Source organism: Pseudomonas sp. JS425 (genome assembly GCF_018223845.1).
Classification (GTDB): domain Bacteria; phylum Pseudomonadota; class Gammaproteobacteria; order Pseudomonadales; family Pseudomonadaceae; genus Aquipseudomonas; species Aquipseudomonas asiatica.
The window spans coordinates 1,563,273-1,618,973 of sequence record NZ_CP073661.1; the positions used below are offsets into that span (position 1 = coordinate 1,563,273).

Here is a 55,701-nt window from a genome sequence, read left to right on the forward strand (position 1 = left end):
TCGACCAGGATTCCCTGGTGGCGGCGGTCATCTACCGCTCGGTGCGCGAGGGCAAGGTGACGCTGGCCGAGGTCAGCCAGCGCTTTGGCCCGGTAGTGTCCAAGCTGATCGACGGTGTGCTGCGCATGGCCGCCATCAGCGCCAGCCTCAGCCCGCGCCAATCGCTGGTGCTGGGCTCGCAGGCGCAGGTCGAGAACCTGCGCAAGATGCTCGTGGCAATGGTCGACGACGTGCGCGTGGCGCTGATCAAGCTGGCCGAGCGCACCTGCGCGATCCGTGCGGTGAAGGCCGCCGACGACGAGAAACGCCTGCGTGTCGCGCGCGAGGTGTTCGATATCTATGCGCCGCTGGCGCACCGCCTGGGTATCGGCCACATCAAGTGGGAGTTGGAAGACCTTTCCTTCCGCTACCTCGAACCCGACCAGTACAAACAGATCGCCAAGCTGCTGCACGAGCGCCGGTTGGACCGCGAGCGGTTCATCAGCGAGGTTATGAACCAGCTGCAGAACGAGCTGCTGGCCACTGGCGTCAAGGCCGACATCAGCGGCCGGGCGAAACATATCTATTCGATCTGGCGCAAGATGCAGCGCAAAGGCCTGGAATTCAGCCAGATCTACGACGTGCGCGCGGTACGCGTGCTGGTGCCGGAAATTCGCGACTGCTACACCGCGTTGGGCATCGTGCATACCCTGTGGCGGCATATCCCCAAGGAGTTCGACGATTACATCGCCAACCCCAAGGAGAACGGCTATCGCTCCCTGCACACCGCGGTGATCGGCCCCGAGGGCAAGGTGCTGGAAGTGCAGATCCGTACCCACGGCATGCACGAGGAAGCCGAGCTTGGGGTATGTGCCCACTGGCGCTACAAGGGCACCGACGTCAAGTCCAGTTCCAACCATTACGAAGAGAAGATCTCCTGGCTGCGCCAGGTGCTGGAGTGGCACGAAGAGCTGGGCGACATCGGTGGCCTGGCCGAGCAGCTGCGGGTCGACATCGAGCCGGACCGGGTCTATGTGTTCACCCCGGACGGCCACGCCATCGACTTGCCAAAAGGTGCCACGCCGCTGGACTTCGCCTACCGCGTGCACACCGAAATCGGCCACAACTGCCGCGGCGCCAAGATCAACGGGCGCATCGTGCCGCTCAACTACAGCCTGCAGACCGGCGAGCAGGTCGAGATCATTACCAGCAAGCACGGCAATCCCAGCCGTGACTGGTTGAACTCCAACCTGGGCTACGTCACTACCTCGCGGGCACGGGCCAAGATCGTACACTGGTTCAAGCTGCAGGCACGCGATCAGAACGTCGCTGCCGGCAAGACCTTGCTCGAACGCGAGCTCAGCCGCCTGGGCCTGCCGCAGGTGGATTTCGAGCGCCTGGCCGAGAAGACCAACGTCAAGACCGCCGAGGACATGTTCGCCTCGCTCGGTGCCGGCGACCTGCGCCTGGCGCACCTGGTCAACGCCGCCCAGCAGCTGCTTGAGCCCGAGCGCATCGAGCAGATCGAACTGGTACCGCGCAAGCCTACCGGGCCGCGTACCGGCAAGCGTGGCGACATCCAGATCCAGGGTGTCGGCAACCTGCTGACGCAGATGGCCGGTTGCTGCCAGCCGCTGCCTGGCGACGCCATCGTCGGCTACATCACTCAGGGCCGCGGTGTGAGCATCCACCGCCAGGACTGCGCTTCGGTGCTGCAGTTGGCGGGCAAGGAACCGGAGCGCATGATCCAGGTAAGCTGGGGGCCGATCCCGGTGCAGACCTACCCGGTCGACATCGTCATCCGTGCCTACGACCGCCCGGGCTTGCTGCGCGATGTGTCGCAAGTGCTGCTGAACGAAAAGATCAACGTGCTGGCGGTGAACACCCGCTCGAACAAGGAAGACAACACCGCGCTGATGTCGCTGACCATCGAGATTCCAGGCCTGGATGCGCTGGGGCGCCTGCTGGGGCGGATCTCGCAGTTGCCCAACATCATCGAGACGCGGCGTAATCGTACACCTTGAGACTGCGGTGCCTGCTTCGCGGGCTTGCCTGCTCCCATAGGCAAGATGCAGATTTCGAAACCTGCATGCATCCTGTGGGAGCGGGCAAGCCCGCGAAGAAGCCACCACCGAAGGACCTGCCTGAATGACCTACACCCTCGAAGACCTGCTGCACCTCATGGCCCGCCTGCGCGACCCGCAGTACGGCTGCCCGTGGGACCTGAAGCAGAACTACGCGAGCATCGTCCCGCACACCATCGAAGAGGCCTACGAGGTTGCCGATACCATCGAGCGTGGCGACTTCGAGCACCTGCAAGGTGAGCTGGGCGACCTGCTGTTCCAGGTGGTCTACTACAGCCAGCTGGCCCGCGAGGAGGGGCGTTTCGAGTTCGACGGCGTGGTCGACAGCATCACCCGCAAGCTCATTCGCCGTCACCCGCATGTATTCCCCACCGGCGAGCTGTATGCGCCGGTGGACACCCCCAGCCTGAACGAGGCCCAGGTCAAGTCACGCTGGGAAGAAATCAAGGCTGAAGAGCGCGCGGAAAAGAGCCAGCCCGAACAGCTGTCGTTGCTCGACGACGTACCAGCGGCATTGCCGGCGTTGTCGCGGGCAGCCAAACTGCAAAAGCGCGCAGCCACGGTTGGTTTCGACTGGCCTGCGGCATTGCCGGTGCTGGACAAGGTGCGCGAAGAGCTGGACGAAGTGCTGCAGGCCATGGCCGACGGCGATGCCGATGCGCTCGAGGATGAAATCGGCGACCTGCTGTTTGCCGCCGTCAACCTGGCCCGCCACCTCAAACATGACCCGGAACACGCCCTGCGCCGTGCCAATCGCAAGTTCGAGCGGCGTTTCCGCTTCATCGAACAGGCATTGCGCGACAGTGGCCGCCCCATCGAAGATTGTAACCTTGATGAACTGGATGCCCTTTGGGGTGAAGCCAAACGTCAGGAAAAGAACCTGCCCAGCTGCGGCTGAGCTGTTGCATAAGTGAGTGAACATTCATGAGCCTTTCCCTTCGCGACCAACTGCTCAAAGCCGGTCTGGTCAACCAGAAACAGGTTTCCCAGGCCAACAAGGCCGAGAAGAAACAGAAACGCCTGGAGCACAAAGGCCAGGTCGAGGTGGACGACAGCCAGCAGCGCATGGCCAAGGAAGCCATGGCCGAGAAAGCCAAGCGTGACCAGGAACTGAACCGCCAGCAGCAGGAAAAAGCCGAGCAGAAGGCCCGCGCGGCGCAGATCAAGCAGTTGATCGAAGCGACTCGCCTGCCGAAGCTGAGCACCGAGGACTACTACAACTTCGTCGACGACAAGAAGGTCAAGCGCATTGCCGTCAATGCTCTGATGCGGACCAAGCTGAGCAATGGTGCGCTGGCCGTGGTGTCGTTTGCCGGCGGCTATGAGGTGATCCCTCGTGAGGCGGCATTGAAGATCCAGGAGCGCGACCCTGGCCGTGTCCTGCTGCTGAACACCCATGTCGAGGAAGCGGACGAGGACGACCCGTACGCAGCCTACAAGATCCCTGATGATCTGATGTGGTAACCACGAAAAACCCCGCCTTGGCGGGGTTTTTCATTTGAAGATGGGTCATTGCGTGGCGCGCTGGTTTTCCAGGTTTTCCAGCTCTGTACGGTACTGATGCGCTTCATGTTCGTTGTGGAACATCCCCACCAGTTGGCCCTGTTGGTGCACATCCCAGATCCGCACACCAGCGGCCAGGCCTTCGTGGGACATTTTCGATTCGTCGCGTTCGGTTACTTGGACTGTCATCGTTAAACTCCACTGTTTCAGTTGGCTGCGACACTGTGTCGCACAACCTCTTTATAGAGTTTGTTAGCAGGCTAAGTAAATAAAACCGGCATGAAACAAGTTTCATGGAAGCCGGAGCGCAATCAAAAAAAAGCCCCGCACAAGGCGGGGCTTCGGGTACTGCTGGCAGCGCTGGCTCAGTTGCCCTTCACCGGCTTGCCATCGACCGTGCCATCCTGCAGCACGATCACGTATTCCTTGCCATCGGTCTCGACCTGGCGCAGTTGCACCAGCAGGTAGTCCCAGTTCTTGGCGAACCACAGCTCGGTGATGCGCTTGCTCTGGCTTGGGTCGCGCACGCGCTCGACCTTCACCGCATCGACCTGGCCAGTCTTGGTAGTGACCTTTTCGGTGCCCAGCACGCGGAAGTCGTAGGTGTCGATCTCGTCACCATCGACCACCTGGTAGGTCATGCTCTTCTTGCCGGCGGCCAAGTCATGTTGCAGGGCCAACTGGTAGGACGACTTGTCCAGCACACCACGGTTCAGCGGCAGGTTGATGGCATCGCCACGGTCGCTGCCGGTGACCTTTTTGCTGTTCCAGTCGAAAGTCAGGTCGACCTTCTTGGCCTTGCCCAGGCCACCACGCTCGAAGTGGTACTTCTGTGGCAGCAGGGTGTCGTTGTCCATGCGCAGGGTGCTTTGCTCGGTCAGGCTGGCGATCATCATGGAAGCCTTGAAATTAAGGTCCCAGGTACCGTTGGCATTCTTGACCAGGCTGCGCTCGGCGGTGCCGCTCATGGGCAGTTGCTTCCAGTCTGCGGTATAGCTGGCCGAGAAAGGCTTCAGATCAGCTGCCTGGAGGGGCAGGGCGAGCACGGCGAGAGCCAAGAGCAGGGCGCGACGCATAAATTCTCCTAGGATCGAATCAAGTGACCGCTGGCCGCCAGTGGCTGGCCATCCAGTAATGCACCCTGTTCGCCAAGACGCAAGCGCCCTTCGGCGAACCAGCGCACCGCCAGCGGGTAAATCAGGTGTTCCTGGCGGTGTACCCGCTGGGCCAGGCTTTCGACGGTGTCGTCAGGCACCACCGGCACCACAGCCTGTACGACCAGAGGGCCGCCATCGAGTTCCTCAGTCACGAAGTGTACGCTGCAGCCGTGCTCGCCGTCGCCTGCCTCCAGCGCCCGACGGTGGGTATGCAAGCCCTTGTACTTGGGCAGCAGCGACGGGTGGATGTTGAGCAGGCGGCCCTGGTAGTGGCGCACGAAGTCGCCACTGAGGATGCGCATGAAACCGGCCAGCACCACCAGGTCGGGGGCGAAACCGTCGATGCGCGCCATCAGCGCGGCATCGAAGGCTTCACGGCCGTCGAACTGGGTGTGCTCGAGCACGACGCTGTCTATGCCGGCCGCCGCGGCGCGTTGCAGGCCGTAGGCATCGGCGCGGTTGGAAACCACTGCACGGATGCGCACCGGGCTGTCCTGGCCTTGGCAGCTGTCGATCAGGGCTTGCAGGTTGCTGCCGGAGCCCGACAGCAGTACCACTACATTGCAGGTCTTGCTTGGCATCAGTGTGCCTTGAGGTTTTGCAGCTCGACCTGGGCAGCGCCTTCGGCGGCTTCGGCGATGTGGCCGATCACCCATGGCTGCTCGCCAGCGGCGCGCAGTTCGTTCAGGGCTGCTTCTACCTGGTCCTGGGCCACGCAGATGACCATGCCGACGCCGCAGTTCAGCACGCGGTGCATTTCATGCTCGTCGACGTTGCCTTTTTCCTGCAGGAAGTCGAATACCGCCGGGCGCTGCCAGCTGGCCACGTCGATGACCGCCTGGGCGTTGGCCGGCAGTACGCGCGGGATGTTGTCCAGCAGGCCGCCACCGGTGATGTGGGCCATGGCCTTGACCGCGCCGGTGTTCTTGATCAGTTGCAGCAGCGGCTTGACGTAGATGCGGGTCGGCGCCATCAGCAGGTCGGTCAGCGGCTTGCCGTCCAGCTGGGTGTTCTCGATGTCGGTGGCGGACACTTCGAGGATCTTGCGGATCAGCGAGTAGCCGTTGGAGTGCGGTCCCGAGGACGGCAGGGCGATCAGTGCGTCGCCGGTGGCAACCTTGGAGCCGTCGATGATCTCGGCCTTTTCCACCACGCCGACGCAGAAGCCGGCCAGATCGTAGTCTTCGCCTTCGTACATGCCAGGCATTTCGGCGGTTTCACCACCGACCAGCGAGCAGCCGGCCAGTTCGCAGCCGGCACCGATGCCGGTGACCACGGTGGCGGCCACGTCGACGTTCAGTTTGCCGGTGGCATAGTAGTCGAGGAAGAACAATGGCTCGGCGCCGCACACTACCAGGTCGTTGACGCACATGGCGACCAGGTCCTGGCCGATGCTGTCGTGCTTGTTCAGGTTCAGTGCCAGACGCAGCTTGGTGCCGACGCCGTCGGTGCCGGAGACCAGCACCGGCTGCTTGTAGCCGGCCGGGATCTCGCAGAGGGCGCCGAAGCCGCCCAGGCCACCCATGACTTCAGGGCGTGCGGTGCGTTTTGCCACGCCCTTGATGCGTTCGACCAGTGCTTCGCCGGCGTCGATGTCTACACCGGCGTCCTTGTAGCTCAGGGAGGGTTGCTTGCTCATTGATCCAGGCCTTTAGGAGGGAGGGATTCTTAAAAACGACCATGACGGCCAAGGCCGGCTGGTAAGCGGCGGCTGCCTGAAACGTCAGTGGTCTGTGAAGGCGCGCGATTTTATCAGGGTTGCCGGGCAGCGGCCATCCTCAGGCCGACGGGCAGGGCATGAAAATAGGTAAAAAGTTGGGGGTGTACGCCACAAGGGCCGCGCCATGCACGCGCAGGCGCTGAACCTGTTGCGGCGAGCACCTGTCAGACCATCACATTTCCCAGGCAATCTCCGCAACCAATCTTTCATCCTCGCGACTGGTTACCTTTCGCCCCCGTGTATAAGGTATAGGCATTGCGGTAAATGGACAGGAATCCTCCATGCGTCTCTTCAATATTCTGGCAGCCGGTTGCCTGGCCCTGATCTCGGCCACTGCCCAGGCTGAAAATGTCACCGGCCTTTACCAGGTGCGCGAGCCGGTGACAGGGCAGGGCGCCGAAGCCCGTGCCGCGGCTACCATCCAGGCTCTCGATACCCTGGTAACGCGCCTGACCGGCGACCCCAAGGCGGCGCAAAGCCCGGCATTGGCCGCTTTGCGCAAGGACCCGCAGCAAATCATCAACCAGGTCGCCAGCGAAGCCGGGCCACCCGAATCGGTGCTGGTCGAGTTCGACCCTGGCAGTACCGAACGGGCCTTGCGCAAGGCCGGCCTGGCATTGTGGGGCAGCAACCGACCCTCGATTCTCGGCTGGTGGCTGAACGACAGTGTCGAAGGCAGCAACCTGGTAGGTGACGGCCAGGCCAGCGCCCAGCCCCTGCGTCGTGCCGCCCAGCACCGTGGCCTGCCGTTGCGGCTGCCGCTGGCCGACCTGCAGGAGCAATTGGTGGCCAATGCCGAGCAGATCGAAGGCAGTGACCCTGCGGCGCTGCGCGAAGCCTCAGGGCGCTACGGCGCCGATGCCTTGCTGGCGGTGCATGCCCGGGAAGCCGACGGCAAATGGCAGGGCAAATGGCAGCTTTGGCTGGGCGACCAGCGTGAACATGGCACTGCCGAGGGTGCCGACCCGGCAGCACTGGCCGACGCCGTGATGCTGGCGCTCAGCAGCAGCCTGGCGCCGCGCTACGTCACCCGCCCGGGCGCCAGCAGCCAGTTGCAGGTGCAAGTGCAGGGGATGAACCTGCAGCGCTACGCCGAGCTGGCCCGCGTGCTCGAACCCTTTGGCCCGCGCCTGCAGATGGCCGAAGGCAGCACCCTGACCTACGGCGTGACCGCCAACCGCGAACAGCTGCGCGCCCAGCTTGGCCTGGCCAAGCTGCAGGAAGTACCGGTAGAGCAGGCGCCCGCTGTGCAGCCCCCTCCAGCTCCGGCAGACGCTGCCGGCGCTGGGCAACCAGTGCCGGCCCAGCCAGCACCCAAGCCGTTCGACGGTTTGCGTTTTCGCTGGTAAGAGGAGCACACCGTGACCGACGTACGTCGTTGGATCTGGCTGGGCGTTGCCCTGCTGGTCGCCGTGCTGCTTTACAGCCTGCACAACATTCTTACCCCGTTCCTGGTCGGCGTGCTGCTGGCCTATCTGGCCGACCCGCTGGTTGACCGCCTGGAGCGCCTGGGGCTGTCGCGCACCTGGGGCGTAGTGGTGGTGTTCGGCCTGTTCACCTTGCTGTTGCTGGCCTTGCTGCTGGTTTTGGTGCCGCTGCTGGCCAAGCAGCTGGTGCGCCTGTACGAACTGGCGCCGCAGATGCTCGACTGGCTCGAGCACGTGGCGCTGCCCTGGGTGCAGAGCCGCCTGGGCCTGGCTGACGGCTTCTGGAAGTTCGACAAGATCAAGGCCGCCATCGGCACGCACATGGGCCAGACCACCGATATCGTCGGTGTGCTGCTGTCCCATGCCACTGCCTCGAGCCTGGCGCTGATGGCCTGGCTGGCCAACATGGTGCTGATCCCGGTGGTGGGTTTCTATCTGCTGCGCGACTGGGACCTGATGATGGCCAAGCTGCGTGGCCTGCTGCCGCGCCAGCGTGAGCCGCAAGTGATGGGCCTTGCAGGCGAATGCCATGAGGTGCTGGGGGCGTTCGTGCGCGGGCAATTGATGGTGATGGTGGCCCTGGGCATCATCTATTCGGCCGGGCTGATGCTGGTGGGGCTGGAACTGGGGCTACTGATCGGCATGCTCGCCGGGTTGGCTGCCATCGTGCCGTACATGGGTTTCATCATCGGCATCGGCGCGGCCTTGGTGGCTGGCCTGTTCCAGTATGGCGGCGACCTGTACCCGATGCTGGGTATCGTCGCAGTGTTCATGGTCGGCCAGGCGCTGGAAGGCATGGTGCTGACCCCGCTGCTGGTCGGTGACCGCATTGGCCTGCACCCGGTTGCGGTGATTTTCGCGATCCTGGCCGGCGGTGAGCTGTTCGGCTTTACCGGGGTGTTGCTGGCGCTGCCGGTGGCGGCGGTGATCATGGTGCTGCTGCGGCATGTGCATGACTTGTACAAGGAATCGGACATGTATGCCGGGGATATCGACCCGGAGTTGTGATCCCAGGGCCGCCTTAATGCCGGCCAGTTAAGAAAATTGGGGCCGCGTTGCGGCCCTTCGCGGGCTTGCCCGCTCCCACAGATGTGTCGCTGAGCCCATGATTTACGCGCCCCCTGTGGGAGCGGACAAGCCCGCGAAGGGTTGCAAAGCAGCCCCAAAATAGCCAAAAAAGCGCAACTCATTGATTTTACTTGTGCTATCCGCTGCCGTGATTGTGCGCCCCGCGCTGCGGGTATAGACTTTGCACATTGTTCACCAAAGGCCCCCTGCGGTCCTGTCGACCGCCCGCGAGCATGAAACCACCGATCCAGTTGCCCCTGGGTGTGCGCCTGCGCGATGACGCCACCTTCATCAACTACTATCCGGGCGCCAATGCTGCGGCATTGGGCTACGTCGAGCGGCTATGCGAAGCCGACGCCGGCTGGACCGAGAGCCTTATCTACCTGTGGGGCAAGCAAGGTGTTGGCCGTACCCACCTGCTACAGGCCGCTACCCACCGCTTCCAGCAACGCGGCGAGCCAGCCGTCTACCTGCCGCTGGCGCAATTGCTCGATCGTGGCGTAGGGCTGCTCGACTACCTGGCCCAGTACGAACTGGTGTGCATCGACGACCTGCACGTGATCGCCGGCAAGGCTGACTGGGAAGAGGCCATGTTCCACCTGTTCAACCGCCTGCGTGACAGCGGCCGGCGCCTGCTGCTGGCCGCCTCGGCATCGCCGCGCGAACTGCCGATCAAGCTGCCCGACCTGAAGTCGCGGCTGACCCTGGCCCTGGTGTTCCAGATGCGTGGCCTGTCCGATGAAGACAAGCTGCGTGCCCTGCAACTGCGTGCTTCGCGCCGTGGCCTGCACCTTACCGACGAAGTCGGCCACTTCATCCTCACCCGCGGCGCACGCAGCATGAGCGCGTTGTTCGACCTGCTGGAACGCCTCGATCAGGCCTCGTTGCAGGCACAGCGCAAGCTCACCATCCCTTTCCTCAAAGAAACCCTGGGCTGGTAGCCCCGAAAACGCTGGGCCAGAGCGGCAAAACGAAAAAGTCACATCTTTTTCGATAAAATTTGCAAATGGCCATGATAGAGGGCATAGTTTCACCCTTCTAAAGGATTACAGACACGGTCGTGCCCATGCTGAAGCGCTTCGCACCCCTCGTGCCACTCGCACTCGTGACCCTGCTTTTTGGCTGCGCGGCCCAAGGCCCAGCTTCTCATTCAGAGCTGCAGTCCCAGGATCACTCCCCGATCGCCGCACAATCGGCCTTCAAGGCCAAAGCCTCCTCCTCGTCGGTATTCGGCGAGCCGGAAGAGCTGGCTACCGAAGATGACCTGGAGGCCTTCTCCAGCAGCAAGCCTTACCAGTTGCCAGCTCTGGCTGACAGCATTCTCGAGCGCGGCATGTCGCTGATCGGCACTCGCTATCGCTTCGGCGGTACCTCGGAGAAGTCCGGCTTCGACTGCAGTGGTTTCATCGGCTATCTGTTCCGCGAAGAGGCGGGTGTGACCCTGCCGCGTTCCACGCGTGAAATGATCAACGTCGATGCCCCGAAAGTGGCCCGCAACAAACTCAAGCCAGGTGACCTGCTGTTCTTCAGCACCAATGGTCGCGGCCGAGTCAGCCATGCTGGCATTTACCTGGGTGACAACCAGTTCATTCACTCCAGCAGCCGCCGCAGCGGTGGTGTGCGCATCGACAGCCTCGGTGACCGCTACTGGAGCAAGACCTTCATCGAAGCCAAGCGTGCCTTGGCCATGGCGCCGACCACCAATATCGCGCGCAACTGATAGCAAAATGATGTACCCTGCCGCGGCGGCGATGCTTTGAAAAAAAGCTCGCCGCCGTGCGCATTTATAGAAAGCGTCTAATCTAATTTCTCAACTCTTTTCGGCTGCGGCCCAGCGGACTCAGACAGGATGTTCTGGCCATGGTAAAGATGGCGCGCTTCGCATTTCTCTCCTTGGCAGCCTTGCTGGCTGCCTGCTCCAGCCGTGCGCCTGCGCCGGCTCCTGTGGTACAGCCGCAGGTAACCTATAGCCAGCCCAGCCCTTCGCCGATTGCCGATGACGTGCTGATGCGTGCCATCGGCCTGGTGGGCACGCCTTATCGCTGGGGTGGCAATACGCCGGACTCCGGTTTCGATTGCAGTGGCCTGATCAAGTACGTCTATCGTGATGCTGCCGGCATAAGCCTGCCGCGTTCGACGCGTGAGATGATCGTAATGCGCGCGCCAACCGTGGATGCCAAGTCGCTGCAGTCCGGCGACCTGGTGTTCTTCGCCACCAGTGGCGGCTCGCAGGTCAGCCATGCGGGCATCTATGTCGGGGAAGGGCGCTTCGTGCATGCACCTTCCAGCGGTGGCACGGTGCGTCTGGACTACCTGTCCAACAGTTACTGGGCCAAGGCTTACCTGCAGGCCAAGCGCGTCATTCCGCAAGGGCATCTGGCGCAGAACCCCTGAGGACAGGCGGGGCTTTGCTCACCCGCCAGACCACGTTGCCGACATCATCGGCTACCAGCACGCCGCCACGCCCGTCGGTGATTACGCCGACCGGGCGCCCTTGGGCCTTGCCATGCTCATCCAGAAAACCGGTAAGCAGGTCTACGGGCTTGCCCGAGGGCTTTCCTGATGGGTCGAACGGTACGAAAATCACCTTGTAGCCACTGTGTGGCTTGCGGTTCCACGACCCGTGCTGGCCCACGAATGCCCCTTGTTCGAAGGGCGGTGGTAGCCCGTTCGGTTCGGCGAATGCCAGCCCTAGCGATGCCGTGTGTGGGCCTACGGCGTAGTCGGGCACCAGCGCCTGGGCTACTTTTTCAGGCGCTGGCGGTTGCACGCGCTCGTCCACGTGGCGGCCGTAGTAGCTATAGGGCCAGCCATAGAAACCGCCGTCCTTCACGGAAGTGATGTAGTCCGGTACCAGATCGCTACCGATCTCGTCACGCTCGTTGACTGCCGTCCACAACGTACCGCTGTGCGGCTCCCAGGCCAGGCCGTTAGGGTTGCGCAGGCCGGTGGCGAACAGGCGGTGCTGGCCGCTGGTGGGGTCCACTTCCCAGATCGCGGCGCGTCCCTGTTCCTTGTCCATACCGTTTTCGCCTACGTTGCTGTTGGAGCCGACCGTCACGAAAAGCTTCTTGCCATCAGGGCTGGCGATCACGTTCTTGGTCCAGTGGTGGTTGAGCGGCCCGCCTGGCAACTCGACCACTGGCTGGCCTTCATTGCGAATTTGCATGGCACCGGGCTCATAGTGAAAGCGCATCAACCTGTCGGTGTTGGCGATATACAGGTCCTTCCCGACCAGCGCCATGCCGAACGGTGAGTTGAGCTCTTCGATGAAGGTCGTACGGATTTCAGCCACGCCGTCGTGGTCGGCGTCACGTAACAGGGTAATGCGGTTTGCGCTGGGTACGCCTGCGCCTGCCCGCTTCATCACCTTCTTCATGACCCAGCCGCGCAGGCCTTTGCCATCTTCGGGCTTGGATGGGGCATTGGTTTCGGCTACCAGGACGTCGCCGTTGGGCAGCAGGTATAGCCAGCGAGGGTGGTCGAGCCCGCTGGCGAATGCTTTCACCTGAGTGCCTGGTGCTACCTCGGGCTTGGCGTCCTTGGGCCAGCCCACTGCCGGGGCGATATTCACGGTGGGGAGGGTTGTCTTGACCGGAGCAGGCAGCTGGGGGGTTGGACCACTGCCGTCGAGTACATTCAGCAGGGCGGTTTCGCCGCAGGCAGTCAGGCTGGCGGCCAATAACCAAGGCGTCAGGTGTTTCATGGGGCGGCGTCCTCCTAACAGGGCCTATGAATTGAGAGGTCGGTGACATTCGCCAGGTTCCCGGCAACTTTCCAACTGCCGTTGCCGTTGCTTTTGCTTCTAAGCGCGCGATAGTTCAGGCGCCACCGATTGCGACTTCAGGAGGCCGAGCGAAGGGACTGCGGAGGGAGGTGACGGGCATGGATGCCCGTCAAGCGCTGAGGCCCCATGGATGGGGCCTGCAGCGCGTACTCCCGGGAGCAGGCCCGTAGCGAGGGGACCCCGGAGCGCAGCGTAGGGGCCGGATGATAGGAGCCAGCGTTTTTTGGTTACTTTTTGTCGCGTTTGACAAAAAGTGACCCGCCGTAAGGGCGGAAAGGTGATTAAGCGCCACCTTCGAAAATGAATGTTGACCTTGTTGTTGATGCCCACGCTTGAAAGCGAAGAGCGAAGAGCGAAGAGCGAAGAGCGAAGAGCTGAAAAAGTACTGGTCTTGATGTAAGCGTCCGGCGAACTCACCTTGCGTAAGTCAGGCCGGCACCCACTGATGCGGCAGCAACTGTCCGATCTCACTGGCCCGTTGGGTCGGCAGCCGCGTCAGTACATCCTTGAGATAGGCATACGGATCATGCCCATTCATGCGTGCCGACTGGATCAAACTCATGATCGCCGCCGCGCGCTTGCCGCTGCGCAGCGACCCGGCAAACAACCAGTTCGAGCGCCCGAGTGCCCATGGCCGTATCTGGTTCTCGACCTGGTTGTTGTCGATGGGCACAGCCCCATCGTCCAAGTAGCGCGTCAGCGCTACCCAGCGTTTCAGGCTGTAATCGAGGGCTTTGGCTGTGGCTGATCCGTTGGGCACCAAGTCGCGCTGGGCCAACATCCAGTCATGCAGTGTTTTGAGGATCGGCACCGCCAATTCTTGTCGTATTCGCCAGCGCTCTTCATCACTCATGTCCCGCGCCTGACGTTCGACCTCGTACAAGCCGCTGATCGAGTGCAGTGCCTGTTCGGCCAGCTGACTTTTGTTCGCTACGTGCAGATCAAAGAACTTGCGACGGGCGTGAGCCATGCAGCCGATTTCAGTGATGCCTTGCTCAAATCCGGCCTTGTAGCCAGCGAAGTCATCGCAAACCAGCTTACCGTTCCAGTCGCCCAGGAAGTTGCGTGCATGTTGTCCGGCACGGCTTGGGCTGAAGTCGTAAACCACCGCGTTGAGCGCCGAAAACGGCGTCGTGCTGTACGCCCAGACATAGGCCCGGTGGGTTTTCTTCTCGCCTGGCGCAAGCATTTGCACCGGTGTTTCATCGGCGTGAATCACACCCTGGTTCAGCACCGCTTCACGCAGAGCATCAACTAGCGGCTGAAGTCTCACGCCAGTTTGTCCGACCCATTGCGCCAAGGTCGAACGAGCAATTGCCAGTCCGGCGCGACCAAAGATTTTCTCCTGCCGGTACAGCGGCAAGTGATCGGCAAACTTGGCCACCATCACGTGGGCCAACAAACCTGCGGTCGGGATACCTTTGTCGATAACCTGCGCCGGCACCGGCGCCTGAATCAGGGTTTCGCACTGACGGCAGGCCCATTTACCACGCACATGTTGCTCGACGGTAAATACGCCCGGCGTGTAATCCAGCTTCTCGCTGACGTCTTCGCCGATGCGTTGAAGTTGGCAGCCGCAGGCGCACTGGGTGTTTTCAGGTTCGTGACGAATTACTGTGCGTGGAAACTGCGGCGGCAAGGGCGCTCGTTTCGGGGACTGCCGTGGTTCGGCCTGTGGCGCAGCTGGGAGAAGCTGTTTCAGCTCGGCCTCGATAGCCTCAAGGTCGGTGTCGAGCAGGTCATCCAGCAAGCTGCTTTGCGCCGGGCTGATTTGCTCGCTGCGCTTGGCAAACTTGTGGCGTTTGAGCAGGGCGATTTCGAACTTGAACTGTTCGATGAGGATTTCATCGTTCTGGATCTTTCTGCTCATCGCCTCGACCTGGGACTGCAATTGCAACGCCTGTGCCGCCAAGGCACGAAGCTGTTCCGGGGTCATCTGGTCGAGGTTGGGCGAGAAAGTCATACCGCCGATTGTGCCAGAGCAGGCGCGGGACGACGACAAGTAGACCGGCCAAATGGCCGGCGGTTACAGCACGGTAATCACACCGCCTGCACCAACGCGCTGCCACGGCAGGCCCAGTACCAACGCCTGGAGTTGTTCGCTGTCGAGTTCGACCTCACTGCCATGACGAATGCCGGGCCAGTGGAACTTGCCTTGGTTCAGTCGCCGCGCCGCAAGCCAGATGCCCACGCCGTCGTGCACCAGCACTTTCATCCGGTTGGCCCGGCGATTGGCGAACAGATAAGCGCAGTGCGGCTTCGCCGCACCGAACACCGCAATCACCCGAGCCAGTGCCGTCTCGGTGCCGGCGCGCATGTCCATCGGCTCGGTGGCCAGCCAGATGTCATCGATGCGGATCATTGAGCGACAGCCCGAACAAATTGTGCGCAGCCCTCGGGATCTGAGGCTGGCCATTTCACCGTGATCACTTGCCCGGCCACGGGCAATTCGATGATCACTGACGCCTCGACTGGCCGTTTAGGTGCGGCTTTTAGCGGGACGAAAGCCGGTAGTGAAGCCGCTGCGGGCTGATCTCGATAGAGCGGCAGCCATTTGCGGATGACGTTGGCATTGATGCCGTGGCTGATGGCGACACTGGACACGGTTGCGCCAGGTTGCAGGCATTCCTGAACGACCTGGGCTTTGAATGGCTTGGGATAAGAGCTTCGTTGGCGCATGGAAATCCTGGCGATAAGGGTGATCGCGTCCGCTTAAAAATACGCGGACACCATCGCCCTTAATGCTGGAGTTCGGAAGGTGAGTTCGCCGGACGCTTACGTCTTGATCGCGCGCATAGTCCATTTACGATCGCGACGCATACTCACCTTTTCGCCCTTACGGCGAGTCACTTTTTGTCAAACGCGACAAAAAGTAACCAAAAAACGCTGCGCTCCCATCATCCGGCCCCTCCGCTACGCTACGGGGTTCCCTCGCGCCGGTCTTGCTCCCGGGAGTACGCGCTGCAGGCCCCATCCATGGGGCCTCAGCGCTTGACGGGCATCCATGCCCGTCACCTCCCTCCGCAAGACCTCTGCTCGGCCTCCTGAAGTCGCGAAGAGCAAGAGCAAGAGCAAGAGCAAGAGCAAGAGCAAGAGCAAGAGCAAGAGCAAGAGCAAGAGCAAGAGCAAGAGCAAGAGCAAGAGCAAGAGCAAGAGCAAGAGCAAGAGCAAGAGCAAGAGCAAGAGCAAGAGCATGCAGGTCTGGTGGTGACTCAATGTGCCAGTGAGATGCGCTGTGGCGTCGGGGCGAGACCAAGAATCAGATTTAACACCTTTCTTGTAGGCCGTTTCCCAAAGATACTCTTAACTGCGGATTCCACGCCATTCGGACACTCAGCCCACGCTGATCCGGACACCTGTTCCACGATCATTCGGACAGGCAGTCGGAGCGCAGCGACGCAGGGGTTGCATTGTTAGTCTGAGGCGCCCGGCGCCGTCAATTTCTTCACCCGCTTTCTCATCGACTCGCCCTTGAGGTTGATCCGGTAGGCGTTGTGCACCAGGCGGTCGAGGATGGCATCGGCCAGGGTTGGATCGCCGATCAGTTCGTGCCAGTTGTCCACGGGCATTTGGCTGGTCACGAGGGTCGAGCGCTGGCCGTAGCGGTCGTCCAGTAGCTCCAGCATGTCGCGGCGCTGTTCGGCGGTGAACGGGGCCAGGCCCCAGTCATCAAGGATCAGCAGGTCGGTCTTGGCATAGCCGCTCATCAGCTTGGCGAAGCGCCCGTCGCCATGGGCTAGGCCCAACTCTTCCAACAGGCGCGGCAAGCGCAGGTAACGCACGCTGTAACCCTCTCGGCAGGCCTGGTGTGCCAGGGCGCAGGCCAGCCAGGTTTTACCCACGCCGGTGGGCCCGTTGATGATCAGGTTGAGTCCGTCGCGTAACCACTGACCGCTGCTCAGCTGGAGGATCAGCGCCTTGTCGAGTCCGCGCGGGCTGCGGTAGTCGATGTCTTCGAGGCAGGCGTTGTGCTTGAGCCGGGCCTGACGCAGGCGGCTGCTGAGGCGCTTGTCGTCGCGTTCGGTCAGTTCGCGGTCGACCAGCAGGCCGAGGCGTTCCACGAAGCTCAGGCTGTCGATGTCGGGGGTTTTCAGTTGCTCGGCGAGTGCCTTGAGCATGCCGGTCAGGCGCAGGGTCTGGAGCTTGTCCAGGGTCGGATGGGGCAGCATGGTGGGATTCCTTGTGTTCAGTGGTAGTAGCCGGGGCCGCGCAGATTGGCGTGGTCGTCCGGCAGCAGGGGCAGGTTGGCTTGAGCCAACGGCAGGCTTTCCAAACCCTGGCGCAGGATCGATTCGAGGCTCTTGTAGCTGCACGCACCGAGGCTGAGGGCGCGACGGCAGGCCAACTCCAAGCGCACTTCGCCATGGGTCTTGCCCAGGCGCAGGATGCCCAGGCAGGCCCGGTAGCCTTGGGTTGGGTGGATGCGCCGTTCGAGGATGTGGCTGATCACGCCGGCCGTGTTCGGCCCGGTCTGCTCAGCCCAGCGGATCAGCCGTTGTGGCGTCCACTCGGCGTGCTCGCGATGGCTCTTGGGCATGTGCTCGGCCTGTGTGCTGTGCCGGCCCTTGTGCGGTGAGCGAAGATGGCTGGCCACCCGCTGATTGGCGTGGAAGCACTCCACCGTGCGCGCTGTCAGGCGTACTTCCAGTTGTTTCTTCACCAGTTGGTACGGCACCGAGTAGTAGTGCCCATCAACCTCGACGTGGTAGTCGATGTGCACACGCGCCTTCTTCCACTCGGCATACACGTAGGGTTGCTCCGGCAGCGGCCGCAGCACCGGACGATCCAGGGCTTCGAAGGCCGAGTGCCGGGAGCCCGGCAGCTTGCGAAACGGTCGTCGGTTGAGGCGCTCCAGCAATAAGGCGATGGCGCTGTTGAGTTCGTTCAAGGAGAAGAACTGGCGGTTCCTCAGCGCGGCGAGGATCCAGCGCTCGACCACCTGCACGCCGACCTCGGCCTTAGCCTTGTCGCGCGGCTTACGCGCCCGCGCCGGCACCACCGCCACGCCATAGTGCTCGGCCAGATCGCGGTAGCTCGGGTTGATGTCCGGCTCGTAGCGATGGCTCTTACTCACCGCGCTGCGCAGGTTGTCCGGCACCACGATCTCCGGCACGCCCCCGAGGAAGGCGAAGCAGCGGGTATGCGAGCCCAGCCAGTCCGGCAGCTGCTGCGACCAGGTGGCTTCGGCGAAGGTGTAGCTGGAGGCGCCGAGCACCGCGACGAACACCTGCGCCTGGCGGATCTCGCCGCTGTGCCGGTCGATCACCGGCACCGTCTGCCCGGCGTAGTCGACGAACAACTTCTCGCCGACGCGATGTTCCTGGCGCATCACCACGTCCAGCTTGCCCTGCCAGGCCCGGTAGTGCTCGCAGAACCAGCTGTACTGAAAACCCTGCGGCTGGCTCAGGCGATACTCCTGCCAGAGCAGCGCCAGGGTCACGCCGGGGCGACGCAGCTCGGCGTGCACCCAAGACCAATCAGGCAGTGGCCGCTGCTCACTGGGCACCGCAGGGGCCAGTGGGAACAGTTGCTGTTCCAGTTCGGAATCGGACAACGAGCAGGGCCAGGCTAGACCGCTGGCGGCAAAGCGACAGAGGTAATCACCGGCACTGCTGTGGCCTATGCCCAGACTGCGGGAGATCTTACGGACAGACAGCCCGCAATCGAACTTGAGGCGCAACACCTCACGGATTTTACGCATGGACAAACGCTCCACGACGACCTCTCTGCTTCGAAAAAGAGGTCGATGGTAGTGAATAAATCCTGCGTAGCTGCCTGCCTGGAAAGTGTCCGGATGGCCGTGGAATCGGTGTCCGGATGCTCGTGGAATGAGTGTCCGGATCAGCGTGGAATCACTGTCCGGATGTGCGTGGAATGGGTGTCCGAGTCAGCGTGGAATCCGCACTCTTAACACCTATTCTCCGTTGCGCGCGCCAAATGCGGCCTCTAGTCTCGGCATGTCGTTGACCTTCAATGACCGGGTTAGCCGCCCGAAATCGTCAGACACCGCAGCTGAGCAATACCGAGTAATCGGCATTGACGCCTTATGGCGGCTGTGCGTGGGGCACCTGCGGGTGCGCCGGGTGCCTGACGTCCCGGTCGGCTAACCCACGTACAGCTGCCACCATACTGTTTAGCCGCGGTTGGTGGTCGCTTCACTACGACAGGAGCCTTAAATGACCACCGAAGACACGAAATGCACAGTCGGCAAAACCATATTCTTTCAAGGTGAAAACCAGACCCACCCCCTGTTCCGCATCGAACCCGGCATCTCCTGCCAGAACGCCCGCGAACAAGCCTCGGAATTGATCGGCTATGCGCGGGACCTGACCATCGACGGCCTGATGGAAGAAAAGCCAAAGCTGATCTGGGCCGCGCACTACCTTTGCGCCTTGGGCAAAGCGCTGCTGGATGATGCCGAACTCGGCATGATGCGTTAGGACCTGAAACGCGCGCAGGCCATTCGCGGCACGGGCCGCGCTCTCATGGAGCCGCATATAACTGAAAGATTTAGCAGGGGCTCTGTGGGAGCGGGCGCGCCCGCGAACACCGGCGCAGCCGGTGCCAGTCACCGCGTTGGGTTCTTCGCGGGCACGCCCGCTCCCACAGAAGCCACGTCGCCCGGCCTGAGCCGAAGTTGCTTCAAGCCTGCTTGAGCAACAACGCCACCCCCGGGAAATACTGCCCCAGCTCGTTGTGCAACTTGCGGTAGGCATACGGGAAGTACCAGGCGATGGCACAGGCGGTATGTTTCTGCAGATCGTCGACCAGGTCCTGCAGTTCCTCGGGGCTGGCATGCTGGCCAGCCTTCCACGGGCTGATGAACAGCGCACCAGCTTTCAACTGGCTGGGGTAGGCCGCCTGGCGCGCCAAGGCAGTGGTCTGCTGCAGGGCGTCGGCCATGTCCAGCCGAGCGATTCTTGGCCAGCGCTGACTGACACTGAGGTACAGCGCTTCATCGGCACTGCTGATCGACAGGTCGCAGCGCCCTTCGTGTTCACCTTCGTCGCGCTGCTTCTTGCCGGCAAACTGCTGCAGCGCCGCCAGTTTGGTTTGCCAGGCCGCTGCGGCAAGCAGCCCCGTATTGGCGGCGGCGCCATGCCAGTAAGGTGCTTCGGCATCGCCAGCAAACTGGTTGAAGCGGTCGATACAGTCGCCCCAGCGCTCCAGCACCGGAGAAAGAAACTCCAGGCGCGGGTTGTTGATGATCTGGCCTCGCATGCTGCGCTCTCCTGTTGTAGTTGTGATCGCGTTCAGCCGAAAGTGATGGCTATGTGATATCACTGTATTCAGTGTGGCACAACAAGGTGAATTGGCCATTACCCAGGCGGAGCCTGTTCGGCTGCAAAGCGGCCCGCTTCGATTGACGCTCCCGGTCCAACCCTCTAACCTTCGCGCGTGTTTCAGGTGCCCTGCCAGCCCCGACTGGGCAGGGTGAAACTGGGAAGCCGGTGGGTGCCAGCATGGCGCGATTCCGGCGCTGCCCCCGCAACGGTAGGTGAGTCACGGCCGCGCAGGGCCACTGGGTGCAAGCACCCGGGAAGGCGCGCAGGCCTGGGCCAAGGCCCGCTCACAAGCCCGGAGACCGGCCTGATACTGCCAACGGCATCACGGAGGGTGATGCGCGGTGCACCGTGGCGTACGGCCACGGCCCCTGCGCGTTCTCCGTCTGCCCGCCTTTTACCTGTCGCCGCGCGTTGCCGTGGCGCCAGCCAGCGGAGAACCCTGATGAGCGAATCCACCGAACGCGACGAACGCCACCTGGCGCGCATGCAGCGCAAGAAGGCGATCATCGACGAACGCATCGCCAATTCCCCCAACGAATGCGGCCTGCTGCTGGTACTGACCGGCAATGGCAAGGGCAAGAGCAGCTCGGCCTTCGGTATGCTCGCGCGCGCACTGGGCCATGGCATGCAATGCGGTGTGGTGCAGTTCATCAAGGGCCGCAACAGCACCGGCGAAGAGCTGTTCTTCCGCCGTTTCCCCGAGCAGGTGCGCTACCACGTGATGGGCGAGGGCTTTACCTGGGAAACCCAGGATCGCCAGCGCGACATCGCCGCCGCCGAAGCCGCCTGGGCCGTTTCGCGCCAGTTGCTGCAAGACCCGAGCGTGCAGTTCGTGGTGCTCGATGAACTGAACATCGCCCTCAAGCACGGCTACCTCGACCTTGACCAGGTGCTGTCCGACATCCAGGCCCGCCCACCGATGCAGCATGTGATCGTCACTGGCCGTGCCGCGAAACCCGAGATGATCGAGCTGGCCGACACCGTGACCGAGATGGGCATGCTCAAGCACGCCTTCCAGGCCGGCATCCGTGCACAGAAGGGCGTGGAACTGTGAGCCAGCCGCGCCAGTGCCCTGCCGTGCTGATCGCGGCGCCGGCCTCAGGCCAGGGCAAGACCACTGTCACCGCTGCCTTGGCCCGGCTGCACCGCAACCTCGGGCGCAAGGTCCGGGTGTTCAAGTGCGGGCCCGACTTCCTCGACCCGATGATCCTCGAACGGGCCAGCGGCGCGCCGGTGTACCAGCTCGACCTGTGGATGATCGGCGCCGAGGAAAGCCGCCGCCTGCTGTGGGAAGCCGCCGGCGAGGCCGACCTGATCCTGATCGAAGGGGTGATGGGGCTGTTCGACGGCACGCCGTCCAGCGCCGACCTGGCGCGTCACTTCGGCGTGCCGGTACTGGCGGTGATCGACGGCACGGCCATGGCCCAGACCTTTGGCGCCCTGGCCCTGGGCTTGGCACGCTACCAGGCGGACCTGCCGTTTGCCGGTGTATTGGCCAACCGGGTGGGCAGCCTGCGCCACGCGCAACTGCTGGAAGGTAGCCTGACCGAAGGCCTGCGCTGGTATGGCGGCTTGTCCCGCGAGCGCGGTATAGAGCTACCCAGCCGCCACCTGGGGCTGGTCCAGGCCAGCGAGCTGAACGACCTGGACGCTCGCCTGGATGCCGCTGCCGAGGCGCTTGGCGCCAGTTGCGATGCCGCCTTGCCGCCGCCAGTGACCTTTGCCGAACCCGAGCCGCAAGCCACTACCGCCTCGTTGACCGGTGTGCGCATTGGCGTGGCGCGGGACGAGGCCTTTGCCTTCACCTATGGCGCCAACCTCGACCTGCTGCGCAACCTGGGCGCGCAGCTGGAGTTTTTCTCGCCGCTGCATGACCGCGAACTGCCAGCAGTGGACAGCCTGTATCTGCCAGGCGGTTATCCCGAACTGCACCACCACGCCCTGGCTGCCAACGCGCCAATGAGCGAGGCGATCCGTGCCCATCACGCCCAGGGCAAACCGTTGCTGGCAGAGTGCGGCGGCATGCTGTACCTGCTTGATGCCCTGACCGACGTGGTCGGCGAGCGTGCCGAGCTGCTCGGCCTGCTGCCGGGCGAAGCGACCATGCAGAAGCGCCTGGCTGCCTTGGCCCTGCAGGCGGTGGAACTGCCGGAAGGCACCCTGCGCGGTCACACCTATCACCATTCGTTGACCAGTACCGTACTGGAGCCGATCGCACGTGGTCTGAGCCCCAACGGCGGGCGTGGCAACGAAGCGGTGTATCGTCTGGGTCGGCTGACGGCTTCCTACGTGCACTTCTACTTTCCCTCCAACCCTGATGCGGCGGCGGCGCTGTTGCGACCATGAGCGAACACGCCTACAGCGACGCCGAGCGCGCCGCGATCTATCGGGCCATCGGCGAACGCCGTGACATGCGCCATTTCGCCGGTGGCAAGGTAGCCCCGGAACTGCTGGGCCGCCTGTTGGCTGCCGCGCACCAGGCGCCCAGCGTCGGGCTGATGCAGCCCTGGCGTTTCATCCGCATCACCCAGCGCGACCTGCGTGCGCGCATCCAGGCCTTGGTGGAAGCAGAGCGGGTGCGTACCGCCGAAGCGTTGGGCGAACGCTCCGACGCCTTCATGAAACTGAAGGTGGAGGGCATCAATGACTGCGCCGAGTTGCTGGTGGCCGCCCTGATGGACAACCGCGAGCCGCATATCTTCGGCCGCCGCACCCTGCCGGAAATGGACCTGGCATCGCTGGCCTGCGCCATCCAGAACCTGTGGCTGGCAGCCCGTGGCGAAGGCCTGGGCATGGGCTGGGTGTCGCTGTTCGACCCGCAGGCGCTGGCGGCGCTGCTGGGCATGCCGGCCGGGGCCAAGCCGGTCGCGGTGCTGTGCCTGGGGCCGGTAACCGAGTTCTACCCGGCACCGATGCTGGTGCTGGAAAACTGGGCCGAGGAACGGCCCTTGAGTGAAATGCTCTTTGAGAACCAATGGGGAGAGCGCCAATGAGCGTGGCCTTGCTGACCGTGGCCGGGATGGCCCTGGATGCCTTGCTGGGCGAACCGCAGCGGCGCCATCCGCTGGTAGCCTTCGGCAACATGGCCAGTAACCTCGAGCGCCGCCTGAATGCAGGTGGGCGCGGCTGGCGCAGCCACGGGGTGAGCGCATGGTTCCTGGCCGTGGTGCCGCTTACCCTGGTGGTACTGATCCTCTCCTGGCTGCCGTACATCGGCTGGCTGGTCGACGTGCTGGCGCTGTACTGCGCCGTCGGGCTGCGCAGCCTGGGCGAACACGTGTTGCCAGTGGCCAGTGCCTTGCGCCAGGGTGACCTGCAAGAAGCGCGGCGCCGTGTGGGCTACCTGGTCAGCCGCGAAACCCGTGAACTGGACGAACCTGCGGTTGCCCGGGCGGCCACCGAATCGGTACTGGAGAATGGCAGCGATGCTGTATTCGCCGCGCTGTTCTGGTTCGTGGTCGCCGGCGCGCCGGGCGTGGTGCTGTACCGCCTGAGCAACACCCTGGACGCCATGTGGGGCTACCGCAACGAGCGCTTCGAACGCTTCGGCTGGTGCGCGGCGCGCGTCGACGATGTGCTCAACTATATTCCCGCCAGGCTGGTGGCGTTGACCTACGCGCTGCTGGGCAAGACCCGCCTGGCCCTGGCCTGCTGGCGCAAGCAGGGCCCGCTGTGGGACAGCCCCAATGCCGGGCCGGTGATGGCCGCCGGTGCTGGTGCGTTGGGGGTGGAACTCGGTGGCCCGGCGGTGTACCACGGCGAGCTGCATGAGCGGCCACGCCTGGGTGACGGGCCAATGGCCGACGCCGACGCCATCGATCGTGGCTGGGGCCTGGTGCAGCGCGGCGTATGGCTGTGGCTGCTGGTGATCTGCCTGGGGGCCTATATCAATGCTTGAACACGGAGGCCGCCTGCTGCGGGCGGTACGGCAATACGGCATCGCCCGCGAGCAGTGGCTCGACCTGTCCAGCGGCATTGCGCCATGGCCTTTCCCGATTCCACCGATCCCCATGGAGGCCTGGGCCCGCCTGCCGGAGACCGAGGACGGCCTGGAGGACGCCGCGCGTGCGTATTACGGCGCCCGCCAATTGCTGGCGGTGGCCGGTTCCCAGGCCGCGATCCAGGCCTTGCCGCTGTTGCGCGCAGCCGGCCGGGTAGGGGTGTTGACGCCATGCTATGCCGAGCATCCATACGCGTGGCAACGGGCGGGGCACCAGTTGCTGGAGCTGGATGAAGCGCAGGTCGAGGCGACGCTCGACAGCCTCGACGTACTGGTACTGGTGAACCCCAACAACCCTACCGGCCGCCGGGTGCCGCGTGAACGCCTGCTGGATTGGCACATGCGCCTGGCCGCCCGCGGTGGCTGGCTGCTGGTCGATGAAGCGTTCATGGACAACACCCCGGCGCAAAGCGTGGTCGATTGTGCCGAGCGCCCGGGGCTGATCGTGCTGCGCTCGTTCGGCAAGTTCTTCGGCCTGGCTGGTGTGCGCCTGGGGTTCGTTGCCGCCGAACGCAGCCTGCTGCTGCGCCTGGCCGAGTTGCTCGGCCCGTGGACTGTCAATGGCCCGACCCGGGTGCTGGCCCAGGCCAGCCTGGCCGACCACGTCGCCCAGCGTGTGCAGGTCGAACGCTGCGCTGCCGCCAGCCAGCGGCTGGCTATGCTGTTGCGCAGCGCCGGCCTGGCGCCCAGCGGTGGTTGCGATCTGTTCCAGTACGTACGCAGCGAGCACGCTGCGCAACTGCATGACTTTCTCGCCCGCCGCGGCATCTTGGTGCGGCTGTTCGAGCAGCCGCAGGCGATACGCCTGGGGCTGCCAGCCTGTGCGGCGGACGAACAGCGCCTGGCCCAAGCCCTGGCGGCCTATCAGAAGGAAACGGCATGACCACCCTCATGGTGCAAGGCACCACCTCCGACGCTGGCAAGAGCACGCTGGTGACCGCACTGTGCCGCTGGCTGTTGCGCCAGGGCGTCGGCGTGGTGCCGTTCAAGCCGCAGAACATGGCGCTGAACAGCGCGGTGACCGCCGATGGCGGTGAAATCGGCCGGGCCCAGGCGGTGCAGGCCCAGGCCTGCCGGCTGCAACCACACACCGACATGAACCCGGTGCTGCTCAAGCCCAACAGCGACACCGGCGCCCAGGTGATCATCCATGGCCGTGCCGTTACCAGCATGAACGCGGTGGCCTACCACGACTACAAGGCTATCGCCATGCAGGCGGTGCTGGCTTCGCACCAGCGTCTGAGTGCTGCCTGGTCGGTGGTCATGGTCGAAGGCGCGGGCTCGCCGGCAGAGATCAACCTGCGTGCCGGTGACATTGCCAACATGGGCTTTGCCGAAGCGGTGGACTGCCCGGTGATCCTGGTTGCCGACATCAATCGTGGTGGTGTGTTCGCCCATCTCGTCGGCACCCTGGAACTGCTATCGCCCAGTGAGCAGGCGCGGGTAAAGGGCTTTGTCATAAACCGCTTCCGCGGCGACATCGCCTTGCTGCAGCCGGGGCTGGACTGGCTGGAACAGCGCACCGGCAAACCGGTACTGGGCGTGCTGCCGTATGTTAACGACCTGCATCTGGAAGCCGAAGACGGCATCGACGCACGCCAGGGGGCAAAGGCCGAGCGCGTGCTCAAGGTGATCGTCCCGGTGCTGCCGCGTATCAGCAACCACACAGACTTCGACCCACTGCGCCTGCACCCCCAGGTGGACCTGCAGTTCATCGGCCCGGGCCAGCCGATCCCGGCCGCCGACCTGATCATCCTGCCGGGTTCCAAAAGTGTGCGCGGCGACCTGGCGCAACTGCGTGAGCGCGGTTGGGACAAGGCCATCGACCGGCACCTGCGCTATGGCGGCAAGCTGATCGGGATCTGCGGTGGCCTGCAGATGCTGGGCCGCGAAGTGCATGACCCGCTTGGTCTCGAAGGGGCTGCTGGCTCCAGCCCGGGGCTTGGCCTGCTCGATTACGCCACGGTGCTCGAAGCCGAGAAGCAACTGCGCAACGTTGCCGGCACACTGAACCTCGAAGCAGTCCCGGTTGCCGGTTATGAAATTCATGCCGGCGTCACCACGGGGCCTGCCGTGGAGCAGCCAGCCGTGCAACTTGCCGATGGCCGTTGCGATGGTGCTGTCAGTGCTGATGGCCAGATACTTGCCACCTACCTGCACGGCCTGTTTGAAGGCAGCCAGTCGTGCGCGGCGCTGCTGCGCTGGGCTGGGCTGGATGATGTGCAGGCCGTCGACTACCAGGCCCTGCGCGAACGCGATATCGAACGCCTGGCCGACCTGGTGGAAAAGCACCTGGACACCGCGCGCCTGCGCCAGCTCTGTGGGGTGGCCTGACATGCTCAACCTGATCCTCGGCGGCGCCCGCTCGGGCAAGAGCCGCCTGGCCGAACGGCTGGCCAGCGCCAGTGGCCTGCCGGTGACCTACATCGCCACCAGCCAGCCGCTGGATGGTGAAATGAACGAACGCGTGCTGCTGCACCGCCAGCGTCGCCCCGATGGCTGGGGGTTGATCGAAGAACCCCTGGCCCTGGCCGCGGTACTGCGCGCCGAAGCGGCCGAAGGGCGATGCCTGCTGGTGGATTGCCTGACCCTGTGGCTGACCAACCTGCTGATGCTCGAAGACGACCAGCGCCTGGCCGAGGAGCGTGATGCGCTGCTGGCCTGCCTGGAACAGTTGCCGGGCACGGTCATCCTGGTCAGTAACGAAACCGGACTGGGCGTCGTGCCCATGGGCGAGCTGACTCGTCGTTATGTCGACCTGGCCGGCTGGCTGCACCAGGCCGTGGCCGAACGCTGTCAGCGCGTGGTGCTGACTGTGGCCGGCCTGCCCCTAATGCTCAAAGGACCTGCACTATGATCCAAGCCTGGTGGCGTGACGCCTGCCAACCTATCGACAACGCCGCCATGGACCAGGCCCGCGCCCGTCAGCAGCAGCTGACCAAACCTGCCGGTTCGCTAGGCCAACTGGAAGGATTGGCCATTCAGCTGGCCGGCCTGCAGGGGTGTGAACGGCCGACCTTGGATAACGCCGCAATCAGCATTTTTGCCGGTGACCACGGCGTGGTCGAGGAAGGCATCTCGGCCTACCCGCAAGCGGTGACCGGGCAGATGCTGCGCAACTTCGTCGGTGGTGGCGCGGCAATCAGCGTGCTGGCGCGCCAGCTGCAGGCGAGTCTGGAAGTGGTCGACCTGGGCACCATCGACCCGCACCTGGAACTGCCTGGCGTGCGCCATCTGCGCCTGGGCGCCGGTACCGCCAACTTCGCCTGCCAGCCAGCAATGACCGAGAGCCAGCTGCAGGCCGCCCTGCAGGCTGGCCGCGATAGTGCCCTGCGCGCCGCCGAACAGGGCGCGCAGCTGTTCATCGGGGGCGAGATGGGTATTGGCAACACCACGGCTGCCGCTGCCCTGGCCAGCGTGTTGCTCGGCTGCCCGCCGGCTGAATTGAGTGGCCCGGGTACCGGCCTGGACCACGCCGGGGTGCGGCACAAGGCCGAGGTCATCGAGCGTGCGTTGAGCCTGCATGGCCTTAGCGCCAACGATCCATTGCAGGCACTGGGCTGTGTCGGTGGTTTCGAGATCGCGGCCTTGGCCGGTGCCTACATTGGCTGTGCGCAGGCGGGTATCGCGGTACTGGTGGACGGCTTCATCTGCAGTGTCGCCGCGCTGCTGGCGGTGCGCCTCAACCCGCAGTGTCGGGCCTGGTTGCTGTTCGCCCACCAAGGCGCAGAGCCTGGGCACAAAGCCTTGCTCGACGCCTTGCAGGCCGAGCCGTTGCTGGCCCTGGGCCTGCGCCTGGGCGAGGGCAGTGGGGCTGCCCTGGCCGTACCGCTGTTGCGCCTGGCCTGTGCGTTGCACGAGCAGATGGCGACCTTCGCCGAGGCTGCGGTGGCGGACCGCCCGGCATGATCCTCGACCTGCTGCGCCATGGCGAAACGGAACAGGGCGGCCTGCGTGGCAGCCTTGATGATGCCTTGACCGACAAGGGCTGGGCGCAGATGCGTCAAGCCGTGGCCGAAGCCGGCCCGTGGGAGGTGCTGGTCAGTTCGCCGCTGCAGCGCTGTGCGTGTTTTGCCGAGGAACTGGGCGAGCGGCTGAACCTGCCTGTGCAGCGCGAAGCGGCATTGCAGGAGCTGCATTTTGGCGACTGGGAGGGCCGTAGTGCGGCGCAGATCATGGAAGACCAGGCGGACGCGCTGGGGCGCTTCTGGGCGGACCCTTACGCGTTTACACCGCCCAATGGCGAGCCGGTCGAGGCGTTCGCCGAGCGTGTGCTGGCGGCTGTCGAGCGCCTGAGCCAGCAGCATGCTGGCAAGCGTGTGCTGCTGGTCACCCATGGCGGCGTGATGCGGCTGCTGCTGGCCCGTGCCCGTGGTTTGCCAAGGGCGCAGTTGCTGCAGGTCGAAGTCGGCCACGCTGCGCTCATGCGATTGGTGCCGGGTGACGACGGCCAGTGGGTCGAGGGGCGCTGACATGTTGCCGTTGTGGATTGCCTTGCAGTTTCTCAGCAGCCTGCCGGTGAGTCTGCCGGGCATGCCGGCGCCGCGCGAGGTGGGGCGCTCGCTGCTCTGCTACCCGCTGGTCGGGTTGCTGTTCGGCCTGTTGCTGTGGCTGGCCAGCTACCTGCTGCAGGGCACGCCTGCGCCGCTGCACGCGGCCCTGCTGCTCACGTTGTGGGTGTTGCTCAGTGGCGCCTTGCACCTGGATGGCCTGGCGGACAGCGCCGACGCTTGGCTTGGCGGTTTCGGTGACCGCGAACGCACCTTGCTGATCATGAAGGACCCACGTAGCGGGCCGATTGCCGTGGTCACCCTGGTGCTGGTGCTGTTGCTGAAGTTCTGCGCTTTGTGGGTGGTGGTCGAGCAGGGCATTGGCGCACAGTTGCTACTGGCACCGTTGATCGGGCGGGCGGCGATGCTCGGGCTGTTCCTGAGTACACCTTATGTACGGCAGGGCGGTTTGGGGCAGGCGCTGGCCGAGCACCTGCCCCGGCAGGCGGCCGGCTGGGTGCTGCTGGGCTGTGTGCTTTTCTGCCTGGTCCTGGGCGGGTGGATCGTGGTGCTGGCGTTGGCGGTGTTTGCCTGGTTGCGGCACCTGATGTGCCGGCGCCTGGGCGGGACTACCGGCGATACCGCTGGTGCAATGCTGGAGTTGCTCGAACTGGCCGTGGTGCTGGGGTTGGCGTTGGGCCTCTGAGCCTTGCTCTGGGCCCTGCAGGAGCGCAATCAGATGTGTCTGTAGGGCGTTTCTGAGCCTAACGTGTCGGTAAATTCCTGAAAAAACTCAGCAAGAACCGGCATCTTTTCACTGGCGTATGCTTGCCCCTCCCGCAAACTGTCGAGGAGTGTCGGCACCATGCGTCATGTCATTCTTGCTGCGTTTTTGTTGGCCATGGGGCCTGCCGCCGTGGCAGCCGATCTCATGGCTTTCTGGAACTACCCCCGCCACGGTGGCAACAGCTTCAACCGGCTGCCACCTGACCAAGCCTACTTCGACGCCTTGAGCGGTTATGGCGCGACCTGGGTGCGGCTGTCCTACGACAAATGGCAGCCGGCGGAACGCGATTTCCTCATCGGCGATGCCGATGCCTACCAAGGCCTGCCTGCCGCCGACCTGGCCACGCTGCGAGCTACCCTCGACCGCGCCCACCAGGCCGGCCTCAAGGTGGTCATCTCACCGCTCTCGTTACCCGGCATGCGCTGGTCGCAAAACAACCAGGGCCAGTTCGACGACCGCCTCTGGCAGGACAAACGCTACTGGTTGCAGTCTGCGGCCTTCTGGCGGGATCTGGCCCGTGAGCTGAAAGGTCACCCGGCCATCGCCGCCTACAACCTGGTCAACGAGCCCGCTTCGGAGAAGCACGGTGGCCTGGCCGAGCATGCCGACCTTGGGCGAATGCAGCAATGGTATGCAGGGCAGCAGGGCAGTGCGCGTGATCTGCCGGCTCTGTATCGGCAGTTGATAGCGGCCATTCGCGAGGAGGACGCGGACACGCCGGTCATGCTCGATGCCGGCTGGTTCGCCGCCGCCGACGCCTTCGGTTACTGGCCGGCTCCCCTGGAAGACCAGCGGGTGCTGTACAGCGTGCACATGTACGAGCCCTATCTGGTGACCAGTGCACCGAACATGACGCGCAAGCAACCCATCGCCTATCCCGGCCCGGCACCGTTTGCGGGGCAGACGCAGCAGTGGGATGGCCAGCGTGTGGCGCAATACCTGCGCCAGCCGCTGGATTGGGCTGCGGCCATGAACGTGCCCCGCTCGCGGCTAGTGGTGGGTGAGTTCGGCTGCATGCGCAGGCTGCCGGGCTGCCGGCAATACCTGGAAGACGTGCTCAGCGTGCTGGATCGCCACCGGTTGCACTGGGCCTTCTACAGCTTCCGTGAAGACAACTGGGATGGCATGGACTACGAACTGGGCTCGACCAAGGTGCCGTGGCGCTATTGGCAGGCAATCGAGCAGGGCACTCCAGACCCGCTACCGCGCAAGGCCACGGTTGAGTTCGAGCCGATTCGCAAGCGGCTGAACCCAGGCTGAGGTGTCTGACAGTCGTGAAAACTCTTGCAACACACATGACGCGGGTATATACACGTATCCATGTTGACCAGTGAATGCATCTGCACCCATCTGCGTCGCGCCGCCCGTGGGGTGAGCCGGCATTACGACGAGGCCCTTGCCAGCTTTGGGGTCAATGTCGCCCAGTTTTCCCTGTTGCGCCATCTGCAGCGGCTCGATCGTCCTAGTATCACCACCCTGGCGGAGGCCATGGGCCTGGAGCGCAGTACCCTGGGCCGCAACCTGCGGGTGCTGGAGGCTGAAGGGCTGGTGGCCTTGGCCGATGGTGACGACCAACGCAACCGCGTGGTGCTGCTGACCGAGGCCGGTACCCAATTGCTGCACGCGGCCCATCCGGCCTGGGAACAGGCACAGGCAGAGTTGGTGGAGCGGCTGGGGGCAGGGCAGCGGGATGAACTGGTCCGTTTGCTCAATCAGCTGGCTTGAAATTGATACGACTATAAGCGGGTATATACCCGTAAAACCTTGCGATGTGCTGGAGATAACGACAATGACTTCGGTGTGGCGAACCAGCGGGTGGGTATTGGTGGGGGCAGCGCTGATCCTGGCGCTATCCCTGGGTGTGCGGCACGGCTTCGGCCTGTTCCTGGCGCCTATGAGCGCGGACTTCGGCTGGGGGCGTGAGGTGTTTGCTTTCGCCATTGCCTTGCAGAACCTGATCTGGGGGCTGGCGCAACCGTTCGCCGGCGCCCTGGCCGACCGCATGGGTGCGGCGCGGGTGGTGATCATTGGCGGTATTCTCTACGCTGCCGGGTTGGTGTTGATGGGCATGGCCGACTCGGCCTGGTCGTTGTCGCTGAGTGCCGGCTTGCTGATCGGTATCGGTCTGTCCGGCACCTCGTTCTCGGTCATCCTCGGCGTGGTCGGGCGTGCCGTGCCGGCGGAAAAGCGCAGCATGGCCATGGGTATTGCCAGCGCTGCCGGTTCTTTCGGCCAGTTCGCAATGTTGCCGGGCACTCTCGGCCTTATCCAGTGGCTGGGCTGGTCCGCAGCGTTGCTGGTACTGGGCCTGATGGTGGCGCTGATCGTGCCCTTCGTCGGCCTGCTGCGCGACCGGCCTCTGCCCACTCATGGAGCCGAACAGACCCTGAGCCAGGCTTTGCGCGAGGCTTGCTCGCACTCAGGCTTCTGGTTGCTGGCGCTGGGCTTTTTCGTTTGTGGTTTCCAGGTGGTGTTCATTGGCGTGCATCTGCCGGCCTACCTGGTCGACCAGCATCTGGCCGCGACTACCGGCACCACGGTGCTGGCGCTGGTAGGCCTTTTCAATATCGTCGGTACCTTCACTGCCGGCTGGCTGGGTGGGCGCATGTCCAAGCCGCGCCTGCTGACCGGGTTGTACCTGCTGCGTGCGGTAGTGATCGTGCTGTTCCTCTGGGCGCCGGTGACCGAATTCAGTGCTTATCTGTTCGGCATCGCCATGGGCCTGCTGTGGTTGTCCACGGTGCCGTTGACCAACGGTACCGTTGCCACCGTATTCGGCGTGCGCAACTTGTCCATGCTTGGCGGTATCGTCTTCCTGTTCCACCAGCTGGGTGCCTTCCTGGGCGGTTGGTTGGGCGGGGTGGTGTATGACCGCACCGGCAGCTACGACCTGGTCTGGCAGATTTCCATCCTGCTCAGCCTGCTGGCTGCCGCCCTCAACTGGCCCGTGCGCGAACGCCCGGTTGCCCGCCTGCAGGCCCAGGCCGCATGAACCGCTACCTGGTTCGAGGGTTACTGGCCCTCGCCGCCCTGTCGTTGCTGGCGCTGGTGTGGTGGGGCTGGCACAAGGGCGGGATGGCGTTGATGCAACTGGGCATGAGTGTTTGTTAGGCGCTACCCTGCAAGTTCGAGGATTGTCTTGCGGGAGAAAAGAGTCATGCGTGCACATTGGTTGACGGTGCCGGTGCTGGCCCTGGTTGCCAGCGCATCGAGCTGGGCTGCTGATTGCCCGGCGTTGTTGCAGGGCAGCCTGCCAGAGTTGCGAGGCAAGGGGCAGGTGGACCTGTGCGAGCGCTTTGCCGGCAAGCCCTTGGTGGTGGTGAATACGGCCAGTTACTGCGGTTTCGCGCCGCAGTTCGAGGGGCTTGAGGCGACGTACAAGGAATATCACGAGCAAGGCCTGGAAATGCTTGGTGTGCCGTCCAATGACTTCAAGCAGGAGGACGCCGACAGCGAGAAGACAGCCAAGGTATGTTATGCCAACTATGGCGTTACCTTTACCATGACCAAGACACAGGCGGTGCGGGGCGCAGATGCGATACCGCTGTTCGCGGAGCTGGCAAGCCAGAGCAGTGCGCCGAAGTGGAATTTCTACAAGTACGTGGTGGACCGCAAGGGCAAGGTGATTGATAACTTTTCCAGCCTGACCAAGCCGGATGATCCAGCGTTCCGGGCAGCCATCGAAAAGGCCATTGCCTCCCAGCCATAACCTAGCAGCTCTTGCTCTTGCTTCGGCTTTTGCTTCTAAGTGCGCGATAGTTCAGGCGCCGCAGATTGCGACTTCAGGAGGCCGAGCGAAGGGACTGCGGAGGGAGGTGACGGGCATGGATGCCCGTCAAGCGCTGAGGTCCCATGGATGGGGCCTGCAGCGCGTACTCCCGGGAGCAGGCCCGTAGCGAGGGGACCCCGGAGCGCAGCGTAGGGGCCGGATGATAGGAGCCAGCGTTTTTTGGTTACTTTTTGTCGCGTTTGACAAAAAGTGACCCGCCGTAAGGGCGGAAAGGTGATTAAGCGCCACCTTCGCAAATGAATGTTGACCTTGTTGTTGATGCCCACGCTTGAAAGCGAAGAGCGAAGAGCGAAGAGCGGAAAAGTACTGGTCTTGATCTCGCGCATAGTCCATTTACGATGGCGACGCATACTCACCTTTTCGCCCTTACGGCGAGTCACTTTTTGTCAAACGCGACAAAAAGTAACCAAAAAACGCTGCGCTCCCATCATCCGGCCCCTCCGCTACGCTACGGGGTTCCCTCGCGCCGGTCTTGCTCCCGGGAGTACGCGCTGCAGGCCCCATCCATGGGGCCTCAGCGCTTGACGGGCATCCATGCCCGTCACCTCCCTCCGCAAGCCCTCTGCTCGGCCTCCTGAAGTCGCGAAGATCAAGATCAAGATCAAGATCAAGATCAAGATCAAGATCAAGATCAAGATCAAGATCAAGATCAAGAGCAAGAGCAAGAGCAAGAGCAAGAGCAAGAGCAAGAGCAAGAGCAAGAGCAAGAGCAAGAGCAAGAGCAAGAGCAAGAGCAAGAGCAAGAGCAGGGGGCTTGCCTGGGCTTTGGGGTTACTTCACTTTGCATGCACAGTAATCGCCACCAACCGCACAACCACCGGCCTGACCATCAATACACAGACGAACGCCACAGGCATCGCCAACTGGTAAGCCTTCAGCACGTTGCCAAGGTATTCAGGGTTGACCCCCCCATTCGCTGCCGTGATCACGAAACACATCAATAGCGCCATGATCGACGACATGTAGAAGGCAAAAACGTAGGGCGTGGCGCCCGGGTGCAATTTGCGTCGGCCGCGTGCCTGGGACAGGTTGCTCATGCGAACTCCTGAAAAGTAAGTAGAGGCGCAGGTTAGCAACGCACCCGGCAGCAGCTGTAGACCAGCCGCATTGAGTTCTTTATAAAGAGATTCTTACGAATCCAAGGGCTCAGCATGGACCTGCTCAACGCCATTCGCAGTTTCATCAAGGTGGTCGAAGCCGGCAGCATCGCCGCCGGTGCCCGCAACCTGGGCCTGAGCCCGGCCGCGGTTAGCCAGAACCTGGCACGCCTGGAAGGCCACTTGCAGGTTCGCCTGCTCAGCCGCACCACCCGCAGTATGGCGCTGACACCCGCCGGCACCCAGTATTACGAACGCGTCAGGCACATCGAGCGCGACCTGGCCTTGGCCGAGCAGGCCGTCACCACCCCCGACAGTGAGCCCCAAGGGCGGCTGTGCATTGCCTCGACGTCCGCCTTCGGTCGCCACGTGCTGGCGCCATTGATACCCGCGTTCAGCGCCCGCTACCCACTGCTTTCGATAGAGTTGGTAACGACTGATCGCCGGGTCAACCACGCGCGGGAGGATGTGGACGTGAGCCTGCGCATTGCCCCGCAACTCGAAGACCAGTTGCTGGCCCGGCATATCGCCCGTATACCGTTCATTTGCTGTGCCTCGCCCGGTTACCTGCAAAGCGCCGGCGTGCCGGCCACGCCCGAGGCCTTGCGTGAGCACCGCTGCCTGGTGTTCCGCTACCCGGTGGATGGACGCTTCCTGCGTTGGGGGTTCATGCGCGACGGGCTGCGGTTCGAGGCAGAGTTCGGTAGTGTCCTGATCAGCGACGACATCGATGCCCTGACCCAGATGGCGCTGCACGATGGCGGCATCACCCGCCTTGCCGAGTTCATCGTAAGGCCGCATCTGGATAACGGGGCGCTGGTGCCGTTGTTCGAATACAGCGATAGCGGCCAGGCCTATGCCCAGACCGAACCGATGGATATCTATCTGTGCCTGGCCGACCGCTTTGCCATGACCGCAAAAGTACAGGTGTTCATGGACTACCTGCGCGAATGCCTGGGCGATGACTGGCAGGTGAAGGTGTAAAAAAACCGCCACGAGGGCGGTTTTCATGTCACGCGTATGAATCAGAAGCGGTAGGTAAGGGATGCACCAATACCGTGAGCACTGTTCTCATACTTGGCCTGATAGGTGCCTTTCAGCGCCTGTTGTGTCGGCGAGCCGGACACATTGTTCACCTTGGTATCCTCTTCCCACAGATACGAGTAGGCAACATCGATGGTCATGTCGTCGTTCGGGCTCCAACCGGCACCAAAGCTGACAGCCTTGCGGTCGCCGGTAGGAATGCGCGGCGAGCGATCATGGTTGTTGGTGGGCGACTGGTCGACGGAGAAGCCTGCACGCAGGGTCCACTCCTTGTTCACCTTGTAGGCAGCACCAATGGCGTGTGCCCAGGTGTCATGCCAGTTTTGCTCTTCGGTGATGGTCTGCAGTGGGTAGCCCGCCGGTGCTTCGTTCTTGACAACGATGCTCTCCAGGCGGCTCCAGCGAGTCCAGGTGCTACCCGCATAGAGTGTCCACTGGTCATCCAGTTCATGGGTGATCGAGAAGTCCACCGATTCTGGCGTCTTTATTTTCAGGCTGGCGTCGAATTTGCCGTTCAGACCGAGGGCTGCAATCGGGTACGACACTCGCGTGTCGCCTTCAAGCTTGTAGTCGACCATCGAGTGATAGGTCAGGCCCAGGCGGGTACGGTCTGTAGCTTGTACGAGGACGCCAATGTTGTAACCGATCGCGGTGTCGTCGCCCTTGATCTTGATTTCGCCATCCGGCCCGTTCGGGCCCAGCAGCGCCTTGCTGGACAGATTCGAGCCCAGTTCACCCTTGATACGGTTGATGGTCGGACCGAAACCGATCGACACCTTGTCGTTGAAGGCATAGCTGATGGTTGGCTGGAAGGTGACGACCTCGACCTTGCTCTTCTTGCCCCAGTAGCGTGCCGCGTCGTCGCTGCCGTAGTCCGTGATCAGGCCGTATGGCACGTAAACGCCGAAACCGACGCTCCAGTGATCATCGATCGGTTTGACGTAATAGCCCATGGGTACACCCACGACCGGGACCATGTCGCCATCGGTTTCCCCCCCGAAATTGCTACCACGACCCGAAATATCAGTTTTGGCAATGACAGCCGCGCCACCCACGGTGACCTGTTCGCGCTTGAGGCGAGACATGCCCGCAGGGTTGCCATACACCGTGCTGGCATCTTCGGCAGAAGACGAACGTCCCGCAAACCCGGTTCCCATGCCGCTGATGCTTTGTTCGTTCAGCGCGAAACCTGCGGCGAGCAGTTGGCTGGAAGCAAGTGCAACGGCTACGCCGAGGGAGGCTTTGAGCATTACTTTTTTCATTATTAGAAAACTCCTTGGGATCTCCGGGGCGAAAAGCTACCAACAAATCACGCGCCGCGCTATAGCCTCAATCGCAGGAGATAGAGCGGTTTTGTAGGACAATCCGACCAAAATTCCCTTTTTTCCGGGCACGTTGTAGGACGCGTCTTAAGATGCCTGCGGCAATCTCTGATCTATGCAGGTATGCCAGGCGTGTGTGAAGTCGCGCAGGCGACCTTGAGGGTTGAAAATCTGTCGCCAGATTCGCGCAAGCGCAAGGAGGTCATCGGCGGCAGGCAGTGGCGTGGCCTGCTCTTCGATGAGCATCCAGGCAATCGCGGTTGAATAACGCAGGTTGACGGTGAGTTCCAGGTGCGGGCCGCCGAGGAAGGCGTGCTGGCTGGCCAGGCCGCGGACCAGGCTGGCCAGGTCGGGGTCACGGGCAAGATAGTCGTCCCAGATAGCCTGGTGACGGTGTTCGCCGATACGGTACAGACCGTGCCCACGACGGTCGTGCAAGGCCGACCCCAGGGCCGACTGGCTGGCGGCGATGCCAAGCAACAAGGCTTCGGCGCTGGCGCAGTGACGGTTCAGGTAGACCAGGGTGGGTCGGATCACATACTGACACAATTCATTCGCCGCGATACCCATGATACCCTCGAGCAATTAAGGGCCGGACGGGCGCTGGAGCTTGGCAGCTGGTGAGTGATCAGGCCCGCCGGAAGCGGCAAGCACCGCTCGAGTTGAAGTGTAGTGTGATAATCGTGGTGTAAAGGGCTGTTTTTAAATCGATTGCTGCCTGACGTACTTGGCTATATACCTTAAGGCAATTACGCCACGAACGTTCAGGCAGGCTTGCGATGGCATGATTCAGCGCTTGAATACCGCAGCATTCGCCGCTCACGCGGTGAGCGACTGGCGGGTTCGGGCGATGACCGCCTGCAGCGGTTCACTGCGGCTGTACTGTTCGGGGTACAGGCGCTCGGTGTGGCAGGCGACGCCGTGTTCGTCTACCAGGGTGAAGCTGAAGCTGCCTTTGCGAGGGGCAACGATAAGGCACTTCAACGGCGAGAAGGCCTGGGAGAGGGTGCCAATGGCAGCCTGAATCTGATGATGAGTTTGCATATTGTTGGAGGTTCCTGCTTTAAACACGGGGGTTATGATCCGTGCATGATAGAAACGTTCCAGTGACGCCTTTATTAAGGGACGAACGAACCTGACTGGAACAGGGCAGCCAGAGGGAGCGCAATCAAAGGTGGGCGCGTGGGCTGACTGGTAGGTACTTCAGAGGGCAGGCAGCACGCCGGGGCCAAGGTTCTAGGCCGTCGGGGTGGGATCCTGATCAATCTGTCACGTAATTCGTGCTTGAACAGCGCTGGGCTAGCGAGTGAATCATCGAATGGGCCGGTCCTGGTTTCAGCAGCGCCACCCTTGGGAGGAGTGTGTCTGCAAGGACGCTTGAGGCCAGAATTGACTTTCAGCTTGGTACTAACGATGCGCACCTTAACGAAAATACAGGTGCTTGGCAAGGACTTCGTGCAAGTACAGGTTAGCCGCGCAGTATGGCGCGTATTTTCCCTGATGGGAAGGGGCTGCAAAAGGCCCGTATCCGGGCTGATGTACCGATTTCGTGCATTCAATTGAAGGTTTTTGGTGCACTTGTTCACATTTGAAGCAGCGCTTGCAACTGCCTTGCAGCATGCCATGACAGCCTCGCCAATGCCTTGACTGGCCGGTTAAGTCAATGAAAAAAAACACTATTTTTAGCTGGTGAAAAAATCGTCAGTTTGAGCGAAAGCCCCAATTCATAGGGGTTTGCGGGGGATGCCAGGGGGTTGTCCACCGAGTTATCCACAGGAACTGTGGATTGTCCCTGGCGCTTGCTCTAGGACGGGCGTGCCAGCAATACAGTGAACTGTCCGACAATCGACATGCTTCAGAAGGCCAGTTGGTCATCCACTTGAAAACGTCAAGAAAAGATCATTGAAAATTTTTTCAATCCTGCAGAAATCGGAAGGCCATGTCGCAAAAAAAAGGGTAGAGTGGCGCGCCTTTCGAGTTGCCAATCCTGTTGCTCATGAAGTTTCGCGGTAAACACCTCGCCAGCCCTGCTGCATCGACGCCTGCGCCTCCCCCCAAACGTTTCTCCCTCAAAGTGGCCTTGTGGCTGCTCGACAACCCGCGCCTGGGTGACAAGCCGCAGGTCAAGCACTTGGCCGGGCGCCTGTTGAAACAGCCGGCGCGTCAGGGTGTGGTAGTGGCGCAAAGCCGCCTGGGACAGATGTTGTGCCGTGATTGCGGCAACGCCCGTGACCGGCGTATTGGCCATGAACTGCTGCGCCAGGCGGCCCGCGCCGGTGATCGGCGCGCGCAACTGGAGTATGCGCGGCTGTGCCAGCACAACGAGCCGGAGCAGGCGCGGTACTGGCTGGAGCTGGCGGCGGGGCAGGGGTCGCAGGAAGCGCGGCGGCTTTTGCGGCAGTGGTTCCATGCCTGAGGTGTGTTGCCAGCACTGGCCTTTTCGCGGGTAAACCCGCTCCCACAGGAATAGCTATACCTCGGATACTGTGCAATCCCTGTAGGAGCGGGTTTACCCGCGAAGAGGCCTGAACAGGCAACACACCGCTCAGGCTGATAAGCTGCGATGCATTCATCCAGGATCATTCGGGGTAAGCATGACAGTGGATCTGGCCAGCATTCTGCTGGGCTTGGTGGCAGGTGCATTACCTTGCCTGGGTTGGGTCATGCAGGTGCAGCGTCGCCAGGGCACGCGGCAAGGCGAGCAGGCTTTGCTCGAAGAGCGCCTCAATGCTGCCCAGCTGGCTCTGGCCGGCATGCAGGCGCAACTGGACGCCAGCCGCGATGAAATAAGCGATCTCAGCGAAGCCAACACCGTCAAGCAGACCCAGCTGGCCGCCCAGGGCCGTGAGCTGGAACTGCTGCAGATCGACCGTGACAATGCCCGTGATGCCGCTCACGCCTGGAACCTCGAACGTGCCAACCGCGAAGCCGAACTGCGTCGCCTGGAGGCCCAGACCGCACGCCTGGACGCCGAACTGCGCGAGCAGCAGGAAAGCCACCAGCAGCGCCTGGAAGACCTGCAGGAAGCCCGCGACACCCTGCGCGCCCAGTTCGCTGACATGGCTACCAAGATCTTCGACGAGCGCGAGCAGCGCTTCGCCCAGACCAGCCAGCATCATCTCGGCCAGTTGCTCGACCCGCTCAAGGAGCGCATCCAGGCCTTCGAAAAACGCGTGGAAGAGAGCTACCAGCAGGAAGCCCGCGAGCGCTTCTCGCTGGGCAAGGAGCTGGAGCGCCTGCAGCAACTCAACCTGCGCCTGTCCGACGAAGCCACCAACCTGACCCAGGCGCTGAAGGGCCAGAAAACCCAGGGCAACTGGGGTGAGCTGATCCTCGAACGGGTATTGGAGCATGCCGGCCTGGAAAAGGGCCGCGAATACCAGACCCAAGTCAGCTTGAAGAGCGCCGATGGCGAGCGCTTCCAGCCTGACGTTCTGATCATGCTGCCCGGCGACAAGCAGGTAGTGGTGGATGCCAAGGTCAGCCTCACCGCCTACCAGCAGTTCGTCGCCGGCAACGACGAGGCTGCGCTCAAGCAGCATGTGCAGTCGCTGCGCAGCCACGTCAAAGGCCTGTCGAGCAAGGACTACAACCGCCTCGAAGGCCTGCACAGCCTGGATTTCGTGCTGCTGTTCGTACCGATCGAGGCCGCCTTCTCGGCAGCCCTGCAGGCCGAGCCTAACCTGTTCCAGGAAGCCTTCGACCGGCAGATCGTGATCGTCAGCCCGACCACATTGCTGGCCACCTTGCGGGTGATCGACAGCCTGTGGAAGCAGGAACGCCAGGGCCAGAACGCCCGCGAGATTGCCGAACGCGCCGGCTGGCTGTACGACAAGTTCGTGCTGTTCATCCAGGACCTGGACGAGTTGGGCAGCCGCCTGCAGCAGGTGGACAAGGCCTATGCTGCCGCGCGTAACAAGCTATGCGAAGGGCGCGGCAACCTGGTCAGCCGCAGCGAACAGCTGAAGCTGCTGGGCGCCCGCGCCAGCAAGAGCCTGCCGGCCGACCTGCTGGAGCGGGCGCTGTCCGATGAGGCGTTGCCGGACGAAGCGCTTACTGAACCAGGCTCAGATGGCGATTGAGCATGGCACGCAGGGCCGCCGGCTTGACCGGCTTGGCCAGGTAGTCCAGGCCAGAGGCATGCACCATGGCGATGGTTTCCTTGCTGCCGTCAGCGCTGATCACCACGCCCGGCACCGGCTCGCCAAGGCGCGTGCGTAGCCAGCCCATCAGCCCGGTACCAGTTTCGCCGTCGTCCAGGTGGTAGTCCACCAGCGCCAGGTGCGGGCGCATGCCCTTGGCCAGCAGAGCTTCGCATTCGGCGCGGTTGCGCGCGGTCCACACCTGGCAACCCCAGCGGCTGAGCAGGCTGTTCATGCCGATCAGGATGCTGTCTTCGTTATCCACGCACAGTACCTGCAGCCCGGCCAGTGGCTGGCCGCCCTGTTCCACCGGGGCGGCGGGCGCCGGTGCGGCCTGGTGGGCAATTGGTACGCTGACGCGGAACACCGTGCCCTTGCCCGGCCACGAGCGCACTTCCAGCTTGTGCCCCAGCACCCGGCACAGGCCGTCGGCTATCGCCAGGCCCAGGCCCAGGCCCTTCTCGGCGCGGGTCTGGTGGCTGTCCAGGCGCTTGAACTCCTGGAAGATCACCTGCAGCTTGTCGTCGGCGATGCCGGGGCCGCGGTCCCACACTTCAAGCCACAACTGTTCACCCTGGCGCCGTGCGCCCAGCAGGATCGGGCTCTTGCCATAGCGCAGGGCGTTGGTCAGGAAGTTCTGCAGCACCCGGCGCAGCAGCTTCATGTCACTGTCCACCCGCAGGCGGCTGCCGCGCAGGCGAAATTCCAGGCCCTTCTCGGCGGCCAGCACCTTGAATTCGGCACCCAGGGTGTCGAACAGCTCGTTGAGGGCAAAGGGTTTGGCATCCGGGGTAATCTTGCCGTTTTCAAGGCGTGAGATGTCCAGCAGGTCGCTGATCAGCTCTTCGGCCGAGCGCAGCGAACTGTCCATGTGCTGCACCAGCTGCCGGGCCTCTTCATTCATGCCCTCGGCCTGTTGCGACAAGGCGGCGGAGAACAGCCGGGCCGCGTTCAGCGGCTGCATCAGGTCATGGCTGACCGCAGCCAGGAAACGGGTCTTGGACTGGCTCACCGCTTCGGCACGGCTCTTGGCTTCGGACAACGCCTGGTTAAGTTGCGACAGCTCCTGGGTGCGTTCCGCCACCCGTTGCTCCAGGCGTTCGTTGGCATCGCGCAGGGCCTGCTCGGCCTCACGGAACGGGGTGATGTCGGTGAAGCTCATGACGAAACCGCCGCCCGGCATCGGGTTGCCGATCAGCTCGATCACCCGGCCATTGGGGAACAAGCGCTCGGAGGAGTGCGCCCGGCCCTGACGCATCCAGTGCAGGCGCCGCGCCACGTGCACCTGCGCCTCGCCCGGGCCGCACAGGCCACGCTCGGCGTTGTAGCGGATGATGTCGGCGATCGGCCGGCCCACGCTGATCAGCCCGTCGGGGTAGTTGAACAGTTCCAGGTAACGGCGGTTCCAGGCCACCAGGTGCAGGTTCTGGTCGACCACGCTGATGCCCTGGTTGATGTTCTCGATGGCCCCTTGCAGCAGGGCGCGGTTGAACTGCAGCACCTCGCTGGCTTCGTCGGCGATACGCACCACGTCTTCCAGCTGCATGTCGCGGCCTTCGATGGCGGCCTTGATCACGGCGCGGGTCGACGACGTGCCGAGTACGCCGGCCAGCAGGCGTTCGGTATGTTCGATCCAGTCGCCGTCGGCGTTCTGGTTGGGGTTGAAGCCCTTGCCCTGGCGGTAGGCGAAGCGGATGAAGCTCTGCCGGGCGCGTTCTTCACCAACGAAGCGCGAGGCCAGGGTCAGCAGGTCGTCGATCTGCACCGCCAGCAGCGGCTTGCTGCTGGGCCTGGCGCTAGTCTGCTGGCCGATGAAGCGGCCGGCCTGCCAATGCTCGGAAACTCGCGTGCGCGAAAGCACGGAAACCCAGGCGAACAGCGTGAAGTTACCCGCCAGCGACAGCACCACGCCTTGGGTCAGCGGGCTGATCGGCAGGTTTAGCGGATTGCCGTGCAGCCACGCCAACCCCGGAAACAGCTGCAGCGACCATCCCAGGCTGTGCGCCGCGATCGGCAGGACGAGGGTGTAGAACCAAAGGAAGATACCTGCAGCCAGGCCGGCGAACACGCCGCGGCGGTTGGCCTGCTTCCAGTACAGCGCACCGAGCATGGCCGGGGTCAGCTGGGTTACGGCGGCAAAGGCGATCTGGCCGATGGTCGCCAGGCTGGCGGTGGAACCCAGCAGGCGGTAGCTGACATACGCCAGCAGCAGGATCACCACGATGGTCACCCGGCGTACCGAGAGCATCCAGTGGCGGAATGCCTCGAACGGCCGCTCGGCGTTGGTACGGCGCAGCAGCCAGGGCAGCAGCATGTCGTTGGAGACCATGGTCGACAGCGCCACGGCCTCGACGATGACCATGCCCGTGGCCGCCGATGCACCACCGATGAATGCCAGCAGGGCCAGGCTCGGGTGTGCCTCGGCCAGAGGAAGGCTGATGACGAACGAATCGGAGATCACCGTGCCCGGCAGCAGCATCTGCCCGGCCAGGGCGATCGGCACCACGAACAATGCGGCGAGCGCCAGGTACATCGGGAATACCCAGCGCGCCAGGCGCATGTCCTGGGGTTCGATGTTCTCCACCACGGTAACGTGGAATTGCCGTGGCAGGCAGATGATCGCCATCATCGCCACGGCGGTCTGCACCACCATCGACGGCCAATTGATGGTCTCCTGCCAATAGTCCTGAAGGTGGATCGACTGGCGGGCCTGGCTGAACAGGTCGTCGAAGCCGTCATACAGGTTGAAGACGACGAAGATGCCCACGGCGAGGAAGGCCAGCAGCTTGATCAGTGATTCGAAGGCAATCGCCAGGACCATGCCACGGTGGTGTTCGGTCACGTCCAGGCTGCGGGTACCGAAGACGATGGCGAACAGCGCCAGCACCAGCGAAACAACCAGTGCGGTGTCCTGTACGCGGGTGCCGGTGGCGTCGGCGTTGGCGCCGATCAGCAGGTTCACGCCCAGCACGATGCCCTTGAGTTGCAAGGCGATGTACGGCAGCACGCCTACCAGGCAGATGAGCGCCACGACCACCGCCAGGGACTGCGACTTGCCATAGCGCGCGGCGATGAAGTCGGCGATCGAGGTGATGTTCTGTTGCTTGCTGATCAGCACCATCTTCTGCAGCACCCAGGGCGCGAAGATCAGCAGCAGCACCGGGCCCAGGTAAATCGGCAGGAATGCCCAGAGCTGTTCGGCGGCCTGGCCGACCGCGCCGAAGAAGGTCCAGCTGGTGCAGTAAACGGCCAGCGACAGGCTGTACACCCAGGCACGCAGCTTCGGCGGCAACGGCGTGCTGCGGCGGTCGCCGTAGAAGGCGATGGCGAACATGATGGCCATATAGGCCAGGGCGACCACGGCGATCAGCCCGCTGGACAACGACATGAAGACTCCGAAGCAAAAAGATAACGCGGTCCCGATCAATCAGTCTGGCACGCAGGTGCCGCTTCGTCAGCGCAGACGATGGTCGCAGTGGCAGGTGGTCGCAGGGTTCTCTTTAACCTGTGCCGGCCCTTTCGCGGGTGAACCCGCTCCCACAGCTACTGCACAGGCTTCGAAAGCGGCGCTGTCCTGTGGGAGCGGGTTCACCCGCGAAGAGGCCAGCAGAGCAGACATCATCCTTTGCGGGTACCCAGCCAATAAAACAACCCCGCCAGTATCACCGACAACACCAGCAGGTAGAAGATCGCCCCCGGCCACAGATGTACCAGGGCAAACCCCACCATCACCGGCCCCAGCGCCGCACCGAGGTTGGACAGGTTCTGCGCGCCGTAATACACCCCACGCAAGTGCTCCGGCGCGATCAGGTCGATGAACATGTACTCGGCCGGGATCACGATGATCTCGCCCAGGGTGAACACCAGCATCGCCAGGCACCACGCCAGCGCCGAACCGGCCAGGGCAAAGCCCAGCAGCCCGGCGATGAACAGGCCCATGCCGGCCAGCAGCCAGGGCATCAGGCGCTGGCGGCTGATGCGGCGGCCGATCAGGTACTGCAGGGCAATCACCGTCACCGCGTTGGTGGTCACCAGGTAACCGATCAGGCGCGCCGCCTCGGCCGGGCTGCTGGTTATCACCAGGTACTGCGACAGGTAGGCAGTGAACTGGCCGAATACTACCGCGCTCAGTACCCCGCCCAGGGTGAAGCATACCAGCCGTCGGTCACGGGCCAGACCCAGCGCCACCTGGCCAAAGCCGACCCCGGGCTTGTCCGGCGCACTGGCCTGCAGGTCGCGGTCCCCCAGGCGCCAGTAGGCCAGGCACATACCCAGGCCGAGCAGGGCGGAGGCAATGAACGGCATGTGGTCGTTCAGTTCCAGCATGGCCACGCCCAGCAGCGGGCCGGCGGCGTAGCCGACGTTGCTGAGGGTGTACTTGATGGCGAATACTTCGGCCCGTTCCTCCACCGGCAGCAAGGCGCAGAAGCCCGCCTTGGCAGCGATGTCGACCACTGCCAGGGCCAGGTTGATCAGTACCAGGCAGATAAAGAACAGCAGCGCCGAGTTGCTGGCGACCGCGCCGACGAAAGCCAGGGCAAACAGCAGGGTGCTGGCGCTGACCAGGGTGTGGTTGCGCAAGGTATCCACAAGGTGGCCGCCATACAGGCTCAGCAGCGAGGCGATGATCAGCGCACCACCGATCAGCAGGCCGATCTGGCTGATCGGCAGCTGGAAGTTGTCAGCCAGGTACACCACCAGGTAGGGCAGGGTAAGGGCACGGGCGACGGTGAGGGTGAAGGTGGTGCCGAGCAGCAGGCGCACACTGTGCGGGTAGCGTTTTATGGCGGCGAGCATTACACATCCTTGTTGTTCTGTTTTGCCGGGGGCCAGCATATGCCAACAGAGGCCTGCTGCGCAGGCCTTTCGCGGCCACACCCGCTATCACATGCCCTCAAGGCATGTGATATCCCTGTGGGAGCGGGCGTGCCCGCGAAAGGGCCGGTACAGCCCTCCAAAATCCTTGAGCGCTTGCCAGTCAGTGCATTTCCCATGCAGATTTGTGGCTTGTCGCGCCCTGCGCGCCTCCAATTGAAAAGCCCTCAGGACCAAGGACGATGAGTCACTCCTCGCAATTCACCTTGCTCGGCAAGCGGCGTTTCCTGCCGTTTTTCATCACCCAGTCGCTGGGTGCCTTCAACGACAACCTGTTCAAGCAGTCGGTGATCCTGGCGATCCTGTTCAAGCTCAGCCTGGGCGACGGCGACCGTTCCATCTGGGTCAACCTGTGCGCCCTGCTGTTCATCCTGCCGTTCTTCCTGTTCTCTGCGCTGGGCGGGCAGTTTGGCGAGAAGTTCGCCAAGGATGCGCTGATCCGGGCCATCAAGCTGGCCGAGATCGCGATCATGGCGGTAGGCGCGCTCGGTTTCATCACCAACCACCTGGCGCTGATGCTGGTGGCGCTGTTCGGCATGGGAACCCACTCGGCGCTGTTCGGCCCGGTGAAGTACTCGATCCTGCCGCAGGCCCTGCGCGAGGAAGAGCTGGTCGGCGGCAACGGGCTGGTGGAAACCGGTACCTTCCTGGCCATCCTCGCCGGCACCATCGGCGCTGGGGTGATGATGTCGGCCGACAGCTATGCCACCGTGGTGGCTGGTGGCGTGGTCGGCACTGCCGTGCTCGGTTACCTGGCCAGCCGCTGGATCCCGCGGGCCGCTGCCGCTTCACCGCAAATGCTGCTGGACTGGAACATCTTCAGGCAGTCGTGGGCGATCCTGCGCATGGGCCTGGGGCAGCCGCCGGCGGTGTCGCGCTCGATCGTCGGCAACTCGTGGTTCTGGTTCGTCGGTGCCATCTACCTCACGCAGATCCCGGCCTACGCCAAGGACTGGCTGCACGGTGACGGCACGGTGGTGACACTGGTGCTGACCCTGTTCTCGGTGGGGATTGCCTTGGGTTCGCTGCTGTGCGAGCGGCTCAGCGGGCGCAAGGTGGAAATCGGCCTGGTGCCGTTCGGCTCGTTCGGGCTGAGCCTGTTCGGCCTGCTTTGGTGGTGGCACTCCGGCGATGTGCCGGCTGCGGCGGCACCGCACGACTGGCTGGCGCTGTTGGGCATGGGCCAGGCCTGGTGGATCCTGCTGTCTATCGTCGGCCTTGGGGTGTTCGGCGGCTTCTATATCGTACCGCTGTATGCACTAATCCAGGCCCGCACCGCCGAAGACCAGCGCGCCCGGGTGATCGCGGCCAACAACATCCTCAATGCCCTGTTCATGGTGGTGTCGGCAGTGCTCACCATCATCCTGCTGGGCCTGGCCAAGCTGACCATCCCGCAACTGTTCCTGGTGGTGTCGCTGCTCAATATCGCGGTCAACGCCTATATCTTCAGGATCGTGCCCGAGTTCACCATGCGCTTCCTGATCTGGCTGCTCAGCCATTCGATGTACCGCGTGCAGCACCGCGACCTCGAGCGCATCCCCGACGAAGGCGCGGCGCTGCTGGTTTGCAACCACGTGTCGTTCGTCGATGCGCTGCTGCTGGGAGGGGCGATTCGCCGGCCGATACGCTTCGTCATGTACTATAAGATCTACAACCTGCCGGTACTCAACTTCGTGTTCCGCACCGCAGGCGCCATCCCGATTGCCGGGCGCAACGAAGACCTGGCCATCTACGAACGTGCTTTCGCGCGCATTGCCGAGTACCTGGCCGATGGCGAGTTGGTATGCATCTTCCCTGAAGGCAAGCTGACCGGGGATGGCGAAATCGACGTGTTCAAGGGCGGCGTCAACCGCATCCTCGAAGAAACCCCGGTGCCGGTCATTCCGTTGGCCTTGCAGGGGCTGTGGGGCAGCTTCTTCAGCCGTGACCCGGCCAAGGGCTTTTTCAAGCGCCTGTGGTCGCGGGTGACCATCGTGGCAGGCGCCGCCATCCCGGTGGAGGCGGCGCAGCCAGAAGCCTTGCGTGAGCAGGTCAGCCGCCTGCGCGGCAACCTGCGCTAGGGAAGGGCGTCAGCTGGCGCTGACTTTCAGGCCGACCAGGCCGGTAATGATCAGCGCCACGCTGACCAGGCGTACCAGGGCCATGGACTCGCCGAACAGGATGATGCCGGCGATCACCGTGCCGACGGCGCCGACGCCGGTCCAGATGGCATAGGCGGTGCCCAGCGGCAGCTCTTTCATGGCCAGGCCCAGCAGACCCAGGCTGATGGCCATGGCGGCGACGGTGAGGATGGTGGGCAGTGGCTTGCTGAAGCCGTCGGTGTATTTCAGGCCGACGGCCCAGCCGACCTCGAACAGGCCGGCGAAGAACAGGATGATCCAGGACATGGTGCGTCTCCATCGTTGTGAATGATGGGGCCGTCCCCGGAATGGTCACGCGGTGCGTCGTGAGGTCGTCCTCACAGTGGGTGCCATGGTGCACATATGCAGCGCTCTGGGCAAGCCTGCGCGGGCCTCTTCGCGGGTAAACCCGCTCCTACAGGGTTCTCCACAATTTTCAGACCTGTGCAGTACCTGTGGGAGCGGGTTTACCCGCGAAGGGGCCAGTGCAGGCAACATCAATGCCTGGCCGGCTCCCCACCTTCGGCTTCTGCCACAGGTTCCCCCATGCGCCGGAACCAGGTAGACAGCAGCGCCCCGGAAATATTGTGCCAAACGCTGAACAACGCACTCGGCACCGCAGCCAGCGGCGAAAAATGCGCCGCCGCCAGTGCCGCGCCCAGCCCGGAGTTCTGCATGCCCACCTCCAGCGCCAGCGACTTGCGCTGTGCCAGCGGCAGCTTGCACAGCTTGCCGGTCAGGTACCCCAGCAAGTAGCCGAAGCTGTTGTGCAATATCACCACCGCCATGATCAGCAGCCCTGACTCGGCGATCTTCGCCTGGCTGGCCGCCACCACCGCGCACACGATCATCACGATACTCACCACCGACACCAGCGGCAGTACCTGCACCGCCGCCTGCACCCGCGCGCCAAGCAGCCGCTGGGCCAGTACGCCGAGCACGATCGGCAGCATCACCAGCTGCAGGATCGACCAGAACATGTCCATGAAGGACACCGGCAGCCAGGCCGAGGCCAGGAACCAGATCAGCGCCGGGGTCAGCAGCGGGGCGAGCAGGGTGGTCACCGCAGCGATGGCCACCGCCAGCGCCAGGTCGCCACGGGACAGCCAGACCATCACGTTCGATGCCGTGCCGCTCGGGCAGCAGCCAACCAGGATCACGCCCACGGCGATTTCCGGCGGCAGGTGGAACAGCTGGCACAGCAGCCAGGCCATGCCCGGCATGATCACGAAGTGCGCGACCACCCCCAGCATCACCCGCCAGGGCTGGCGGGCGAGGGCGGCGAAGTCATCGAGCTTGAGGGTGAGGCCCATGCCGAACATCACCAGCCCCAGCAGCGGCACGATGGCCACCTTCAGGGCGATGAACCATTGCGGTTGCAGGAAGGCCAGTACGGCGAACACCAGCACCCACAGGGCGAAGGTATTGCCGACGAAGCGGCTGAGGGTGGCGAGGGCACGCATGGGGGGCAATTCCTTTTTGTTTTATCGCTTCAATAATTTCACTGGCCTCTTCGCGGGCAAGCCCGCGAAAGGGCCAGTACGGTCTGAGGATATCTCCCAGGCCAGCACCGGCATTTCAAAACCAGTCAGACCCCTTGCGGAATCTCTTCTCCACCCAGCGCCTCGAACAGCACCGGCAGGAATTCGGCAAAGGTCATCATCATCAGTTGGAAGCTGGCATCGAACTGTTGCGCAGCCTCATCGCCACCATCCTGTTCGGCCTGCTCCTGCAGCAGCTCTTCGAACTTCAGGCGCTTGATCACCATCTTGTCATCCAGAATGAACGACAGCTTGTCCTGCCAGGCCAGGGCCAGCTGGGTGACCACCTTGCCAGTGCTCAGGTGCAGCTGAATTTCCTCGCCGGTCAGGTCCTGGCGCTTGCAGCGCACGATGCCGCCGTCTTCGGCAGTGTCGCGCAGTTCGCACTCGTCCAGCACATAGAAGCCTTCGGCAGCTTCCTGCGACTTGACCCACTCGGTCATGGTGGCAACCGGTGCGATTTTCACGGTGGCCGGGCGCACCGGCAGCGAGCCCATCACTTCACGCAAGGTCGACAGCAGGTCTTCGGCACGCTTGGCGCTGGCCGAGTTGACCAGGATCACGCCCAGGCGCGGGGCGATGGCGGCGAAGATCATCGAGCGGCGGATGAACGCGCGCGGCAGGAAGGCCTGGATGATCTCGTCCTTGATCTGGTCGCGTTCCTTTTTATAGACCTTGCGCATCTGCTCGGTCTCGATCTCTTCGACCTTTTCCTTCACCGCGTCGTTGACCACGCTGCTGGGCAGGATGCGTTCTTCCTTGCGCGCGGCAATCAGCAGGTACTCGCCGCTGACATGCACCAGGGGAGCGTCTTCGCCCTTGCCGAATGGCGCGACGAAACCATAGGTGGTCAGCTCCTGGCTGGCGCAGGGGCGGGCCGGCTTGCTGGCCAGGGCCGCTTCCAGCGCTTCAGGCTCGAACGGGACTTCCTGGGTCAGACGGTAGGTCAGCAGGTTCTTGAACCACATGAGGGGCAATCTCTCCTTAATGCATAAGGCGGGCATTATTCTCCGAGCGGTGCTCTCAGGCCAACCCTGTCGGAGTGCCAGTAGCTGTAGCTGAATGTAAAGATGCACGTGGCAACGCTAGGTCTTTGAAAGGCCTGAGGTTTTTTTTGAAAAAAGTTAAAAAAGTGCTTGCCAGGGTACGGGGCCGTCCGTAGAATGCGCGCCACACCGAGACGAAGGGTGATTAGCTCAGCCGGGAGAGCATCTGCCTTACAAGCAGAGGGTCGGCGGTTCGATCCCGTCATCACCCACCACTCGATGTTTAGCGCAGCGGTAGTTCAGTCGGTTAGAATACCGGCCTGTCACGCCGGGGGTCGCGGGTTCGAGTCCCGTCCGCTGCGCCATATTTCACTTCCAGGGCCTACTGAACACCCGGAAGTAACAAGGAAAGCGACCTCAGGGTCGCTTTTTTTGTGCCTGCGATTTGGTGTTTTCGCGAATTTTGCAAAAAGTTCGATAAGTGCTTGCCAGAGCGCGAAGTCGCCCGTAGAATGCGCGCCACACCGAGAGACATGGGTGATTAGCTCAGCCGGGAGAGCATCTGCCTTACAAGCAGAGGGTCGGCGGTTCGATCCCGTCATCACCCACCACTCGATGTTTAGCGCAGCGGTAGTTCAGTCGGTTAGAATACCGGCCTGTCACGCCGGGGGTCGCGGGTTCGAGTCCCGTCCGCTGCGCCATATTCCACTTCCAGGGCCTACTGAACACCCGGAAGTAATAGAGAAAGCGACCTTAGGGTCGCTTTTTTTGTTTCTGCAAAAAACCATCAGGCACTGCCTGGCCCCTGTGGGAGCGGGTTTACCCGCGAAGGATGCGACACGGTGCATGGCATCGGCGTTGCCGGTGTTCGCGGGTGAACCCGCTCCCACAGAGGATCTGTAGCAATTTCAGCGGCGACGCTCTTCTTCCCGTAAGGTCAGCACCTCGACCCCATCCTCGGTCACCGCCACGGTATGCTCCCACTGCGCCGACAAGCTGTGGTCGCGGGTAATCACTGTCCAGCCGTCCTTCAGTGTGCGCGTCCCGCGTCCGCCCTGGTTGATCATCGGTTCGATGGTAAACACCATCCCCGGCTTCAACTTCAGGCCCATCCCGCGCTGGCCAATGTGCAGCACCTCGGGCCCTTCATGCATCTGTTGGCCAATGCCATGCCCGCAATACTCACGTACGACGCTGTAGCCCGCCGCTTCGGCATGGGTCTGGATGGCATGGCCAATATCACCCAGCGTAGCCCCGGGGCGTACCTGTTCGATGCCTTTCCATAGCGCGTCATAGGTGGTGTCGACCAGGCGCTGCGCCTCATCGCTGATCGGCCCGATGCTGTACATCTTTGACGAGTCGGCGATATAGCCGCCTTGTTCCAGAGTGATGTCGACGTTGATGATCGAGCCTTCCTTCAGCACTTCATCGACCTTGGGCATGCCATGGCACACCACATGGTCCACCGAGGTGTTGAGCGAATAGGGGAAACCATACTGGCCCTTGCTCGCCGGGCGGGCCTTGAGCGTGCCGACGATGAACGCCTCGGCGCGGTCGTTGATCTGCATGGTGGTCACGCCGGGGCGGATGAAGCTGTCGAGGTCGGCGAACACCTGGGCAAGCAGCTGGCCGGCGCGGCGCATCAGGTCGAGTTGGGCGGGGGTCTTGATAATCACCTGGGACATGGGGGGAGGGCAGTGGCTCATGCTGGAATGTGCCCCAGCATAGCGCCATGGGGTGCGGGGTTGCCATCGCATGGTGCACTCCTGTGCCGGCCCCTTCGCGGGTAAACCCGCTCCTACAGGTACATCACTGCCCTCAGGCCTTGCTATACCTCTGTGGGAGCGGGTTTACCCGCGAAGGGGCCGGCACAGCTGGCCCATTAATTGCTGATCTACCGCTACCCAGGGCTATCAACGTCGACAGCCCACAAAACTTCACGACAAAGGCGCCGTGTTGCCCCGCTTGCCCAGCAAGCAGGGGCAGCCGGCGCCTTTTTGCGTTCCCTACAGGAGCCCGCCCATGGCCAACAGCGAAGTACGCAGCGTCTGCCCCTACTGCGGCGTCGGTTGCGGCATCGTCATGAGCGTCGCCGATGGCAAGGTCGGCAAGATCAGCGGCGACAAGCAGCACCCCAGCAACTTCGGCCGCCTGTGCACCAAAGGTCTCACCGCACACCTGCCGCTGACTGCTGCCGGGCGCATGGAGGATGCCTATGTGCGCCAGCAGCGCAGCCAGCAGCCAGCGCGTACCGGCATCGACCAGGCCATCGCCGCAGCCGCCGGTCGCTTGCGCGGCATCATCGACCAGCACGGCCCCGACGCCGTGGCGCTTTACGTGTCCGGGCAGATGTCGCTGGAGGCCCAGTACCTGGCCAACAAGCTGGCCAAGGGCTTTATCCGCACCCGCCACATCGAGTCCAACTCGCGCCTGTGCATGGCCAGTGCCGGCAGCGGCTACAAGCTGTCGCTCGGTGCCGATGGCCCGCCCGGCAGCTACCAGGACTTCGAGCACGCCGACGTATTCCTGGTGATCGGCGCCAACATGGCCGACTGTCACCCGATCCTGTTCCTGCGCCTGCTCGACCGGGTCAAGGCGGGGGCCAAGCTGATCGTCGTCGACCCGCGGCGCAGTGCCACCGCCGACAAGGCCGACCTGTTCCTGCAGGTGCGCCCCGGCAGCGACATGGCCTTGCTCAACGGCCTGTTGCACCTGCTGCTGCGTAACGGCCACACCGACCCTGATTTCATCGCCCGCCATACCGAAGGCTGGGATGAACTGCCGGCCTTTCTCGATGACTACACCCCTGACCACGTGGCCGCCATCACCGGGTTGGCCGAGGCCGACATCATCAAGGCCGCCGAATGGATCGGCAGTGCCCGCAACTGGATGAGTTGCTGGACCATGGGCCTGAACCAGAGCATCCATGGTACCTGGCACACCAATGCGATCTGCAACCTGCACCTGGCCACGGGCGCGATCTGCCGCCCGGGCAGCGGCCCGTTCTCGTTGACCGGCCAACCCAATGCCATGGGCGGACGCGAGATGGGCTACATGGGCCCCGGCCTGCCAGGCCAGCGCTCGGCGCTGGTAGCGCAGGACCGTGCCTTCGTCGAGCAACAGTGGCAACTGGCCCCGGGCAGCCTGCGCAGCGAAGGCGGCGAGGGCACGGTGGCGCTGTTCGAGCAGATGAAAAGCGGCGTGGTAAAAGCCTGCTGGGTCATCTGCAGCAACCCGGTGGCCAGTGTCGCCAACCGCCAGCAGGTGATCGACGGCCTGCGCCAGGCTGAACTGGTGATTACCCAGGATGCCTTCCTCGACACCGAGACCAACCGCTACGCCGACATCCTGCTACCAGCTGCGCTGTGGGCCGAAGGCGAGGGCGTGATGATCAACAGCGAGCGCAACCTCACCCTCATGCCACGTGCCGTCGAACCGCCCGGGCAGAGCCTGCCGGACTGGCAGATCATCGCCCGGGTCGCCTGCGCCATGGGCTATGCCGACGCCTTCGACTACCCCGATGCCGAGGCGGTGTACGAGGAGATCCGCCGCTTTCACAACCCAACCACCGGCTACGACCTGCGGGGCATCGGCTATGCCGAACTGCGCGAGCAGCCGCACCAGTGGCCCTGCGCCCCGGGCAACAACAACCCGCGAAGCCCGCTGCGCTACCACAACGACGGCAGCAGCCAGACGCTGTTGCGCGATGCACAGGGCGAGCGCCCGGTGTTGGCCTTCCCGACCGCCAGCGGCAAGGCCCGCTTCTTCGCCCGGCCCTGGTTGCCGGCGGCGGAGTTGCCGGATGGCAATTACCCCATGGTGCTGAATACCGGCCGCGTGCAGCACCAGTGGCACACCCTGACCAAGACCGGCAAGGTACCGGCGCTGAACAAGCTGGAGCCCGGCCCCTTCGTGGAAATCCACTGCGACGATGCTGCCCGGCTGGGCATCGCCGAAAAGGACCTGGTGGCCATTCGCTCGCGCCGCGGGCAGGCCGTGCTACCCGCGCGAATCAGCGACCGGGTCATGCCTGGCAACTGCTTTGCCCCGTTTCACTGGAATGACCTGATCGGCGAGCAACTGGCGATCAACGCCGTGACCTGCGATGCGGTCGACCCGCTGTCGCTGCAGCCGGCGTTCAAGCATTGTGCCGTGACCCTGGAGCGGGTCGCCGGTGAGCGCATCGAAGCCCTTGATCTGAACACTGCCAATCCGGAGCCTGCCCGCATGCCGACCGCCACCCTGTCCCGTCTGCTTGGCCTGGACACCCTGCCAGCTCCGGTGCTGGCCGAGGAAGAGCGCCATTACCTGCAAGGCTTTCTGCTGGGCCTGGACCAGGCCCGCGCCGAGGGCGTGCCCTGTCTGCCGGCCAGTGCGCCGCTGGCCGCCAACCGCCGGTTGTTCGTCGATGGCTTGCTGGCCGGGCTGTTCGCCCAGCCGGCGGTGCTGCCCGATGCGGCGTTGATGGCACCACGGCACCAGGTGCTGTGGGCTTCGCAAACCGGCAACGGCGAGCTGTTGGCCGAACGCTGTGCCGAGCGCCTGCGCGGTGCCGGCCTCGACGTGCAGCTCAGCTGCATGGAAGCGGTCAGCCCGCGCCAGCTGCAGGGCGCCGCCAGCGTGGTGCTGATCGCCAGCACCTTTGGCGATGGTGACGCGCCCGACAGCGCAGCGGCATTCTGGCAAGCCTTGCAGGGCGAGGAGGGCGCCCACTGCGCCGAACTGCCTTTTGCCGTGCTGGCCCTGGGCGACTCCAGTTACGACCAGTTCTGCGGCTTTGGCCGCAAACTCGACCAACGCCTGGCCGAGCTGGGCGGGCGGCGCCTGCTGCAGCGGGTGGACTGCGAGCCGGACTTCGACGACGCCTTCGCCGCCTGGCTGGATGCGCTGCTGCCCACGCTAAGCAGCGCTGCTGCACCGCAACCGGTCACCGAGCCTGCGCCCGTGGCGGCCTATGGCAAGCAGCAACCCTGGGCTGCCACCTTGCTGGAAAACCGCCTGCTGAACGGCCCGGGTGCTACCAAGGAAACCCGTCAACTGGTGTTCGACCTCAGCGGCAGCGGCTTCACCTATGCCGCCGGTGATGCCCTGGGCGTGTGGCCGCGCAACTGTCCCGCCCTGGTCGATGAGCTGCTGGCGCTGATACAGCTCGATGGCCAGACCATGGTCGAGCTGAAAGGCCAGCCCGCCATGCCGCTGACCGAAGCCCTGCAAGCGCACCTGGAAATCGCCAAGGTCACCACGCAGCAGCTGCAGGCCTTCGCCGGCAATGCCCCGGACCTGCAGCGCCTGCTGCAGCCCGAGTGCAAGGCCGAGCTGCAGGACTGGTTGTGGGGGCGGCAACTGGTCGATGTGCTGCGCGCCTTCCCCCAGCAACTGCCGCTGGCCAGCTGGCTGGAGCTGCTCAAGCCGTTGCAGCCGCGCCTGTACTCGATCAGCTCCAGCCCGCTGGCGCACCCGCAGCAGGTGCACCTGACCGTTTCCACGGTGCGCTAT

52 protein-coding genes, 4 tRNA genes and 1 riboswitch (2 of these 57 running past the window's edge) are annotated in these 55,701 nt (G+C 63.4%); of the genes, 35 read left to right on the forward strand and 21 right to left on the reverse strand.

What is annotated here, in order from left to right:
- The 3 genes from relA to KDB76_RS07185 form a co-directional block, all read left to right on the forward strand.
- On the forward strand, positions 1-2,003 hold the 3' portion of the coding sequence (relA, locus tag KDB76_RS07175) for a GTP diphosphokinase (RefSeq protein ID WP_015269231.1). 238 nt of this gene lie to the left of the window's left edge; 2,003 of the gene's 2,241 nt are visible here — the last part of the coding sequence; the start codon falls outside the window, past its left edge; its stop codon occupies positions 2,001-2,003.
- Positions 2,004-2,127: 124 nt separating this feature from the next.
- Entirely contained in the window at positions 2,128-2,961 is an 834-nt protein-coding gene (gene mazG, locus KDB76_RS07180) for a nucleoside triphosphate pyrophosphohydrolase (RefSeq protein ID WP_013971361.1), read from the forward strand.
- Positions 2,962-2,987: 26 nt separating this feature from the next.
- Positions 2,988-3,527, forward strand: a complete 540-nt coding sequence (locus KDB76_RS07185; RefSeq protein ID WP_013971362.1) for a DUF2058 domain-containing protein — start codon at positions 2,988-2,990, stop codon at positions 3,525-3,527.
- A 45-nt stretch (positions 3,528-3,572) separates the two neighbouring features.
- On the opposite strand, the gene KDB76_RS07190 is transcribed toward KDB76_RS07185, so the two are convergent.
- The 4 genes from KDB76_RS07190 to purM all read right to left on the reverse strand — a co-directional run bounded on the left by KDB76_RS07190 (position 3,573) and on the right by purM (position 6,362).
- Positions 3,573-3,755, reverse strand: coding sequence for a hypothetical protein (locus KDB76_RS07190; RefSeq protein WP_003257734.1), 183 nt, complete (start codon positions 3,753-3,755; stop codon positions 3,573-3,575).
- A 176-nt stretch (positions 3,756-3,931) separates the two neighbouring features.
- Positions 3,932-4,642, reverse strand: coding sequence for a DUF3108 domain-containing protein (locus KDB76_RS07195; RefSeq protein WP_023662920.1), 711 nt, complete (start codon positions 4,640-4,642; stop codon positions 3,932-3,934).
- A gap of 8 nt (positions 4,643-4,650) precedes the next feature.
- On the reverse strand, positions 4,651-5,304 hold the full coding sequence (gene purN, locus KDB76_RS07200) for a phosphoribosylglycinamide formyltransferase (protein ID WP_013971365.1): 654 nt from the start codon (positions 5,302-5,304) through the stop codon (positions 4,651-4,653).
- Positions 5,304-6,362 carry a phosphoribosylformylglycinamidine cyclo-ligase gene (purM, locus tag KDB76_RS07205; RefSeq protein ID WP_013971366.1) on the reverse strand — a complete coding sequence of 353 codons (1,059 nt, stop codon included), beginning with the start codon at positions 6,360-6,362 and terminating at the stop codon, positions 5,304-5,306. Before purM ends, purN begins: the two co-directional genes overlap by 1 nt.
- A 362-nt stretch (positions 6,363-6,724) precedes the next feature.
- Here purM and KDB76_RS07210 point away from each other — a divergent pair, with 362 nt between their 5' ends.
- From KDB76_RS07210 to KDB76_RS07230, 5 genes are all read left to right on the forward strand, one after another.
- A complete protein-coding gene (locus KDB76_RS07210) occupies positions 6,725-7,792 on the forward strand; it encodes a DUF2066 domain-containing protein (protein WP_013971367.1) in 1,068 nt (355 codons plus the stop codon).
- A 12-nt stretch (positions 7,793-7,804) separates the two neighbouring features.
- On the forward strand, positions 7,805-8,878 hold the full coding sequence (locus KDB76_RS07215; RefSeq protein ID WP_013971368.1) for an AI-2E family transporter: 1,074 nt from the start codon (positions 7,805-7,807) through the stop codon (positions 8,876-8,878).
- A 293-nt stretch (positions 8,879-9,171) separates the two neighbouring features.
- Positions 9,172-9,879, forward strand: coding sequence for a DnaA regulatory inactivator Hda (gene hda / locus KDB76_RS07220; protein WP_013971369.1), 708 nt, complete (start codon positions 9,172-9,174; stop codon positions 9,877-9,879).
- A 125-nt stretch (positions 9,880-10,004) separates the two neighbouring features.
- Positions 10,005-10,658: an NlpC/P60 family protein gene (locus tag KDB76_RS07225; protein ID WP_023663125.1), complete on the forward strand. Its 654-nt coding sequence runs from the start codon at positions 10,005-10,007 to the stop codon at positions 10,656-10,658.
- Between the two features lie 140 nt (positions 10,659-10,798).
- Positions 10,799-11,332, forward strand: a complete 534-nt coding sequence (locus KDB76_RS07230) for a C40 family peptidase (RefSeq protein WP_013971371.1) — start codon at positions 10,799-10,801, stop codon at positions 11,330-11,332.
- Here KDB76_RS07230 and KDB76_RS07235 read toward each other — a convergent pair.
- The 4 genes from KDB76_RS07235 to KDB76_RS07250 form a co-directional block, all read right to left on the reverse strand.
- Positions 11,298-12,644 carry a sorbosone dehydrogenase family protein gene (locus tag KDB76_RS07235; protein WP_013971372.1) on the reverse strand — a complete coding sequence of 449 codons (1,347 nt, stop codon included), beginning with the start codon at positions 12,642-12,644 and terminating at the stop codon, positions 11,298-11,300. The two genes, KDB76_RS07230 and KDB76_RS07235, sit on opposite strands and share 35 nt — an antisense overlap.
- 508 nt (positions 12,645-13,152) lie before the next feature.
- Positions 13,153-14,688 (reverse strand): IS66 family transposase, encoded by a 1,536-nt coding sequence (locus KDB76_RS07240; protein WP_038409819.1) that lies wholly within the window; start codon positions 14,686-14,688, stop codon positions 13,153-13,155.
- Between the two features lie 63 nt (positions 14,689-14,751).
- A complete protein-coding gene (gene tnpB / locus KDB76_RS29700; protein WP_038409817.1) occupies positions 14,752-15,087 on the reverse strand; it encodes an IS66 family insertion sequence element accessory protein TnpB in 336 nt (111 codons plus the stop codon).
- On the reverse strand, positions 15,084-15,404 hold the full coding sequence (locus tag KDB76_RS07250; protein ID WP_080708168.1) for a transposase: 321 nt from the start codon (positions 15,402-15,404) through the stop codon (positions 15,084-15,086). The genes tnpB and KDB76_RS07250 overlap by 4 nt, the downstream gene beginning before the upstream one ends.
- Positions 15,405-15,729: 325 nt before the next feature.
- Between KDB76_RS07250 and KDB76_RS07255 the strand changes: the two genes are divergently transcribed.
- Positions 15,730-15,936, forward strand: coding sequence for a hypothetical protein (locus KDB76_RS07255; protein WP_212632251.1), 207 nt, complete (start codon positions 15,730-15,732; stop codon positions 15,934-15,936).
- Positions 15,937-16,138: 202 nt separating this feature from the next.
- Here the strand turns inward: KDB76_RS07255 and istB are convergent, their stop codons facing one another.
- Together istB and istA are read right to left on the reverse strand one after the other, a co-directional pair.
- The gene (gene istB / locus KDB76_RS07260) at positions 16,139-16,894 is read right to left on the reverse strand and encodes an IS21-like element helper ATPase IstB (protein WP_038408850.1); all 756 of its coding nucleotides are present in this window, start codon (positions 16,892-16,894) and stop codon (positions 16,139-16,141) included.
- A gap of 17 nt (positions 16,895-16,911) precedes the next feature.
- Positions 16,912-18,426, reverse strand: coding sequence for an IS21 family transposase (gene istA / locus KDB76_RS07265; protein ID WP_038408847.1), 1,515 nt, complete (start codon positions 18,424-18,426; stop codon positions 16,912-16,914).
- Positions 18,427-18,901: 475 nt separating this feature from the next.
- Here istA and KDB76_RS07270 point away from each other — a divergent pair, with 475 nt between their 5' ends.
- Complete coding sequence (locus KDB76_RS07270) at positions 18,902-19,165, forward strand: DUF3077 domain-containing protein (protein ID WP_013971373.1); 264 nt, start codon at positions 18,902-18,904, stop codon at positions 19,163-19,165.
- A 202-nt stretch (positions 19,166-19,367) separates the two neighbouring features.
- On the opposite strand, the gene KDB76_RS07275 is transcribed toward KDB76_RS07270, so the two are convergent.
- Positions 19,368-19,946, reverse strand: coding sequence for a hypothetical protein (locus tag KDB76_RS07275; RefSeq protein ID WP_038408887.1), 579 nt, complete (start codon positions 19,944-19,946; stop codon positions 19,368-19,370).
- A gap of 167 nt (positions 19,947-20,113) precedes the next feature.
- Positions 20,114-20,334: riboswitch (cobalamin riboswitch) on the forward strand.
- 119 nt (positions 20,335-20,453) lie between these two features.
- On the opposite strand from KDB76_RS07275, the gene cobO reads away from it, so the two are divergent.
- The 16 genes from cobO to KDB76_RS07350 all read left to right on the forward strand — a co-directional run bounded on the left by cobO (position 20,454) and on the right by KDB76_RS07350 (position 33,948).
- Positions 20,454-21,065, forward strand: coding sequence for a cob(I)yrinic acid a,c-diamide adenosyltransferase (cobO, locus tag KDB76_RS07280; protein WP_013971375.1), 612 nt, complete (start codon positions 20,454-20,456; stop codon positions 21,063-21,065).
- A complete protein-coding gene (locus tag KDB76_RS07285) occupies positions 21,062-22,357 on the forward strand; it encodes a cobyrinate a,c-diamide synthase (RefSeq protein WP_013971376.1) in 1,296 nt (431 codons plus the stop codon). Before cobO ends, KDB76_RS07285 begins: the two co-directional genes overlap by 4 nt.
- Entirely contained in the window at positions 22,354-23,004 is a 651-nt protein-coding gene (gene bluB / locus KDB76_RS07290) for a 5,6-dimethylbenzimidazole synthase (RefSeq protein ID WP_013971377.1), read from the forward strand. Before KDB76_RS07285 ends, bluB begins: the two co-directional genes overlap by 4 nt.
- A complete protein-coding gene (gene cbiB, locus KDB76_RS07295; RefSeq protein WP_013971378.1) occupies positions 23,001-23,909 on the forward strand; it encodes an adenosylcobinamide-phosphate synthase CbiB in 909 nt (302 codons plus the stop codon). The genes bluB and cbiB overlap by 4 nt, the downstream gene beginning before the upstream one ends.
- Positions 23,902-24,894, forward strand: coding sequence for a threonine-phosphate decarboxylase CobD (gene cobD, locus KDB76_RS07300; protein ID WP_024086410.1), 993 nt, complete (start codon positions 23,902-23,904; stop codon positions 24,892-24,894). The genes cbiB and cobD overlap by 8 nt, the downstream gene beginning before the upstream one ends.
- Positions 24,891-26,345 carry a cobyric acid synthase gene (locus tag KDB76_RS07305; RefSeq protein ID WP_024086411.1) on the forward strand — a complete coding sequence of 485 codons (1,455 nt, stop codon included), beginning with the start codon at positions 24,891-24,893 and terminating at the stop codon, positions 26,343-26,345. The genes cobD and KDB76_RS07305 overlap by 4 nt, the downstream gene beginning before the upstream one ends.
- A 1-nt stretch (position 26,346) precedes the next feature.
- Positions 26,347-26,868, forward strand: a complete 522-nt coding sequence (gene cobU / locus KDB76_RS07310) for a bifunctional adenosylcobinamide kinase/adenosylcobinamide-phosphate guanylyltransferase (protein ID WP_024086412.1) — start codon at positions 26,347-26,349, stop codon at positions 26,866-26,868.
- Positions 26,865-27,920 (forward strand): nicotinate-nucleotide--dimethylbenzimidazole phosphoribosyltransferase, encoded by a 1,056-nt coding sequence (gene cobT, locus KDB76_RS07315; RefSeq protein WP_024086413.1) that lies wholly within the window; start codon positions 26,865-26,867, stop codon positions 27,918-27,920. Before cobU ends, cobT begins: the two co-directional genes overlap by 4 nt.
- The gene (gene cobC, locus KDB76_RS07320) at positions 27,917-28,483 is read left to right on the forward strand and encodes an alpha-ribazole phosphatase family protein (protein WP_013971383.1); all 567 of its coding nucleotides are present in this window, start codon (positions 27,917-27,919) and stop codon (positions 28,481-28,483) included. The genes cobT and cobC overlap by 4 nt, the downstream gene beginning before the upstream one ends.
- 1 nt (position 28,484) lies before the next feature.
- The gene (locus KDB76_RS07325; protein WP_013971384.1) at positions 28,485-29,207 is read left to right on the forward strand and encodes an adenosylcobinamide-GDP ribazoletransferase; all 723 of its coding nucleotides are present in this window, start codon (positions 28,485-28,487) and stop codon (positions 29,205-29,207) included.
- A gap of 225 nt (positions 29,208-29,432) precedes the next feature.
- Positions 29,433-30,548: a cellulase family glycosylhydrolase gene (locus tag KDB76_RS07330; protein ID WP_197860708.1), complete on the forward strand. Its 1,116-nt coding sequence runs from the start codon at positions 29,433-29,435 to the stop codon at positions 30,546-30,548.
- Positions 30,549-30,608: 60 nt separating this feature from the next.
- Positions 30,609-31,013, forward strand: coding sequence for a MarR family winged helix-turn-helix transcriptional regulator (locus KDB76_RS07335; RefSeq protein WP_013971386.1), 405 nt, complete (start codon positions 30,609-30,611; stop codon positions 31,011-31,013).
- Between the two features lie 73 nt (positions 31,014-31,086).
- A complete protein-coding gene (locus KDB76_RS07340; RefSeq protein ID WP_161551462.1) occupies positions 31,087-32,280 on the forward strand; it encodes an MFS transporter in 1,194 nt (397 codons plus the stop codon).
- Positions 32,277-32,399, forward strand: a complete 123-nt coding sequence (locus KDB76_RS30050; RefSeq protein ID WP_023662692.1) for a hypothetical protein — start codon at positions 32,277-32,279, stop codon at positions 32,397-32,399. Before KDB76_RS07340 ends, KDB76_RS30050 begins: the two co-directional genes overlap by 4 nt.
- A 46-nt stretch (positions 32,400-32,445) precedes the next feature.
- Positions 32,446-32,997 carry a glutathione peroxidase gene (locus KDB76_RS07345; protein WP_024086414.1) on the forward strand — a complete coding sequence of 184 codons (552 nt, stop codon included), beginning with the start codon at positions 32,446-32,448 and terminating at the stop codon, positions 32,995-32,997.
- 615 nt (positions 32,998-33,612) lie between these two features.
- On the forward strand, positions 33,613-33,948 hold the full coding sequence (locus KDB76_RS07350) for a hypothetical protein (protein WP_212632290.1): 336 nt from the start codon (positions 33,613-33,615) through the stop codon (positions 33,946-33,948).
- Here the strand turns inward: KDB76_RS07350 and KDB76_RS07355 are convergent.
- A complete protein-coding gene (locus tag KDB76_RS07355; protein ID WP_013971390.1) occupies positions 33,855-34,115 on the reverse strand; it encodes a DUF2798 domain-containing protein in 261 nt (86 codons plus the stop codon). The two genes, KDB76_RS07350 and KDB76_RS07355, sit on opposite strands and share 94 nt — an antisense overlap.
- Positions 34,116-34,229: 114 nt before the next feature.
- Here KDB76_RS07355 and KDB76_RS07360 point away from each other — a divergent pair, with 114 nt between their 5' ends.
- Positions 34,230-35,159 (forward strand): LysR family transcriptional regulator, encoded by a 930-nt coding sequence (locus KDB76_RS07360; protein ID WP_013971391.1) that lies wholly within the window; start codon positions 34,230-34,232, stop codon positions 35,157-35,159.
- Between the two features lie 41 nt (positions 35,160-35,200).
- Here KDB76_RS07360 and KDB76_RS07365 read toward each other — a convergent pair whose 3' ends face one another.
- The 3 genes from KDB76_RS07365 to KDB76_RS07375 form a co-directional block, all read right to left on the reverse strand.
- A complete protein-coding gene (locus KDB76_RS07365) occupies positions 35,201-36,481 on the reverse strand; it encodes an outer membrane protein transport protein (protein ID WP_013971392.1) in 1,281 nt (426 codons plus the stop codon).
- A 147-nt stretch (positions 36,482-36,628) separates the two neighbouring features.
- Positions 36,629-37,111, reverse strand: a complete 483-nt coding sequence (locus tag KDB76_RS07370; RefSeq protein WP_003257336.1) for a hypothetical protein — start codon at positions 37,109-37,111, stop codon at positions 36,629-36,631.
- 249 nt (positions 37,112-37,360) lie between these two features.
- A complete protein-coding gene (locus KDB76_RS07375; protein WP_003257337.1) occupies positions 37,361-37,585 on the reverse strand; it encodes a hypothetical protein in 225 nt (74 codons plus the stop codon).
- Positions 37,586-38,537: 952 nt separating this feature from the next.
- On the opposite strand from KDB76_RS07375, the gene KDB76_RS07380 reads away from it, so the two are divergent.
- On the forward strand, positions 38,538-38,957 hold the full coding sequence (locus KDB76_RS07380) for an SEL1-like repeat protein (protein WP_024086418.1): 420 nt from the start codon (positions 38,538-38,540) through the stop codon (positions 38,955-38,957).
- A gap of 292 nt (positions 38,958-39,249) precedes the next feature.
- Positions 39,250-40,623: a DNA recombination protein RmuC gene (gene rmuC, locus KDB76_RS07385; protein WP_162472731.1), complete on the forward strand. Its 1,374-nt coding sequence runs from the start codon at positions 39,250-39,252 to the stop codon at positions 40,621-40,623.
- Here rmuC and KDB76_RS07390 read toward each other — a convergent pair.
- Together KDB76_RS07390 and KDB76_RS07395 are read right to left on the reverse strand one after the other, a co-directional pair.
- Positions 40,595-44,071, reverse strand: coding sequence for a hybrid sensor histidine kinase/response regulator (locus KDB76_RS07390; RefSeq protein ID WP_038408893.1), 3,477 nt, complete (start codon positions 44,069-44,071; stop codon positions 40,595-40,597). The two genes, rmuC and KDB76_RS07390, sit on opposite strands and share 29 nt — an antisense overlap.
- 230 nt (positions 44,072-44,301) lie before the next feature.
- Positions 44,302-45,480, reverse strand: a complete 1,179-nt coding sequence (locus KDB76_RS07395) for an MFS transporter (protein ID WP_024086421.1) — start codon at positions 45,478-45,480, stop codon at positions 44,302-44,304.
- A gap of 260 nt (positions 45,481-45,740) precedes the next feature.
- On the opposite strand from KDB76_RS07395, the gene KDB76_RS07400 reads away from it, so the two are divergent.
- Positions 45,741-47,618 carry an MFS transporter gene (locus KDB76_RS07400; RefSeq protein WP_038408902.1) on the forward strand — a complete coding sequence of 626 codons (1,878 nt, stop codon included), beginning with the start codon at positions 45,741-45,743 and terminating at the stop codon, positions 47,616-47,618.
- A gap of 9 nt (positions 47,619-47,627) precedes the next feature.
- Here the strand turns inward: KDB76_RS07400 and sugE are convergent, their stop codons facing one another.
- The 3 genes from sugE to rdgC form a co-directional block, all read right to left on the reverse strand.
- Positions 47,628-47,945, reverse strand: coding sequence for a quaternary ammonium compound efflux SMR transporter SugE (sugE, locus tag KDB76_RS07405; protein ID WP_013971399.1), 318 nt, complete (start codon positions 47,943-47,945; stop codon positions 47,628-47,630).
- Positions 47,946-48,175: 230 nt separating this feature from the next.
- The gene (locus KDB76_RS07410) at positions 48,176-49,141 is read right to left on the reverse strand and encodes a bile acid:sodium symporter family protein (protein ID WP_024086422.1); all 966 of its coding nucleotides are present in this window, start codon (positions 49,139-49,141) and stop codon (positions 48,176-48,178) included.
- A 125-nt stretch (positions 49,142-49,266) separates the two neighbouring features.
- Positions 49,267-50,187 carry a recombination-associated protein RdgC gene (gene rdgC, locus KDB76_RS07415; protein ID WP_013971401.1) on the reverse strand — a complete coding sequence of 307 codons (921 nt, stop codon included), beginning with the start codon at positions 50,185-50,187 and terminating at the stop codon, positions 49,267-49,269.
- Between the two features lie 217 nt (positions 50,188-50,404).
- Here rdgC and KDB76_RS07420 point away from each other — a divergent pair.
- From KDB76_RS07420 to KDB76_RS07435, 4 genes are all read left to right on the forward strand, one after another.
- A tRNA-Val gene (locus KDB76_RS07420) sits at positions 50,405-50,480 on the forward strand.
- 13 nt (positions 50,481-50,493) lie between these two features.
- Positions 50,494-50,570: transfer RNA gene (locus KDB76_RS07425), tRNA-Asp, on the forward strand.
- A gap of 170 nt (positions 50,571-50,740) precedes the next feature.
- Positions 50,741-50,816, forward strand: a tRNA-Val gene (locus KDB76_RS07430).
- Positions 50,817-50,829: 13 nt separating this feature from the next.
- A tRNA-Asp gene (locus tag KDB76_RS07435) sits at positions 50,830-50,906 on the forward strand.
- Between the two features lie 207 nt (positions 50,907-51,113).
- Here the strand turns inward: KDB76_RS07435 and map are convergent.
- Positions 51,114-51,962 (reverse strand): type I methionyl aminopeptidase, encoded by an 849-nt coding sequence (map, locus tag KDB76_RS07440; RefSeq protein WP_080676024.1) that lies wholly within the window; start codon positions 51,960-51,962, stop codon positions 51,114-51,116.
- 265 nt (positions 51,963-52,227) lie between these two features.
- Here map and KDB76_RS07445 point away from each other — a divergent pair, with 265 nt between their 5' ends.
- Positions 52,228-55,701: the 5' portion of a bifunctional nitrate reductase/sulfite reductase flavoprotein subunit alpha gene (locus KDB76_RS07445; RefSeq protein ID WP_038408904.1), read on the forward strand. 552 nt of this gene lie beyond the right edge of the window; only the first 3,474 of its 4,026 coding nucleotides appear in the window; it begins with the start codon at positions 52,228-52,230; its stop codon lies beyond the right edge, outside the window.

Bases quoted from the DNA above. Each gene is read 5' to 3' on its own strand.
- rdgC (WP_013971401.1), bottom strand. From the start codon at position 50,187: ATGTGGTTCAAGAACCTGCTGACCTACCGTCTGACCCAGGAAGTCCCG.
- map (WP_080676024.1), bottom strand. From the start codon at position 51,962: ATGCGATGGCAACCCCGCACCCCATGGCGCTATGCTGGGGCACATTCC.
- KDB76_RS07240 (WP_038409819.1), bottom strand. From the start codon at position 14,688: ATGACTTTCTCGCCCAACCTCGACCAGATGACCCCGGAACAGCTTCGT.
- KDB76_RS07365 (WP_013971392.1), bottom strand. From the start codon at position 36,481: ATGAAAAAAGTAATGCTCAAAGCCTCCCTCGGCGTAGCCGTTGCACTT.
- KDB76_RS07395 (WP_024086421.1), bottom strand. From the start codon at position 45,480: ATGCTCGCCGCCATAAAACGCTACCCGCACAGTGTGCGCCTGCTGCTC.
- KDB76_RS07400 (WP_038408902.1), top strand. From the start codon at position 45,741: ATGAGTCACTCCTCGCAATTCACCTTGCTCGGCAAGCGGCGTTTCCTG.
- KDB76_RS07195 (WP_023662920.1), bottom strand. From the start codon at position 4,642: ATGCGTCGCGCCCTGCTCTTGGCTCTCGCCGTGCTCGCCCTGCCCCTC.
- KDB76_RS07410 (WP_024086422.1), bottom strand. From the start codon at position 49,141: ATGCGTGCCCTCGCCACCCTCAGCCGCTTCGTCGGCAATACCTTCGCC.
- KDB76_RS07370 (WP_003257336.1), bottom strand. From the start codon at position 37,111: ATGGGTATCGCGGCGAATGAATTGTGTCAGTATGTGATCCGACCCACC.
- KDB76_RS07360 (WP_013971391.1), top strand. From the start codon at position 34,230: ATGGACCTGCTCAACGCCATTCGCAGTTTCATCAAGGTGGTCGAAGCC.
- hda (WP_013971369.1), top strand. From the start codon at position 9,172: ATGAAACCACCGATCCAGTTGCCCCTGGGTGTGCGCCTGCGCGATGAC.
- istA (WP_038408847.1), bottom strand. From the start codon at position 18,426: ATGCGTAAAATCCGTGAGGTGTTGCGCCTCAAGTTCGATTGCGGGCTG.
- KDB76_RS07330 (WP_197860708.1), top strand. From the start codon at position 29,433: ATGGCTTTCTGGAACTACCCCCGCCACGGTGGCAACAGCTTCAACCGG.
- KDB76_RS07390 (WP_038408893.1), bottom strand. From the start codon at position 44,071: ATGTCGTTGTCCAGCGGGCTGATCGCCGTGGTCGCCCTGGCCTATATG.
- KDB76_RS07375 (WP_003257337.1), bottom strand. From the start codon at position 37,585: ATGCAAACTCATCATCAGATTCAGGCTGCCATTGGCACCCTCTCCCAG.
- purN (WP_013971365.1), bottom strand. From the start codon at position 5,304: ATGCCAAGCAAGACCTGCAATGTAGTGGTACTGCTGTCGGGCTCCGGC.
- KDB76_RS07210 (WP_013971367.1), top strand. From the start codon at position 6,725: ATGCGTCTCTTCAATATTCTGGCAGCCGGTTGCCTGGCCCTGATCTCG.
- KDB76_RS07325 (WP_013971384.1), top strand. From the start codon at position 28,485: ATGTTGCCGTTGTGGATTGCCTTGCAGTTTCTCAGCAGCCTGCCGGTG.
- KDB76_RS07225 (WP_023663125.1), top strand. From the start codon at position 10,005: ATGCTGAAGCGCTTCGCACCCCTCGTGCCACTCGCACTCGTGACCCTG.
- KDB76_RS07335 (WP_013971386.1), top strand. From the start codon at position 30,609: ATGTTGACCAGTGAATGCATCTGCACCCATCTGCGTCGCGCCGCCCGT.
- KDB76_RS07380 (WP_024086418.1), top strand. From the start codon at position 38,538: ATGAAGTTTCGCGGTAAACACCTCGCCAGCCCTGCTGCATCGACGCCT.
- bluB (WP_013971377.1), top strand. From the start codon at position 22,354: ATGAGCGAACACGCCTACAGCGACGCCGAGCGCGCCGCGATCTATCGG.
- cobD (WP_024086410.1), top strand. From the start codon at position 23,902: ATGCTTGAACACGGAGGCCGCCTGCTGCGGGCGGTACGGCAATACGGC.
- cbiB (WP_013971378.1), top strand. From the start codon at position 23,001: ATGAGCGTGGCCTTGCTGACCGTGGCCGGGATGGCCCTGGATGCCTTG.
- cobO (WP_013971375.1), top strand. From the start codon at position 20,454: ATGAGCGAATCCACCGAACGCGACGAACGCCACCTGGCGCGCATGCAG.
- cobT (WP_024086413.1), top strand. From the start codon at position 26,865: ATGATCCAAGCCTGGTGGCGTGACGCCTGCCAACCTATCGACAACGCC.
- KDB76_RS07255 (WP_212632251.1), top strand. From the start codon at position 15,730: ATGCCCGTCACCTCCCTCCGCAAGACCTCTGCTCGGCCTCCTGAAGTC.
- sugE (WP_013971399.1), bottom strand. From the start codon at position 47,945: ATGTCCTGGATCATCCTGTTCTTCGCCGGCCTGTTCGAGGTCGGCTGG.
- KDB76_RS07190 (WP_003257734.1), bottom strand. From the start codon at position 3,755: ATGACAGTCCAAGTAACCGAACGCGACGAATCGAAAATGTCCCACGAA.
- KDB76_RS07345 (WP_024086414.1), top strand. From the start codon at position 32,446: ATGCGTGCACATTGGTTGACGGTGCCGGTGCTGGCCCTGGTTGCCAGC.
- KDB76_RS07235 (WP_013971372.1), bottom strand. From the start codon at position 12,644: ATGAAACACCTGACGCCTTGGTTATTGGCCGCCAGCCTGACTGCCTGC.
- istB (WP_038408850.1), bottom strand. From the start codon at position 16,894: ATGCTGCCCCATCCGACCCTGGACAAGCTCCAGACCCTGCGCCTGACC.
- KDB76_RS07230 (WP_013971371.1), top strand. From the start codon at position 10,799: ATGGTAAAGATGGCGCGCTTCGCATTTCTCTCCTTGGCAGCCTTGCTG.
- KDB76_RS30050 (WP_023662692.1), top strand. From the start codon at position 32,277: ATGAACCGCTACCTGGTTCGAGGGTTACTGGCCCTCGCCGCCCTGTCG.
- purM (WP_013971366.1), bottom strand. From the start codon at position 6,362: ATGAGCAAGCAACCCTCCCTGAGCTACAAGGACGCCGGTGTAGACATC.
- KDB76_RS07355 (WP_013971390.1), bottom strand. From the start codon at position 34,115: ATGAGCAACCTGTCCCAGGCACGCGGCCGACGCAAATTGCACCCGGGC.
- tnpB (WP_038409817.1), bottom strand. From the start codon at position 15,087: ATGATCCGCATCGATGACATCTGGCTGGCCACCGAGCCGATGGACATG.
- KDB76_RS07305 (WP_024086411.1), top strand. From the start codon at position 24,891: ATGACCACCCTCATGGTGCAAGGCACCACCTCCGACGCTGGCAAGAGC.
- KDB76_RS07185 (WP_013971362.1), top strand. From the start codon at position 2,988: ATGAGCCTTTCCCTTCGCGACCAACTGCTCAAAGCCGGTCTGGTCAAC.
- KDB76_RS07270 (WP_013971373.1), top strand. From the start codon at position 18,902: ATGACCACCGAAGACACGAAATGCACAGTCGGCAAAACCATATTCTTT.
- KDB76_RS07250 (WP_080708168.1), bottom strand. From the start codon at position 15,404: ATGCGCCAACGAAGCTCTTATCCCAAGCCATTCAAAGCCCAGGTCGTT.
- mazG (WP_013971361.1), top strand. From the start codon at position 2,128: ATGACCTACACCCTCGAAGACCTGCTGCACCTCATGGCCCGCCTGCGC.
- KDB76_RS07350 (WP_212632290.1), top strand. From the start codon at position 33,613: ATGCCCGTCACCTCCCTCCGCAAGCCCTCTGCTCGGCCTCCTGAAGTC.
- cobC (WP_013971383.1), top strand. From the start codon at position 27,917: ATGATCCTCGACCTGCTGCGCCATGGCGAAACGGAACAGGGCGGCCTG.
- KDB76_RS07275 (WP_038408887.1), bottom strand. From the start codon at position 19,946: ATGCGAGGCCAGATCATCAACAACCCGCGCCTGGAGTTTCTTTCTCCG.
- cobU (WP_024086412.1), top strand. From the start codon at position 26,347: ATGCTCAACCTGATCCTCGGCGGCGCCCGCTCGGGCAAGAGCCGCCTG.